This window comes from Chromobacterium aquaticum (assembly GCF_021129195.1).
GTDB classification, from domain to species: domain Bacteria; phylum Pseudomonadota; class Gammaproteobacteria; order Burkholderiales; family Chromobacteriaceae; genus Chromobacterium; species Chromobacterium aquaticum.
The window spans coordinates 1-55,082 of the sequence record NZ_JAJOHW010000082.1; the positions used below are offsets into that span (position 1 = coordinate 1).

54 protein-coding genes and 1 riboswitch (1 of these 55 running past the window's edge) are annotated in these 55,082 nt (G+C 64.5%); of the genes, 27 read left to right on the plus strand and 27 right to left on the minus strand.

Going from position 1 to position 55,082, the window contains the following annotated elements; genetic code table 11:
* From LQT98_RS12675 to LQT98_RS12700, 6 genes are all read left to right on the plus strand, one after another.
* The coding region (locus tag LQT98_RS12675) for an HpcH/HpaI aldolase/citrate lyase family protein (protein ID WP_231462653.1) at positions 1-657 on the plus strand (657 nt) is incomplete at its 5' end.
* Positions 658-674: 17 nt separating this feature from the next.
* Positions 675-1,067, plus strand: coding sequence for a Zn-ribbon domain-containing OB-fold protein (locus tag LQT98_RS12680; protein ID WP_231462654.1), 393 nt, complete (start codon positions 675-677; stop codon positions 1,065-1,067).
* Complete coding sequence (locus LQT98_RS12685) at positions 1,064-2,239, plus strand: thiolase (RefSeq protein ID WP_231462655.1); 1,176 nt, start codon at positions 1,064-1,066, stop codon at positions 2,237-2,239. The genes LQT98_RS12680 and LQT98_RS12685 overlap by 4 nt, the downstream gene beginning before the upstream one ends.
* A gap of 18 nt (positions 2,240-2,257) precedes the next feature.
* The gene (locus LQT98_RS12690) at positions 2,258-3,178 is read left to right on the plus strand and encodes an SDR family oxidoreductase (RefSeq protein ID WP_231462656.1); all 921 of its coding nucleotides are present in this window, start codon (positions 2,258-2,260) and stop codon (positions 3,176-3,178) included.
* A gap of 132 nt (positions 3,179-3,310) precedes the next feature.
* A complete protein-coding gene (locus LQT98_RS12695) occupies positions 3,311-3,763 on the plus strand; it encodes a MaoC family dehydratase N-terminal domain-containing protein (protein WP_231462657.1) in 453 nt (150 codons plus the stop codon).
* Between the two features lie 34 nt (positions 3,764-3,797).
* Positions 3,798-4,229, plus strand: a complete 432-nt coding sequence (locus LQT98_RS12700) for a MaoC/PaaZ C-terminal domain-containing protein (protein ID WP_231462658.1) — start codon at positions 3,798-3,800, stop codon at positions 4,227-4,229.
* 143 nt (positions 4,230-4,372) lie between these two features.
* On the opposite strand, the gene LQT98_RS12705 is transcribed toward LQT98_RS12700, so the two are convergent.
* The 7 genes from LQT98_RS12705 to LQT98_RS12735 form a co-directional block, all read right to left on the minus strand.
* Complete coding sequence (locus LQT98_RS12705) at positions 4,373-5,092, minus strand: ABC transporter ATP-binding protein (protein ID WP_231462659.1); 720 nt, start codon at positions 5,090-5,092, stop codon at positions 4,373-4,375.
* Positions 5,085-5,798, minus strand: a complete 714-nt coding sequence (locus LQT98_RS12710) for an ABC transporter ATP-binding protein (protein ID WP_231462660.1) — start codon at positions 5,796-5,798, stop codon at positions 5,085-5,087. The genes LQT98_RS12705 and LQT98_RS12710 overlap by 8 nt, the downstream gene beginning before the upstream one ends.
* Entirely contained in the window at positions 5,785-6,759 is a 975-nt protein-coding gene (locus LQT98_RS12715; RefSeq protein WP_231462661.1) for a branched-chain amino acid ABC transporter permease, read from the minus strand. Before LQT98_RS12715 ends, LQT98_RS12710 begins: the two co-directional genes overlap by 14 nt.
* Complete coding sequence (locus LQT98_RS12720) at positions 6,756-7,628, minus strand: branched-chain amino acid ABC transporter permease (protein WP_231462662.1); 873 nt, start codon at positions 7,626-7,628, stop codon at positions 6,756-6,758. Before LQT98_RS12720 ends, LQT98_RS12715 begins: the two co-directional genes overlap by 4 nt.
* Before the next feature lie 27 nt (positions 7,629-7,655).
* A complete protein-coding gene (locus tag LQT98_RS12725) occupies positions 7,656-8,813 on the minus strand; it encodes an ABC transporter substrate-binding protein (RefSeq protein WP_231462663.1) in 1,158 nt (385 codons plus the stop codon).
* Positions 8,814-8,847: 34 nt separating this feature from the next.
* Positions 8,848-10,071, minus strand: a complete 1,224-nt coding sequence (locus tag LQT98_RS12730) for a CaiB/BaiF CoA transferase family protein (protein WP_231462664.1) — start codon at positions 10,069-10,071, stop codon at positions 8,848-8,850.
* A gap of 188 nt (positions 10,072-10,259) precedes the next feature.
* The gene (locus LQT98_RS12735; protein WP_231462665.1) at positions 10,260-12,560 is read right to left on the minus strand and encodes an acyl-CoA dehydrogenase; all 2,301 of its coding nucleotides are present in this window, start codon (positions 12,558-12,560) and stop codon (positions 10,260-10,262) included.
* Between the two features lie 177 nt (positions 12,561-12,737).
* Positions 12,738-12,882: riboswitch (yybP-ykoY riboswitch) on the plus strand.
* A 56-nt stretch (positions 12,883-12,938) separates the two neighbouring features.
* Between LQT98_RS12735 and LQT98_RS12740 the strand changes: the two genes are divergently transcribed.
* The gene (locus tag LQT98_RS12740; protein WP_231462666.1) at positions 12,939-13,919 is read left to right on the plus strand and encodes a sodium:calcium antiporter; all 981 of its coding nucleotides are present in this window, start codon (positions 12,939-12,941) and stop codon (positions 13,917-13,919) included.
* Positions 13,920-14,209: 290 nt separating this feature from the next.
* Here LQT98_RS12740 and LQT98_RS12745 read toward each other — a convergent pair whose 3' ends face one another.
* Both LQT98_RS12745 and LQT98_RS12750 read right to left on the minus strand, forming a co-directional pair.
* Positions 14,210-14,479, minus strand: a complete 270-nt coding sequence (locus LQT98_RS12745) for a hypothetical protein (RefSeq protein WP_231462667.1) — start codon at positions 14,477-14,479, stop codon at positions 14,210-14,212.
* Positions 14,480-14,646: 167 nt separating this feature from the next.
* A complete protein-coding gene (locus LQT98_RS12750) occupies positions 14,647-14,964 on the minus strand; it encodes a DUF3761 domain-containing protein (protein ID WP_082151005.1) in 318 nt (105 codons plus the stop codon).
* A gap of 352 nt (positions 14,965-15,316) precedes the next feature.
* On the opposite strand from LQT98_RS12750, the gene bla reads away from it, so the two are divergent.
* Positions 15,317-16,204, plus strand: a complete 888-nt coding sequence (bla, locus tag LQT98_RS12755; RefSeq protein ID WP_231462668.1) for a class A beta-lactamase — start codon at positions 15,317-15,319, stop codon at positions 16,202-16,204.
* A gap of 82 nt (positions 16,205-16,286) precedes the next feature.
* Here bla and astE read toward each other — a convergent pair whose 3' ends face one another.
* Positions 16,287-17,291, minus strand: a complete 1,005-nt coding sequence (gene astE, locus LQT98_RS12760; protein ID WP_231462669.1) for a succinylglutamate desuccinylase — start codon at positions 17,289-17,291, stop codon at positions 16,287-16,289.
* Positions 17,292-17,946: 655 nt separating this feature from the next.
* On the opposite strand from astE, the gene speA reads away from it, so the two are divergent.
* From speA to LQT98_RS12775, 3 genes are all read left to right on the plus strand, one after another.
* Positions 17,947-19,827: an arginine decarboxylase gene (speA, locus tag LQT98_RS12765; protein WP_048409701.1), complete on the plus strand. Its 1,881-nt coding sequence runs from the start codon at positions 17,947-17,949 to the stop codon at positions 19,825-19,827.
* Between the two features lie 268 nt (positions 19,828-20,095).
* Positions 20,096-20,554 (plus strand): RICIN domain-containing protein, encoded by a 459-nt coding sequence (locus tag LQT98_RS12770; protein ID WP_053074359.1) that lies wholly within the window; start codon positions 20,096-20,098, stop codon positions 20,552-20,554.
* Positions 20,555-20,738: 184 nt separating this feature from the next.
* On the plus strand, positions 20,739-21,173 hold the full coding sequence (locus tag LQT98_RS12775; RefSeq protein WP_048409700.1) for a hypothetical protein: 435 nt from the start codon (positions 20,739-20,741) through the stop codon (positions 21,171-21,173).
* A gap of 45 nt (positions 21,174-21,218) precedes the next feature.
* On the opposite strand, the gene LQT98_RS12780 is transcribed toward LQT98_RS12775, so the two are convergent.
* Positions 21,219-22,079, minus strand: coding sequence for a LysR family transcriptional regulator (locus LQT98_RS12780; protein ID WP_231462670.1), 861 nt, complete (start codon positions 22,077-22,079; stop codon positions 21,219-21,221).
* Positions 22,080-22,215: 136 nt separating this feature from the next.
* Here LQT98_RS12780 and LQT98_RS12785 point away from each other — a divergent pair, with 136 nt between their 5' ends.
* The 3 genes from LQT98_RS12785 (at position 22,216) to LQT98_RS12795 (ending at position 23,545) form a co-directional block, all read left to right on the plus strand.
* Entirely contained in the window at positions 22,216-22,665 is a 450-nt protein-coding gene (locus LQT98_RS12785) for a multidrug/biocide efflux PACE transporter (protein WP_048409698.1), read from the plus strand.
* Between the two features lie 94 nt (positions 22,666-22,759).
* Complete coding sequence (locus LQT98_RS12790) at positions 22,760-23,212, plus strand: multidrug/biocide efflux PACE transporter (protein WP_231462671.1); 453 nt, start codon at positions 22,760-22,762, stop codon at positions 23,210-23,212.
* Positions 23,213-23,545, plus strand: coding sequence for a DMT family transporter (locus LQT98_RS12795; protein ID WP_231462672.1), 333 nt, complete (start codon positions 23,213-23,215; stop codon positions 23,543-23,545). It abuts the gene before it with no gap.
* Positions 23,546-23,641: 96 nt separating this feature from the next.
* On the opposite strand, the gene LQT98_RS12800 is transcribed toward LQT98_RS12795, so the two are convergent.
* From LQT98_RS12800 to LQT98_RS12810, 3 genes are all read right to left on the minus strand, one after another.
* Positions 23,642-25,477: an amidohydrolase gene (locus LQT98_RS12800; RefSeq protein ID WP_231462673.1), complete on the minus strand. Its 1,836-nt coding sequence runs from the start codon at positions 25,475-25,477 to the stop codon at positions 23,642-23,644.
* Between the two features lie 159 nt (positions 25,478-25,636).
* Positions 25,637-27,523, minus strand: a complete 1,887-nt coding sequence (locus LQT98_RS12805; protein WP_231462674.1) for an amidohydrolase — start codon at positions 27,521-27,523, stop codon at positions 25,637-25,639.
* Positions 27,524-27,709: 186 nt separating this feature from the next.
* On the minus strand, positions 27,710-28,936 hold the full coding sequence (locus LQT98_RS12810) for a diguanylate cyclase (protein ID WP_231462675.1): 1,227 nt from the start codon (positions 28,934-28,936) through the stop codon (positions 27,710-27,712).
* Positions 28,937-29,053: 117 nt separating this feature from the next.
* Here LQT98_RS12810 and LQT98_RS12815 point away from each other — a divergent pair, with 117 nt between their 5' ends.
* From LQT98_RS12815 to LQT98_RS12840, 6 genes are all read left to right on the plus strand, one after another.
* On the plus strand, positions 29,054-31,885 hold the full coding sequence (locus LQT98_RS12815) for a valine--tRNA ligase (RefSeq protein WP_231462676.1): 2,832 nt from the start codon (positions 29,054-29,056) through the stop codon (positions 31,883-31,885).
* A 49-nt stretch (positions 31,886-31,934) separates the two neighbouring features.
* A complete protein-coding gene (locus LQT98_RS12820; protein ID WP_231462677.1) occupies positions 31,935-32,981 on the plus strand; it encodes a DUF262 domain-containing protein in 1,047 nt (348 codons plus the stop codon).
* Positions 32,974-33,621, plus strand: a complete 648-nt coding sequence (locus LQT98_RS12825; protein WP_231462678.1) for an MAE_28990/MAE_18760 family HEPN-like nuclease — start codon at positions 32,974-32,976, stop codon at positions 33,619-33,621. Before LQT98_RS12820 ends, LQT98_RS12825 begins: the two co-directional genes overlap by 8 nt.
* 435 nt (positions 33,622-34,056) lie before the next feature.
* On the plus strand, positions 34,057-34,569 hold the full coding sequence (locus LQT98_RS12830) for a hypothetical protein (protein WP_231462679.1): 513 nt from the start codon (positions 34,057-34,059) through the stop codon (positions 34,567-34,569).
* 124 nt (positions 34,570-34,693) lie between these two features.
* The gene (locus LQT98_RS12835) at positions 34,694-35,830 is read left to right on the plus strand and encodes a hypothetical protein (protein ID WP_231462680.1); all 1,137 of its coding nucleotides are present in this window, start codon (positions 34,694-34,696) and stop codon (positions 35,828-35,830) included.
* Between the two features lie 12 nt (positions 35,831-35,842).
* A complete protein-coding gene (locus tag LQT98_RS12840) occupies positions 35,843-36,748 on the plus strand; it encodes a tetratricopeptide repeat protein (RefSeq protein ID WP_231462681.1) in 906 nt (301 codons plus the stop codon).
* 65 nt (positions 36,749-36,813) lie between these two features.
* Here the strand turns inward: LQT98_RS12840 and LQT98_RS12845 are convergent, their stop codons facing one another.
* Positions 36,814-37,887 carry an alkene reductase gene (locus LQT98_RS12845; protein WP_231462682.1) on the minus strand — a complete coding sequence of 358 codons (1,074 nt, stop codon included), beginning with the start codon at positions 37,885-37,887 and terminating at the stop codon, positions 36,814-36,816.
* Between the two features lie 104 nt (positions 37,888-37,991).
* Here LQT98_RS12845 and LQT98_RS12850 point away from each other — a divergent pair, with 104 nt between their 5' ends.
* Positions 37,992-38,861 carry a LysR family transcriptional regulator gene (locus tag LQT98_RS12850; RefSeq protein ID WP_231462684.1) on the plus strand — a complete coding sequence of 290 codons (870 nt, stop codon included), beginning with the start codon at positions 37,992-37,994 and terminating at the stop codon, positions 38,859-38,861.
* Here LQT98_RS12850 and LQT98_RS12855 read toward each other — a convergent pair.
* Both LQT98_RS12855 and LQT98_RS12860 read right to left on the minus strand, forming a co-directional pair.
* Positions 38,830-39,354 carry a hypothetical protein gene (locus tag LQT98_RS12855; RefSeq protein ID WP_231462685.1) on the minus strand — a complete coding sequence of 175 codons (525 nt, stop codon included), beginning with the start codon at positions 39,352-39,354 and terminating at the stop codon, positions 38,830-38,832. The two genes, LQT98_RS12850 and LQT98_RS12855, sit on opposite strands and share 32 nt — an antisense overlap.
* Positions 39,351-39,827 carry a MarR family winged helix-turn-helix transcriptional regulator gene (locus LQT98_RS12860; protein WP_231462686.1) on the minus strand — a complete coding sequence of 159 codons (477 nt, stop codon included), beginning with the start codon at positions 39,825-39,827 and terminating at the stop codon, positions 39,351-39,353. Before LQT98_RS12860 ends, LQT98_RS12855 begins: the two co-directional genes overlap by 4 nt.
* Positions 39,828-40,092: 265 nt before the next feature.
* On the opposite strand from LQT98_RS12860, the gene LQT98_RS12865 reads away from it, so the two are divergent.
* Both LQT98_RS12865 and LQT98_RS12870 read left to right on the plus strand, forming a co-directional pair.
* Positions 40,093-40,767: a hypothetical protein gene (locus LQT98_RS12865; RefSeq protein ID WP_231462687.1), complete on the plus strand. Its 675-nt coding sequence runs from the start codon at positions 40,093-40,095 to the stop codon at positions 40,765-40,767.
* Positions 40,768-41,186: 419 nt separating this feature from the next.
* On the plus strand, positions 41,187-41,462 hold the full coding sequence (locus LQT98_RS12870; protein ID WP_048411127.1) for a hypothetical protein: 276 nt from the start codon (positions 41,187-41,189) through the stop codon (positions 41,460-41,462).
* Positions 41,463-41,481: 19 nt separating this feature from the next.
* Here LQT98_RS12870 and LQT98_RS12875 read toward each other — a convergent pair whose 3' ends face one another.
* Positions 41,482-42,375 (minus strand): LysR substrate-binding domain-containing protein, encoded by an 894-nt coding sequence (locus LQT98_RS12875; RefSeq protein ID WP_231462688.1) that lies wholly within the window; start codon positions 42,373-42,375, stop codon positions 41,482-41,484.
* A 118-nt stretch (positions 42,376-42,493) separates the two neighbouring features.
* On the opposite strand from LQT98_RS12875, the gene LQT98_RS12880 reads away from it, so the two are divergent.
* Positions 42,494-43,417 carry a DMT family transporter gene (locus LQT98_RS12880; protein WP_231462689.1) on the plus strand — a complete coding sequence of 308 codons (924 nt, stop codon included), beginning with the start codon at positions 42,494-42,496 and terminating at the stop codon, positions 43,415-43,417.
* An 18-nt stretch (positions 43,418-43,435) separates the two neighbouring features.
* On the opposite strand, the gene LQT98_RS12885 is transcribed toward LQT98_RS12880, so the two are convergent.
* From LQT98_RS12885 to LQT98_RS12910, 6 genes are all read right to left on the minus strand, one after another.
* Positions 43,436-43,981 (minus strand): disulfide bond formation protein B, encoded by a 546-nt coding sequence (locus LQT98_RS12885; protein ID WP_231462691.1) that lies wholly within the window; start codon positions 43,979-43,981, stop codon positions 43,436-43,438.
* 13 nt (positions 43,982-43,994) lie between these two features.
* Positions 43,995-44,150 (minus strand): DUF5993 family protein, encoded by a 156-nt coding sequence (locus LQT98_RS12890; protein ID WP_156183934.1) that lies wholly within the window; start codon positions 44,148-44,150, stop codon positions 43,995-43,997.
* Positions 44,151-44,277: 127 nt separating this feature from the next.
* Positions 44,278-44,511 carry a hypothetical protein gene (locus tag LQT98_RS12895; RefSeq protein WP_048411098.1) on the minus strand — a complete coding sequence of 78 codons (234 nt, stop codon included), beginning with the start codon at positions 44,509-44,511 and terminating at the stop codon, positions 44,278-44,280.
* Positions 44,501-44,773 carry a hypothetical protein gene (locus tag LQT98_RS12900; protein ID WP_048411097.1) on the minus strand — a complete coding sequence of 91 codons (273 nt, stop codon included), beginning with the start codon at positions 44,771-44,773 and terminating at the stop codon, positions 44,501-44,503. Before LQT98_RS12900 ends, LQT98_RS12895 begins: the two co-directional genes overlap by 11 nt.
* Positions 44,774-44,894: 121 nt before the next feature.
* Positions 44,895-45,359: a hypothetical protein gene (locus LQT98_RS12905; protein WP_048411096.1), complete on the minus strand. Its 465-nt coding sequence runs from the start codon at positions 45,357-45,359 to the stop codon at positions 44,895-44,897.
* Positions 45,360-45,596: 237 nt separating this feature from the next.
* On the minus strand, positions 45,597-46,121 hold the full coding sequence (locus LQT98_RS12910; protein WP_048411095.1) for an AAA family ATPase: 525 nt from the start codon (positions 46,119-46,121) through the stop codon (positions 45,597-45,599).
* A 227-nt stretch (positions 46,122-46,348) separates the two neighbouring features.
* Here LQT98_RS12910 and LQT98_RS12915 point away from each other — a divergent pair, with 227 nt between their 5' ends.
* Complete coding sequence (locus tag LQT98_RS12915) at positions 46,349-47,038, plus strand: SOS response-associated peptidase (RefSeq protein WP_231462693.1); 690 nt, start codon at positions 46,349-46,351, stop codon at positions 47,036-47,038.
* Positions 47,039-47,236: 198 nt separating this feature from the next.
* Here LQT98_RS12915 and fumC read toward each other — a convergent pair whose 3' ends face one another.
* Complete coding sequence (gene fumC / locus LQT98_RS12920) at positions 47,237-48,616, minus strand: class II fumarate hydratase (protein ID WP_231462695.1); 1,380 nt, start codon at positions 48,614-48,616, stop codon at positions 47,237-47,239.
* 180 nt (positions 48,617-48,796) lie between these two features.
* On the opposite strand from fumC, the gene acnA reads away from it, so the two are divergent.
* A complete protein-coding gene (acnA, locus tag LQT98_RS12925) occupies positions 48,797-51,469 on the plus strand; it encodes an aconitate hydratase AcnA (protein ID WP_231462696.1) in 2,673 nt (890 codons plus the stop codon).
* Positions 51,470-51,674: 205 nt separating this feature from the next.
* Here acnA and LQT98_RS12930 read toward each other — a convergent pair whose 3' ends face one another.
* Positions 51,675-52,763, minus strand: a complete 1,089-nt coding sequence (locus tag LQT98_RS12930) for a polyamine ABC transporter substrate-binding protein (protein ID WP_231462698.1) — start codon at positions 52,761-52,763, stop codon at positions 51,675-51,677.
* Between the two features lie 384 nt (positions 52,764-53,147).
* Here LQT98_RS12930 and LQT98_RS12935 point away from each other — a divergent pair, with 384 nt between their 5' ends.
* Entirely contained in the window at positions 53,148-54,698 is a 1,551-nt protein-coding gene (locus tag LQT98_RS12935) for an APC family permease (RefSeq protein WP_231462699.1), read from the plus strand.
* Between the two features lie 62 nt (positions 54,699-54,760).
* Here LQT98_RS12935 and LQT98_RS12940 read toward each other — a convergent pair whose 3' ends face one another.
* Positions 54,761-55,082, minus strand: the 3' portion of a protein-coding gene (locus tag LQT98_RS12940) for a methyl-accepting chemotaxis protein (RefSeq protein WP_231462700.1). The gene runs 1,310 nt beyond the window's last position; the window shows 322 of its 1,632 coding nt (coding positions 1,311-1,632); its start codon lies beyond the right edge, outside the window; the stop codon is at positions 54,761-54,763.

Here is a 55,082-nt window from a genome sequence, read left to right on the forward strand (position 1 = left end):
GTCGCGCGGCTGCTGCGCGTCAATGCCGCCGATAGCGCCGACTTCGCCGCCGATGCCGAATTATGCCGGGCGGCGGCGGTGGACGGCGTGGTGCTGGCCAAGGCCGAGAGCGTCGAGCAACTGGACGCGCTGGCGGCCGGCGCCGCGCCCTTGCTGCCGCTGATCGAAACCGCGCGCGGTCTCGCCGCCGTCGCCGCCATCGCCGCGCATCCGCGGACGGCGCGGCTGTTGTTCGGCGCGCTGGACCTGCAACTGGACCTGGACATCGAAGACGAGGACGAAGGCCTGCTGTTGTTCCGCTCGCAGCTGGTGCTGGCCTCGCGGCTGGCCGGCCTGCCGCCGCCGCTGGACGGCGTCACCGCCACGCTGCGGCCGGAAGCGCTGAGCTGTGATGCGCGGCGGGCGCGGCGGCTGGGCTTTGGCGGCAAGCTGTGCATCCACCCCGCCCAGGTCGCCGCGGTCAATGCCGCCTTCCTGCCGTCCGAGGCGCAGCTGGCCTGGGCGCGGCGGGTTTGCGCGGCGGCGGAACGCGCCGGCGGCGGCGCCACGACGCTGGACGGCGTCATGGTGGACCTGCCGGTGCTGCGCCGCGCCGAGCGGGTGCTGGCGGCTGCCGGCGCGGAGCAAGCGCGGACCTGTCGTTTTTCCAAACCTTGACCTTGAGGAGCATGGACGTGGAAACAGCATGGCAAAGCATGGGGCCGGAGCAGGCCTATCAACAGGCGCTGGGCGCCGGGGTGTTTCAGATTCAGCATTGCGCCGCCTGCGACCGGCACGTGTTCTATCCGCGCGTGAGCTGCCCGCATTGCGGCGGCCAGGAACTGGGCTGGGTGCGGCCCAGCGGCGCCGGCATCGTGTATTCCAGTTCGGTGGTGCGCCGCAAGCCGGAGCAGGGCGGCGATCTGAACATCGCGCTGATCGATCTGGACGAGGGGGTGCGGCTGATGAGCCGGGTGGACGGGCTGGCGCCGGAGCGGGTGCGCATCGGCATGGCGGTGCGCGCGCGCATCGTCGACGAGCAAGGCCAGCCCTTGCTGGTCTTCGTGCCGGCGGGAGCCGCGGCATGAGCGCGGCGCGGAGTCTGCGCGGCGCGGTGGCCATCGCCGGCGTCGGCGTGGCTGGCCTGGGCGAGGCCAAGGGCCGCAGCGAAATGGAAATCCTGGCCGAGGCCGCCGCCGGCGCGATCGCCGACGCCGGCCTGAAACTGGCCGATATCGATGGCCTGGCCACCGCCAGCGTCAACGCCACCATGTGGGGCCTGCCGGTGGCGGAATACCTGGGCCTGCGCCCGCGTTTCCTGGACAGCACCATGCTGGGTGGCTCCAGCTTCGTCGCCCATCTGCAGCCGGCGGCGCTGGCCTTGCAGGCCGGCCTGTGCGACGCGGTGCTGGTCTGCTACGGCAGCACCCAGCGCACGGCGACATTCGGCCGCAAGGCCAGCAATCTGGCGCGGCGCGTGCTCGATCCCATGCCTTATGAACATCCCTACCAGCCGGAACTGCCGGTGACCGCCTACGCGCTGGCCGCCGCCCGGCACATGCACCAGTACGGCACCCGCCGCGAACACCTGGCCGAGGTGGCGGTGGCGGCCCGGCGCTGGGCGCAGCTGAACCCGGAAGCCTATGCGCGCGAAGCGCTGAGCCTGGAGCAGGCATTGGCGGCGCGCATGGTGGCCGATCCCTTGTCGGTGCGCGATTGCTGCCTGGTCACCGACGGCGCCGGCGCCTATGTGCTGGTGCGCGCCGAGCGCGCGCGCGATCTGCCGCGGCCGCCGGTGTATCTGCTCGGCGTCGCCGCCGCCACCTGGCACCGCCAGATCTCGGCGATGCCGGACCTGACCGTGACCGCGGCGCAGGAGTCCGGCGCGCGCGCGCTGGCAATGGCCGGCTTGCGGGCGGCCGACATCGACGCGGTCCAGCTTTACGACGCCTTCACCATCAACACCCTGTTGTTCCTGGAAGACCTGGGTTTCTGCGCCAAGGGTGAGGGCGGGCCCTTCGTCGCCGACGGCGCGATCGCGCCTGGCGGCCGCCTGGCGGTCAACACCAATGGCGGAGGCCTGTCCTGCGTGCATCCGGGCATGTACGGCGTGTTCCTGGTGATAGAGGCGGTGCGGCAATTGCGCGGCGAGTGCGGCGCGCGCCAGGTGGCCGGCGCCGCCACCGCGCTGGTGCACGGCAATGGCGGCACGCTGTCGTCGCAAGCCACCGCGGTGCTGGGCGCGGCCGCAACCCTATGACGGCTCAAGGAGGGCAAGATGGAAAAGCAAGCGATGCTGCAGGACAAAGTGATGGTGGTGACCGGGGCCGGCGGCGGCATAGGCCGCGACATCGCGCTGGCGCTGGCGGCCGAGGGCGCGCGGGTGGTGGTCAACGACATCGGCGCCGCGCTGGGCGGCGAAGGCCGCGATGCCGGGCCGGCGCAGCGGGTGGCGGCGGAAATCCGCCAGCGCGGCGGGCAGGCGCTGGTCAATACCGACAGCGTGGCCAGCGCGGAAGGCGCGGCGGCCATCATCGCCGGCGCGCTCCAGGCTTTCGGCCAGGTGGACGGCGTGGTCAATAACGCCGGCATCCTGCGCGACCGCATCTTCCACAAGATGGGCGAAGACGAGTGGGACGCGGTGCTCAAAGTCCATTTGTACGGCGCTTATTACATGAGCCGCGCCGTCGCGCCGCATTTCAAGGAGCGGATGAGCGGCAGCCTGCTGCATATGACCTCCACCTCCGGGCTGATCGGCAATCTGGGCCAGGCCAATTACGCCGCCGCCAAGCTGGGCGTGGTGGCGCTGTCCAAGTCCATCGCGCTGGACATGCAGCGTTTCCAGGTGCGCTCCAACTGCATCGCGCCCTTCGCCTGGAGCCGGATGACGGGCTCCATTCCGTCGCAGACCGAGGCGGAGCAGGCGCGGGTGGAAAAGATCCGCCAGATGACGCCGGCCAAGATCGCGCCGCTGGCGGTCTTCCTGCTCAGCGACGCGGCGCGCGGCGTCAACGGCCAGGTGTTCTGCGTGCGCAATAACGAAATCTTCCTGATGAGCCAGCCGCGGCCGATGCGCTCGGTGCAGCGCGGGCAGGGCTGGACGCCGCAGACGATAGCCGAGCACGCGATGCCGGCCTTGCAGGCTTCCTTCGTCGCGCTGGATCGTTCGGCCGATGTGTTCAGCTGGGACCCGGTGTGAGCCGGCGAAAACCGCTGAAGAAGCGGAGTTTACATCGGGTCAATGAGCATTTTGAGTTCGTACTCACCGTGCAACGGCTCACCAAGCGCGGCAGACTTTGAACAGGCGTTTAGCCGCTCTTTAGGAGGAGATATGTTGGACTCCCGCCATATCGGCCACGTGCTGACGCCGCACCGCGCGGTGGTGGAGGCCGGGCGGCTGCGGTTTTTCGCCAAGGCCACCGGGCAAAGCGATCCGGTCTATTTCGACCAGGCCGCGGCCGAGGCCGCCGGCTATCCGGCGCTGTTGGCGCCGCCGACCTTTCTATTCTGTCTGGAACTGGACGCGCCGCAGCGGGGCGAGGCCTATCGGCTGCTGGACATCGGCTTTCAGCGGATTCTGCATGGTGAACAGCGTTTCGACTATCGGCGCCCGGTGTTCGCCGGCGATGTGCTGGATTACGCCAGCCGCATCGCCGACATCTATGTCAAGCGCAGCCGCTCCGGCGGCGAGCTGGGCTTTCTTGAAATCGAGACCACGGTCAGCAAGGCCGACGGGCAAGCGGTGGCGGAGCTGCGCCGGATCACCGTGGTGCGGCCGGCATGAGCCGGCGCAACGGAGCCAGGTCATGGAGTCTGTGATGAACGATGTGAAGGATTGGCGCCGGGTTCAGGCCGGCGACGCGCTGCCCGTTTTTGACGCGCCGGCGATCAGCCGGACCACGCTGGCCTTATTCGCCGGCGCTTCCGGCGACCATAACCCCATGCATATCGACAGCGATTTCGCCCGCGCCGCCGGCGAGGACGATGTGTTCGCCCACGGCATGCTGGCGATGGCCTATCTGGCGCAGGTGCTGACGCGCTGGGCGCCGCAGCCGGCCTTGCGCAGCTACCGCGCCCGCTTCGTCGCCATCACCCGGCTGGGCGACAGCCTGCGCTGCGAAGGCTGCGTGCTGCGCGTGTATCAACAGGACGGCGAGCAGCGCGCGCAGCTGCAACTGCGCGCGGCCGACCAGCGCGGCGAGACCAAGCTGATAGGCGAGGCGGTGGTGGCCCTGGCCGCGCCGGCCTAGAGTCTGTTTACGATCTGCTGCGCGTCGCGGGGCATTACGCGGTGAGTACGGCTTCGAAATGCTGATATACCACTTGTGCATTCCGCTTTTTCTCTCGTTTTCGCCTTGTCTCGCTCCTGCTCGCGAGACTTTTGAACAGGCTCTTAGCCAGCCTCCGCCGCGCCGCGGCTGAAATAGAGATCGTGCAGCGCGTCCAGTTCCACCTCGGCGGCCGCTTGCGACAGCAGCACCTTGCCGCTCTGCATCAGGTAGACATGATCGGCCACGGCCAGCGCGCCGCCGGTGTTCTGCTCCACCAGCACAATGGTCTTGCCCGCCCGCTTCAGCTCGGCGAGGACGGCGAACATTTCGCGCACCACCACCGGCGCCAGTCCCAGCGAAGGCTCGTCTATCAGCAGCAATTGCGGCTCCGCCATCAGGCCGCGGCCCAGCGCCAGCATCTGCGCCTCGCCGCCGGACAGCGAGCCGGCCGCCTGGCGGCGGCGCTGCGCCAGCTTGGGAAACAGCGCGTAGACCTGGCGCAGATTGTCGTCCGCGCGCGGCCTGGCCTGCGGCGCGAACGCGCCCATGAGCAGGTTGTCCTCCACCGTCATGTCCTTGAACACCAGCCGGCCTTCCGGCACCAGGATCATGCCGCGGCCGGGCATGTCCCAGGCCGGCGTGTCGCGCAGCGAATCGCCGCGCAGGAGGATATCGCCGCCCTGTATCGGCAGCAGGCCGCTGATGGCGCGCAGCAGCGTGGTCTTGCCGGCGCCGTTGGGACCGACGATGGCGGTGAGCCGGCCGGCGGCGAAACTCAGGTCTACATCCCACAAAATGGTGATGGCGCCGTAGCCGGCGCGCAGGCGCTGGACTTCAAGCATGCTCGTCTCCGGTGTAGCTGCTGATCACGCGCGGATCGCGAAACACCGCGTCCGGTTCGCCGTCGGCGATCAATTCGCCGAAATTCAGCACGCAGACGCGCCGGCACAGCCGGCGTATGGTTTCGATATCGTGCTCAATCAGCAGGATGGCCAGCGCGTACTGCTGTTGCAGCCGCTGCAGCAAATCCATGAAGCGGCGCTTGCCCTGGGTCTCCAGGCCGGCCAGCACCTCGTCCAGCAGCAATAGCCTGGGCTGGGTGGCCAGCGCCTTGCCCACCTCCAGCGCCTTCAGTTCGCTCAGGCTCAGCTCGCTGGCCGCCTGGCGCTCGGCCTTGGCGCGCAGCGCCAGCAATTCGAGGATGCGGTCGATCTGCTCGCCGTCGTTGCGGCCGGCGCCGAAGCGCTGCGCCACTTGCAGGTTTTCCCGCACCGTCAGCTGGTGCATCGGCTGCGGCACCTGGAAGGAACGGCCTATGCCCAGCCGCGCGCGCGCATGCAGCGGCAGCGGCAGGATGTCGCGCGACTGGAACAGGATGCGGCCGCCATGCGGCCGGACCAGACCGGATACGGCGTTGAACAGCGTGGTCTTGCCGGCGCCGTTGGGGCCGACCAGGCCGACCACCTCCTGCTCGGCGATCTCCAGGCTGACGTTCTTGAGCGCGGCGAGGCCGCCGAAGCGGATGCTGAGGTCTTCAAGCTTCAACATGGGCGGCCTCCTGGTCGCGGCGGCGCCGGCGCAAGCCGGCCAGCAAGGGCAGCAGCCCGCCGGGGCTGACGATGATCATCAGCGCCAGCAGCGCGCCCAGCATGATTTCATGGCCTATGGGCAGCAGGCTCTTGAACAGTAGCTGATCCGCCAGGTAAACCACCGCCGCGCCGAGCAGCGGCCCGGCGATGCTGCGGTAGCCGCCGAATATCGCCGCGATCACCGGGATGATGGTCCAGGAGCCGTCAAAGGCGTAATCCGGCTCCAGGAAGTTGATGGTATGGGCGTTGAAGGCGCCGACGATCCCGGTCATCGCGGCGGAGATCAACAGCATGCCGGCCTTGAGCCCGGCGCTGTTGACGCCCACCACCCGGGTGGCGTCCTCGGATTCGTGCATCGCCTTCAGCGCCAGGCCGTGGTCGCTGTCGCGCAGCCGGCGGTAGAGCGCGACGAATAGCAGCACCACGGTCAGGATCACCAGATAGGCGCCGACCTTGCTGGATAGATCGAAACCGGCGACGCGCGGCAGCGGTGGAATGCTGGACAGGCCGCCGGCGCCGCCGGTCAGGCCGCGCCACTCGGTGGCGAGGATGCGGAAGATCTGCGAATAGGCGAGGATGGCCAGCGCGAAATAAGGGCCCTTCAGCCGCAGCGCCGGCAGCATCGCCAGCGAGGCGACGGCGGCGCCGACGCCGCCCAGCAGCATGGAGGGCAGCACCGGCCAGCCCAGCCGCAGCGTCAGCAAGGCCGACACATAGGCGCCGACGCCGAAGAAGGCGGCATGGCCGAAACTGACCATGCCGCCCAGATTGCCGAGCAGCGCCCAGGCCAGCGCGATGCCGCCCAGGATCAGCGCCGACACGATCAGGCTCATCAGGTAGAGCTGGCGGCCCAGCACCAGCGGCACCAGCAGGTAGAGACCGAACAGCAGCGCGATGGTCCAGCAAGTGGATTTCTTCATCCTCGTCTCCCTGTCACGCCGAACAGGCCGTTGGGCATCAGGAACAGCACCAGCAGGAACAGCAGCATGCCGGCCAGCTCCTGCAGCGCGGAACTGAACAGCGTGACGGTCAGCGATTCGGCGATGCCCAGCAGCAAGGCGCCCAGCAGCACGCCGGGTATCGAGCCGGTGCCGGCCAGCACGGTGATGACGAAGGCCTTGACCGTCAGCGAATGGCCCATCGCCGGCTGGATCACGCCGCTGCTGTAAATGGCGACGCCAGCGCAAGTGGCCAGCGCGCCGGACAGCAGGAAGGAGGCCAGCTCGGTCTTGCGCGGGTTGACGCCCATCAGCTTGGCGGCCTCGCGGTTGCCGGCCACCGCGCGCAGCGCGCGGCCGTGCCAGCTGCGGCCGAGCCACAGCCAGACCGCGCCTATCAGCGCCAGGCTGATACAGAAGAACAGCGCCTCGCTATTCATGCTGTACAGCGGGCCCAGCACCAACGCCTGCTGGAACCAGGCGTTGGCGCTGGAGCGCACGTCCGCCTTCCAGATCAGCAGGATGGCGTTGGTCAGCATGATGCCGATGCCGTAGCTCAGGATCAGCGAATTGAGCTCGCGCTCCTGGCGGATGCGGTCCACCAGCAGGTAGACCAGCGCCGAGCCGATGCACACCACCGCCAGGGCCAGCGGGATGGCCAGCAAGGGGTTGAGCTGCAGCCGGGTTTCGGCGGCGTAGGCGATATAGGCGGCCAGCAGCACCAGTTCGCCGTGCGCCAGGTTGATGATCTTCATGGTGCCGAACACCAGGGCTAGCCCCAGCGCCACCAGGGCGTAGGCGCCGCCGACCAGCATGCCGGAATACAGCGCCTGCAGGATGAGTTCCATCATGGCAGTCGTCCTCGAGGGATGGGCGGCTTACCACGGCAGCGCCGGATAGCGCGGCTTGGCGGTGGCGTAGTCGGCGGGCCAGACGATGTCGATGTCGCCATTGGCGCGGAACTGCCCCATGTGAGCGGTGTAGTTGAGGTTGTCGCCGCGGGCGTCGAAGCGCACCGGCCCCAGCAGCGTCCGCTGCTGGCTGCCGCGCAAGGTGTTCACCAGCGCGCCGGGCTTGCCCAGCACGCCGGCCTGCTCGGTCTTGGCCAGCGCCTCGAACAATAGGCTGGCGATCGCGTAGCTGGTCTGCGCATGGTAGGAGGCGCTGCTCTTGTAGCGCTGGCGGTAGGCCTGGTCGAATTCCAGCGCCAGCGGATTGCTGCCCACCTGGGTGGGCAGCACGGTGGCGCCGTAGACATTGGGCAGCAGTTCCGGGAAGGCGGCGGCCATCTTGGGCGTGGCCAGCGCCCAGGCGCCGACCAGGGCCTTGACCGGCGGCTTGAGCACGCGCGCGGCGCGCAGGATGCCGGCGTAGTCGTTCTCATAGGCGATCATCACGATGGCCTCGCTGCGGTCGCGCAGCTTGATCTTGTTGACGATGGGCTTGAAGTCCTTCACCGCCGGGTCGAAGGGATGCATGACGGTGGCGACGCCGGCGGCGGCGAGAATGGTCTTGAGCTTGCCGGCCAGATCGCTGGTGGCGTCGCGGGTGGAGTAGACGATGGCGGCGGATTTGACGCCCAGGCTGCCGAGCAGGCCGCTCATGCCGCGGGCGTAGCCGGGGTTGTTGCTGATGCGGAAGAAACTCTGCAAGCCGCGCTTCACCATGTCGTCGCTGGTGCCGCCGGGCGTGACGAAGGGCACGCCGGCGCGGTTGGCGGCTTCCGAGGCCGGGCCGGTGATATTGGAGATGGTGCCGCCGACGATGGCGTTCACCCGCTGCGCGGCCAGCTTTTCCACCGCCGCCACCGCCTTGGCCGGCGAGGACTCGTCGTCGACCACGCTCAGCAGCACGCGGTGCTGCGGGTAGCGGCGGGCGAACACATCGGCGGCGATCTGCACGCCGTGGTTCATCTCGCTGCCGGCCAGGGCCAGGGGGCCGGTCAGCGACAATTGCACGCCGACCTTGAAGTCGGCGGCGCCGGCGCTGCCGGCGATCAGGGCCGCGGTCAGCGCGGCGCTCAAGCGGATTCGCATGGTGGTTTCCTCCTTTTATTGTGGCGCGTCCGGCTCAGCCTATGGCGGCGTCGGCGCGCAGTTGCGCGATCTCCTCCGGCGTTTTCCGCAACAGCTCGCCGAGGATCTCGTCGGTGTGCTGGCCCAGCCGCGGCGGCGGCCGCCGGTAGCGCGGCGGGGTGGCGCAGAGCCGCAGCGGGCTGGCGACCGTGGCGCAAGCGGTGGCGTCCGGCTGCTCGATGCGGGCATGCATGCCGCGATGACGCACTTGCGGATCGGCGAATACCTGCTGGTAGTCGTTGATCGGGCCGCAGGGAATGGCGGCGTCCTCCAGCCGCCGCAGCCAGTCGGCGCTGGAGCGCGACAGTAATGCCTGCTCCAGCTGCGGCACCAGTTCGGCGCGGTTGACGATGCGCAGGCTGGCGCTGGCGTAGCGCGGGTGTTCCGCCAGCTCGGGCCGTTCTATCGCGCGGCAGAAGCGCCGCCACTGGCCGTCGTTGCCGGCGGCGACCACGATGTGGCCGTCGCTGCTGGCGAACACCTGGTAGGGCACCATATTGGGATGGGCGTTGCCATGGCGGCTGGCCGGCTTGCCGGTGTGCAGATAGGCGTTGGCGTGGTGGCCGCCCAGCGCCACGGTGCAGTCCAGCAGCGCCAGGTCTATGTATTGGCCAACGCCGCTCCGTTCGCGCGCTTGCAGGGCCGCCAGGATGGCGATGTCGGCGTACAGGCCGGTGACCATGTCGGCCACCGCCACGCCCACCTTCTGCGGGCCGCCGCCGGGCAGTTGGTCGCTCTCGCCGGTGACGCTCATCAGCCCGCCCAGGCCCTGGAACACGAAGTCGTAGCCGGGCTTGTGCGCATAGGGCCCGCTCTGGCCGTAGCCGGTGATCGAGCAATAGATCAGGCGCGGGTTGACCGCGCGCAGGTCGGCGTAGGCCAGGCCATAGCGCGCCAGGTCGCCGACCTTGTAATTCTCTATCAGCACATCGCAGCCGGCGGCCAGTTCGCGCACCAAGCGCTGGCCGGCGGCGCGGGAAATGTCGATGGCGATGGAGCGCTTGTTGCGGTTGGTGGACGCGTAGTACAGCGAGTCCGGCCGTTCGCCGTTGCGATGAGGCAGCCAGGGCGGGCCCCAGTGGCGGGTATCGTCGCCGCAGCCGGGGCGCTCCACCTTGATCACGTCGGCGCCGAGGTCGGCCAGGTTCTGGGTGCACCAAGGACCGGCCAGAATCCGGGACAGATCCAGCACCCGGAGATGGGACAAAGCGCTGTGCATAAGCCTGATTTCTCCTTTGGAATGAGGACGACGCCGCCCTTGGCGCCGGTGCGCGATCTGCTGCGCGGGGCGAGGCGACGTCACACGGCGAGCACCTCTTCGCAATGCTCATGGACTCTGCGTGCATTCCGCTTGCTCAGCCGTTCCCGCCTTGTCTCGCGCTTGCCCGCGCGATGTTGAACAGGCTCTCAGGCAGGCAGCCGCAGCACGTGGCGCGCCAGAATGTTGCGCTGGATCTCGTTGCTGCCGCCGTAGATGGTGGCGGGGGTGGCGTTGAACAGCAGCGCCGGCGCCTGGCCGCCCGCCGGGTCCGCGCCGGCCCAACTGCCGTATTCCCCGGCCAGATCCATCAGCGCCAGGCTGATGCGCTGATAAGTCTCGGTGGCCCAGATCTTCAGCGCGGACACCGCCGGCGGCAGCGCCTCCCCGCGTCGGACCATGGCGGCGAAGTGCTTGTACAGCGCGCCCAGATCCGCCACGTCCAGCTCCAGCCGCGCGTAGCGGTCGGCGAAGACCGGGTCGTCGAAGCCGCGGCAGGCGCGCGCCTGGGTGGCCAGCTGCGCCAGCGCTTGCCGCGCCTGCTTGGGGCTGCCGAGGAAGATGCGTTCGAAGCCCAGCAGCGCCTTGGCGATGCCCCAGCCTTGGTTCAGTCCGCCGACCAGATTGGCGGCGGGCACCCGCACCTGGTCGAAGAACACTTCGCAGAATTCCTGATGGCCGGCCAGCGTGGTGATCGGGCGCACGGTGATGCCGGGGCTGTCCAGCGCGATCAGCAGGAAACTGATGCCGGCCTGGCGCTTGGCCTGTTTGTCGGTGCGCACCAGGGTGAAGATGTGGGTGGCGTCCTGGGCCAGCGTGGTCCAGGTTTTCTGGCCGTTGACGATGAAGTCCGCGCCGTCGGGCACCGCCTCGGTGCGCAGCGCCGCCAGATCGGAACCGGCGTTGGGCTCGGAATAGCCCTGGCACCAGATGTGCTCGCCGGACAGGATCTTGGGCAGATAGCGCTGCTGCTGTTCCGCGCTGCCGTGCTGCAGCAACAGCGGGCCGACCATGATAATGCCCTGGTCCGGCGCGCGCGCCACGCCGTAGCGTTCCTGTTCCTCGATGAAGGCCAGCTGCCGCGCCGGCGACAGGCCCATCCCACCGCAGGCCTTGGGCCAGGCCGGCGCCGCCCAGCCCTGGCGCGCCAGCGTCTGGTGCCAGTCGCGGATTTCGTGCCAGTGCAGCCGCCGCGACGGATGGCGCAGCGCCGGCGGATAGTGGCGGACGAAGAAGGCGCGCAGCAAGTCGCGGAATTCGGATTCGGGCATGGCCTCCCAGTCGGCGTCGCGGGGGAAGTCGCTCAGCGCCGGCGGCGGCGTTTCCGCCGCGGCCGCTTGCGGCGGGCTTAGCCGTCGGTAACGCCGGCGCTGCTGCTCGGCATTGCCCAGCCAGGCGTTCAGGTGCAGCGCGCGCTTGAAGTAGAGGCCGATATCACATTCCTCGGTGTAGCCTATGGCGCCATGCAGCTGGATCGCCAGCCGGCCCATGCCGATGGCTGCGTCGGCGCAACGCGCCTTCAGCCGGCTGATGCGCGCGCTGTCCAGCCGCGCCGGCTCCGCGCGCTCCTCCAGCGCCTCGTCCAGGCTGGCCGCCGCCAGCTCGATCTGGATATGAGCGTCCACCAAGCGATGCTGCAGCGCCTGGAAACTGCTGATCGGGCGGCCGAATTGCTCGCGGTTGGCCAGATAGGGCAGGGTCAGCGCCAGGATCTGGCGCGCATTGCCCAGCAGCTCGGCGCTTTGCGCCAGGCGCGCGGCGTCGTTGGCCTGGCACAGCGCGTCCCGCGCGGCGGGGCCCGCGGCCAGCAGATGGCTGTGCGGCACCGGCGCCTGTTCCAGCGTCAGGCTGCACATCAGGCTGCCGTCTATGCCGGGGCAGCGGTCTATGCTCAGGCCGGGCTGGTCGGCCGGCAGCCACAGCAGCAGCCAGCCCTCGTCGCCGCGCGCGCTCAACAGCCAGCCATGCCGCTCCGCCGCCGCCGGCAGCGCGAAAGTCTTGCCGCCGCTGAGCCAGTAGCGCTGGCCGTCAAAGGCGGCGCGGGTGTCCGCGGTGTCCTCGTCCTGCTGGCCGGCGCGCTCTTGCCAGGCCAGACCCGGCAGCAACTGCCCGGCGGCCAGTTGGGCCAGCAAGTGCGAGCGCAGCGGGCTGTCCGGGCAGGCGGCGAGCGCTTGCGCGGCCTGCACCGCCACCGCGGTGAACGGTTCCGGCAGCAGCGCGCGGCCGGCTTCCTCGGCGATGACGGCGGCTTCGGCCAAGCTCAGGCCCAGGCCGCCGTCGCTTTCCGCCAGCAACACCGCCAGCCAGCCGGCATCGGCCAGTTCGCGCCATAGCTCCGCGGAATAATCCAGCTGGCTGTCGCGTCCGCTGCGGACGCGGCGGCGGTGGTCGTCGCGGCTGAGCAGTGCGCGGGCGCTGTCGCGCAGCTGCGTCAAAACATCGTGCTTCATGTCCAACTCCTTGTCTTTATCCATCGCAAGATGGACGGACATAGACTCGGTGATCTTGTTAGCGAGGACAATTCGCATTTGACGAAGCGAGGATTTGGCTGTGCTTAAGCGCGGTCGGCGCGCGGGTCATGACGCTCGCCTAGGTTTGCGCCATCGCGGCCGGGCTGGCACAATGGCGCCGTTGTCATTGGGGAGTAGCCATCTTCGGCCCAGCCGGAGAGGCCGCGTCAACAAACTTGGGGGCAAGCCCCCATGGCGCGGTCAGCGGCCGGCATTGCCGGCGCCGCCAAGCGAGACCTTTGGCCACGATGCGTTTGCCGCCGGGCAAGCCGCGTCGTTGCGCCATTGTCCATCCGCTTGCCCGGCCCAAGACTATCCATGCTGTTGACCCTGTCGTTTCTGCTCGGCCTCGCCGTCCTGATCTATCTTTCCTGTCAATACTTCGTCAACGCCATCGAATGGTGCGGCCGCCACCTGAATCTGGGCGCCAGCGCCGTCGGCACCGTGCTCGCCGCCTTCGGCACCGCCTTGCCGGAAAGCGCCGTCACCTTGACCGCGATGGCCTTCGGCGGCACGCCGCAGCATCAGGACATCGGCGTCGGCGCCGCGCTGGGCGGGCCGCTGGTGTTGGCCACGCTGGCTTACGCGGTGGTGGGTTTCGCGCTGTGGCGCCACCGCGGCCGGCTGGGCCGCGCCAATTACCTGCTGCGCGTCGATCATCGCCGGCTGGCCGGCGACCAACTGGCGTTCTTGCTGATTTTCGCGTTCAAGGTGGGGCTGGGCCTGCTGGCGTTCTCGATCAAGCCCTGGCTGGGCGTGGTCTTCCTGGCCGCCTATGCCGCCTATGTGTGGCGCGAGATCCGCAGCGCCGACACCGCGCCGGAAGAGGAAGAGCTGGACGCCTTGAAACTGCGCGCCGGCGGCGGCCTGGGCTGGGCGGCGGCGCAGGCGCTATTGGCGCTGGTGGTGATCGCGGCGGCGGCGCATGGCTTCGTCGCGCAGCTGGAAACGCTGGCCGGACACTGGGGCATGGCGCCGCACCTGGTGGCCTTGCTGCTGAGCCCGGTGGCCACCGAGCTGCCGGAAATCATGAATGCGCTGATCTGGCTGCGGCAGGGCAAGGAGCGGCTGGCCTTGGCCAATATCTCCGGCGCGATGATGATTCAAGCGACGATTCCCAGCGCCTTCGGCCTGTTCTTCACTCCGTGGCTTTTTGACAGCGTCTTGCTGTGGTCCGGCCTGGCGACGATGGCGGCGATCACCGGACTGTGGCTGCTGTTCCGGCGCGGCAATGTCGATGGCCGCTGGCTGGTGGGCGCGGGCGCGGTGTATTTGCTGTTTGCCGGCTGTCTGGTGTGACTTGAGAAACGGGTTCCTAAGGGCCTGTTCAAAGTCTGCTGCGCTTCGTGAGCCGTTGCACGGTGAGTACGAGCTCAAAATGCTCATGTACTACTTGTATATTCCGCTTTTTCGCTCGTTTTCGCCTTGTCTCGCTCTTGCTCGCGAGACTTTGAACAGGCTCTAAGCCCGGCGCGCTTGGGCGTGAGTCTTTGCGCAAACTCAGAGGGAGGGTATTGAAAACAGCGGGGCAGGCGCTGGTTGAGTGGATGCCCAGGTGCTTGCCGCCGCGATTTGGGCGCGGGCTGCCGCTATTTCTTTCCTTCCAGCAAAATAGAAGCGGCTTTGACCGAGTTCTCTACATTGACCCGGGAAAAGTCGTCCAATTGGCATTGTTTCAGCACCTCGCGTCTATCCTTGATGAAGTCGATGCGCTCCAGGATGCTCATTCTTTGCAGCTTGCCCTTCCAGTTTTCAATGGAAAACTGATCTCTGGAGTTATTATATTCATCACAATTAATAGGCGATGCGGCCGCATGGAAGGACATGGCGGCAAGGAAAAGGGCGACGAAGTACTTCATTTGATTTCTCTCGACTAGCTTGACGTCAAATTATACTGAGTGGCTTTGGGTATGCGCAATGCGATGGCGTTGCGGCCGAGAAAGCGGAATGCACAGGTGGTGCATGAGCATTTTGAGCTCGTTTTTAACGCGGTACCGCCGCAGCGCAGCAGACTTTGAATAGGTTCTCAGAGCCAGGCCGCCACGCCGCCGTGATGCGAGCAAGTGCCGCGCCGGTGCTGGCTGAAGCTGTAGCTGCCGTCGCGGCAGCGCGCGCTGGCGCCGGCCGGCGCCTTGCCGGAACGGGTATGCGCCGGGCTGTGCACCTCCACGCCATCGGAATTGGTGTAGCTGCCGTGTTCCAGCAGCTGTTCTTGTGCCGGCGCGCTGGCGTGGCGCGGCGGCGTTTTGGCCTGGACCGGGGCGGCCAAGAAGGCCAGGCTCAGGCCGATGACGGCGGCGCAGCGTCGCCAGCCGGCAATGGGGAACTGTGAGAGATTTGTCATGTCATCCGAAAAGTGAATAAATCGCGGGCTTGCGCAGCGAGTTTTAACGCGAGTAATGATAGGTTTTTAATTCTACTTCATTGTCATGAAAAATGCTGGCAATGGATTTGGGGAAATGGAATGAACCGCGGCATGGATCTGACCATGCCGCTCAGAACCGGCTTAGGACGTGTTCACGATCTCGCGAGCCAAGGCGAAACAAGGCGTTGCGGCTGCGAAAGCGGAATGCGCAGGTGGTAAATGCGGCACTCGCCGTGTCACGCTTCACGACGCGCAGCGGATCGTAAACAGTTTCTAAGAGCCTGTTCAAAGTCCCGCGAGCAAGAGCGCGGACGGGTTCTCAGGGAGACATATGGAAGACTTTAAGCAAAGACGCGGCCTGCTGGCTGCGCTGGCGGTTTCGCCCTGGCTGCTGGCTTGTGTCAGGCCGCCGCTGCGGCAGCCGGGCGAGGCGCCGCTGTCGCGGCAGTTGGCGGAACTGGAGCACAATGCCGGCGGCCGTATCGGCGTGGCGGCGCTGGAGGTGGATAGCGGGCGGCGGGTGGCCTACCGCGCCGATGAGCGCTTTCCGATGTGCAGCACCTTCAAGCTGCTGCTGGTGGGCGCCGTCTTGCAGCTCAGCGCCGCGCAGCCGGACCTGCTCTACCGCCATGTGAATTATCAGCGCGAGCAACTGCTCCGCTATTCGCCCATCACCGAGCAATACGCGGAGCAGGGCATGTCGGTCAAGGATTTGTGCGACGCGGCGATGCGCTTCAGCGACAATACCGCCGCCAATCTGCTGTTGGGCCTGCTGGGCGGGCCGGAGGCGGTGACCCGTTTCGCGCGCGCGCTGGGCGACGGGCTGAGCCGGCTGGATCGGATCGAACCGGAACTGAACTCCGCCGCGCCGGGCGATCCGCGCGACACCACCACGCCGGCGGCGATGGTGTCCAATCTGAACTCACTGCTGTTTTCCTCGCTGCTGCCCGAGCGTCAGCGCGTCTTGCTGCGCGACTGGCTGTTGAACAGCACCACCGGCAATCTGCGCATCCGCGCCGGCTTGCCGGCGGAATGGCGGGTGGGCGACAAGACCGGCAGCGGCGGCAACGGCGCCACCAACGATGTGGCGGTGGCCTGGCGGCCGGGCAAGTCGCCGCTATTGCTGGCGGTGTATTACTGGGGCTCGTCGGCGTTGCCGGATGAACGCAATGCGGTGGTGGCCGCGGCGGCGCGGGTGGTGGTGGCCGAATTCGCCTGAGCGGACACCTGGCGCTGTTTGGCGCAGACATGAAAAACGCCGCGGTCAAACCGCGGCGTTTTGCTGTCCGGCGTCCGTCGGCTCAGTCCGCCGGCAACTGCGCCGGAGCCACCACGATGCCGGCGCGCAGGCCGGGCTTGACCGTGGGGTTGGGGAACAGGATGCGCTCCTCGCCGCCGGCGGCCACATAGCGCTGATCGCCGTCCTCGGCGATCAGATAGCCGTCCGGCAGCGCGGTGAAGTTCTCCACCTCGTCGGCCAGGTGCAGGCGGAAAGCCTCGCTATGCTTGACGATATCGTATTTGGCGCGGAACAGCGGCAGGTCGCCGTCGCGGTAGTCCGGCAGCTTTTGTTCCGGCTCGGCCAGCAGCCGGCGCAGCGCCTGTTCGATGCCGGAAAAGCGTGACAGATCGTTTTGACCGAAGGGCCGCGCCTTGCCCAGCTCCAGCGTGAAGGCGTCGGCCTGGCAGTGGCGGCTGGAGAAATAGCTATAGGTGTTGGCCGGCTGGCTGTGCAGCAGCACGGTTTCCACCTGGCAGCTCTTCAGCCAGGCCAGCTGCGCGCGGCTGTGCGGGCGTTCGTGCAGATACGGGTAGATGGCGAACTTCTCGAACACCGAGCCGCGGATCGCGGTGTGCAGATCGTAATGCCAGCGGCGGCCGCGCGCCGCGGCGAAGAAATCCGCCGCCGCCTGTTCCAGTCGAGCGGCGCGCGCCGCTTCGCGCGCTTCCGGCTGGCGCGCGTGCGCGCCGTTGAACAGCCGGTTCATATCGTAGTCCAGGTAGCGCTTGCCCAGCCGCATCGCGTCCAGATTGCCGAAGACCACCAGCAGCCGGCAGCGCAGCGCCTGCTTGCCGGCCGCGATGTCGGCGAGAATGGCGTTCAGCACTTCCACCGGCGCGGTTTCATTGCCGTGCACGCCGCAGGACAACAGCAGCGCGTCCGCGGCGGCGGTGGCGGGCGTCAGTTCGACGATGCCGTAATCCAGCCAGCGCGCCTGCACGCCGGAGGGCAGTTGCCATTCCGCGGTGGCGGCGGAGGCGGGGTTCATGGTCCAGGACAGAAAATCGTGGTGATGCTCGCGCATGGGCTGACTCTTGGCTCGCGGCTGGTGATGACCGGGGCATTGTAACCAGAGCCGGCGCGACCGGTGGCGGCGCGTGGCGCAGATTTGAAAAAACATGCCGTGTTTGGGCTAAAAGCCTTGTCCGGCGCGGCTTGGCATGCCGGGTGGCGCTGTGGTTTTTTCGCGTGGCCGCATGGGGGGGCGAGGTTGGCTTTTGTTGAATATTTTGGACAAGTCCATTGTCGCGGCGCCGCGGCTCGCGCCCGGTGGAGCGGCTGGATGTTGCCATGCAGCAAATATAGCGGTCTGTTTTTGCTGGAGCCTTGCCCGGCAAGGCTTGCCGCGTGGCCCGGAGCGGGCTTGTCGATTAAATTGGACATGCGGATTTTTATACATTTTTTTACTTGTCAAGCCGCGTGATGTTGTTACAATCCGCGCTCGTTTGCAGCTTTGCAAACCTACAATTCAATTGTTTCGCTCCGACATCCCAGGCCCACATAAAAGCTGTTCAGCCCGAAAGCCGCGCACTAAGGAGCGGGGTTATCCATCATAAGGATGCTCCTGCGGCTGGCTCATCGCTTTTTCGGCGGCGGCCTGGGCGCGTCCTTTGGGAATCCCTGTTCTCTCCCTTTGCGCGGGGTGCAGGGCTTTCCATCAGTTCTTGAGGGGAAAACTCATGGCTTGGTCTGTGGCTGATAGCCGGGCGTTGTATGGCATCCGGCATTGGGGAGCGGGGTACTTCGACATGGGCGCCAACGGCAATATCGTCGTGCGTCCGAATGTGCGCCAAGACAAGGAAATCGATCTGCACCGCCTGGTGGGCGATCTGGCCGGCAAAGGCCTGGATCTGCCGCTCTTGGTGCGTTTTCCCGATATCCTGCAAGATCGCGTCACCCGTCTGTGCGCGGCCTTCGACAAGGCCATCGCCGAACAAGGCTATGGCAACCGCTATACCGCCATTTATCCGATCAAGGTCAACCAGCAAGAAGCGGTGGTGAAGAGCATCATCGCCACGCCGGACGTGTCCATCGGCCTGGAAGCCGGCTCCAAGCCGGAACTGATGGCGGTGCTGGCGCTGGCACCCAAGGGCTGCACCATCGTCTGCAACGGCTACAAGGACCGCGACTACATCCGTCTGGCCCTGATGGGCGAGCGTTTGGGCCACCAGGTGTTCATCGTCATCGAGAAAGAATCCGAAGTGGACCTGGTGATCGATGAATCCCGCAAGCTGGGCATCCGTCCCAATATCGGCATGCGCGTGCGCCTGTCCTCGCTGGCGTCCAGCAAATGGGCGGACACCGGCGGCGAGAAGGGCAAGTTCGGCCTGTCCGCCGGCCAGCTGATTTCCGCCGCCGACAAGCTCACCGCCGCCGGCCTGGCCGACTGCGTGCGCCTGATGCACTTCCACATGGGTTCGCAAATCGCCCATATCGGCGATTACCGCAGCGGTTTCGGCGAGGCCATCCGCTACTTCGCCGAACTGCGCGCGCTGGGCCTGCCCATCGACCATGTCGACGTGGGCGGCGGCCTGGGCGTGGACTACGACGGCACCCATTCGCGCAACGACAGCTCGATCAACTACGATATGGACGAGTACGCGCACGTGATCGTGTCCATGCTGTCCGAGTTCTGCGGCGAGAACGGCATTCCGCATCCGCGCATCCTGTCCGAATCTGGCCGCGCGATGACCGCCCACCACGCGGTGCTGATCATGAACGTGACCGATGTCGAGCGCCTGCCGGACGAAGTGCCGCAGGTGGACGATATCGCCGCGCTGTCGCAGCCGGTGCGCAAGCTGTTCGAGCTGGTGCAGCTCAACGACGACGATCTGGTCACCGAAATCTACTACCGCGCCAGCCACTATGCGTCGGAAGTGACCGATTTGTACGCCGCCGGCCGCCTGTCGCTGAAGGAAAAGGCGTTGGCCGAGGACGTGCACGCCGCGCTGTGCCGCCGCCTGCATCGCCAGCTGCAAGCCAGCCAGCGTTCGCAGCGCCAGGTGTACGACGAGCTGACTGATCGTCTGGCCGACAAATACTTCTGCAACTTCTCGGTGTTCCAGAGCCTGCCGGACACCTGGGCCATCGACCAGATCCTGCCGATCACCCCACTGCATCGTCTGAACGAGCAGCCCACCCGCCGCGCGGTGCTGCAGGATCTGACCTGCGATTCCGACGGCAAGCTCAAGCAGTACGTGGATCAGCAGAGCATTGAATCCAGCCTGTCGGTACACGAAGTGAAGCAGGGCGAGGAGTACCTGATCGCGGTGTTCCTGGTGGGCGCTTACCAGGAAATCCTGGGCGACATGCACAATCTGTTCGGCGACACCGACTCGGTCAACGTCTATGTGCGCAATGGCGGCGAGCTGGAATTCTCCGGCGTGGAAGAGCATGACACCATCGAAGACATGCTGCGCTATGTGCACCTGTCGCCGGAGGACATCCTCAACCGCTACGAAGCCAAGTCGCGCGCCGCCGATCTCAGCAGCGAAGAGCGCAGCCTGTTCTTCGCCGAGTTCTGCCGCGGCCTGAAGCAGTCGTCCTATCTGTCGGTCTGATTCACGCCTTCAGAAAGAGTAAAACAGCCGGGCTTAGCCCGGCTGTTTGCGTTGGTGCCGCTTAGTTTTTTGTGGAAACAGACCATACCTCGCGGGATGAATTTAAGCGTTTTCACTTAATCCATGCCTAAGTTGGTGTTTCTGATCGGGTTTTTAGCTGAATTTCACGCCGGGCGCGGCCGGTTTCGGGCCGGCGCTTGCAATACGGGCAAACCTTGCTAGTTTGAGAAAGCCAATAATTGATTGGCATAAACATGGGGGTTGCCATATGTCTTTCTCTAGCGTTCCTTACTTCCTGACCTATAGCCAAAACACCGCACTGGGCATTACCGCCAAAGATTCGATGAGCGGTTCCCAGCTGTACCTGCAGCCCATCCAGGGCAACTTCCTGTCGCTGTTCAACATCGACTTCGCCAACGGCGTGTTCGCGCTGGCCACCAGCGGCAACCAACTGGTGATCGACATTTCCGACCTGTCCAGCGGCAAGCCCTTGGTGCTGCGTCCGTACAACCCGTCCTCGCTCAGCCAGCAATGGGATCTGTTCTCCCGTCCGGGCTTTATCTCCAGCCGTCAAAACAACAATCTGGTGATAGACAACCAGAGCCGCGGCGGCGTGGGCAGCCTGATCTGGCTGTACGAGTTCAACGCTTCGCCGGCTCAGCAATGGGCGCTCAAGCCGCTGACCTCGGCGCAACGCTCGGAACTGGTGCTGGAAACCGCTGAATAAGCGCGGGGCAAAGATCGCGGCGGCGGGCGCAAAGAGCGGTTCAAGGTCTTGCGAGCGAGGGCGAAACAAGGCGAAAACGAGCGAAAATGCGGAATGTACGAGTGGTGCATGAGCATTTTGAGCTCGAAGCTCAGCAGACTTTGAACAGGTTCTAAGGCCCGCCGCCGCTTTTAAGGAGCAAGAGATGGCTTTCAGCAGCACTTCGTATTTCATCACCTCGGCCTATTTCCCGGATTACGCCATTGTGGCCGAGGATTCGAGCAAGGGCTCCCGGCTCAGCCTGCAGCCGTTCCAGAACAATTTCGCCGCCTTGTTCAATATCGATTTCGACCAAGGCTTGTTCGCCTTGGCCACCAGCGGCAATCAATTGGTGATTGCCGCCAATGAAGTGGCCGACGGCTCGCCCTTGCAACTGGATCTGCTGCCGGAGCCCGCGCTGCCTAGTCAGCGCTGGGATGTGTTCTCCCAGCCCGGCAACATCGTCAGCCAGGCCGATCGCACCCTGGCCTTCGGCTTCGGCATGGAAAAAATCTTCCCGCCGGCCTTGCGGCTGCGCAAACTGCATCCCGGCCGGCCGCCAATGTGGATTCTGCGGCCGCTGACCGCGCCTGGCGCCTGAGTTCTCGGCGCCCGCCGTGCCTGGCTTCATGGCGCGGCGGCCTGGTCAGGAGCGCAGCAGCTGCTCGCGCACCCAGTCGGCGGCCAGGCCCAGCGGCCGCCGCCGCGACCACACCAGATCGATATGGCGCGCCTTGGGCCAGCCGGGCGCGCGCAGCTCATGCAGCCGGCCGGCGCCGAAGGAGTCCGCCAGCCAACGCGGCAGCTCGGCCCAGCCGGCGCCGAGGATCGCCATTTCCAGCAGCATCAGATAGCTGGGCGCGAACCAGCAGCGCCGGCTCAGCGTGTCCGGCTTGCTCTCGGTGTAAGTGTTCAGCCGCAGCTCGCGGTGGCGGCTCAGCGCCTGGCGGTCCGCCAGCTCCAGCGCCGCCAGCGGATGGCCGCGCGCCACGTAGAGCGCCACCTCGCTGACCTCGCCCAGCGTGGCGTGGCCGATATCGGCCGGGTATTGCTCCTGCGCCGCCATGCAGCCCAAGTGGGCGCGTCCGGTCTGGATCAAGTCCAGCACATCGTCCTGCTCTCCCACCAGGCATTCCAGCTCCAGCGCCTCGAACTGCTGTTCCAATTGCCGCGTCACCTCCTGAAAGCGCGAGGACTGATAGGTGTCGGACAAGACCAGGGTCAGCCGCGGCTCCAGCCCGGCGGTCAGCAATTGCGCCTGCTGGTTCAATTCATCGCCTATCGCCAGCATCTGCCGCGCATAGCCCAGCAGGTGGCGGCCGGCTTGGGTCAGCGCCGGCTGGCGGCTGCCGCGGTCGAACAACTGCACCGCCAGGTCGATTTCCAGATTGGCGATGGCCTCGCTGATGGTGGACTGGCTCTTGCCCAGCCGCCGCGCGGCGGCGGAGAAGGAACCCAGCTCGGCGGCGTTGGCAAACGCCGCCAGCGCGTCTAGCGACATGCTCATATCGGTTTCTCCGATTTAACCCATCTTTATCCTATCCGAAAAACCAATAAAAATCGCGTCATTGTCTTGCTAATCAAGCCGCGGCGCAGCAGATCGCAAACTGCTTCCGAGCGCCGTGGCGGATCAAGGAGAATCGATGCAAGTAAAGAAATCCTGGCTGGAACGCGCCTTCTACGCCGTGACTTACGAACTGTGCGCCATCAGCCTGCTGATGTTGTTGGCCACGCTGCTGCTAAAGCAGGACACCGCGCAGATCGGCGTGCTGGCGCTGATGATGACCAGCGTGGCGATGTCGTGGAACATCGTGTTCAACAGCCTGTTCGAACGCTGGGAGCGCCGCCGCGGCTGGGCGCGCACGCCCGCGCTGCGCGTGGTGCACGCGCTGCTGTTCGAGGGCGGGCTGGTGATCCTGCTGGTGCCGCTGGCGGCGTGGTGGCTGCAGATCAGCTACTGGCAGGCTTTCTTGCTGGACATCGGCTTTTTCCTGTTCTTCCTGCCCTATACCTTTGTCTTCAACTGGCTGTACGACGGGCTGCGCGCCAGCCTGCTGCGGCGCCTGAGCCGCGCGCGCGCCGGTCTGGCTTGATATATCGGTTTTGCCGATGGTTATTATTTTTCAACCATCCGAAAAACCAATCAGAATAGCGGCTGTCCTTATACGGTCATGATTGGGAAATAACATGAACAAACAAAAATCCTGGCTGGAACGCGGCTTCCACGCCGTGATGTACGAACTGTGCGCGATGGCCCTGCTGGTGCCGCTGGCCTCCCTGGTGATGGAACAAAGCCTGCTGCACATGGGCGCGCTGGCCTTCATGATGTCGACCGCGGCCATGCTGTGGAACGTGGTGTTCAATATGCTGTTCGACCGCCTGGAAGCGGCGATGGGCTGGAGCCGCACCGTGGGCGTGCGCAGCTTGCACGCGCTGATGTTCGAAGGCGGGCTGGTCTTCATGCTGGTGCCGCTGGCGGCCTGGTGGCTGAACGTCAGTTACTGGCAGGCCTTCCTGCTGGATTTGGGCTTCTTCGCCTTCTTCCTGCCTTACACTTATGTATTCAACTGGCTGTACGACACGCTGCGCGCCAAGCTGCGCGAGCGCGGCGGCAAGCCCTGCGCCGAACTGGAGTCTTGAATGAAAACCTGGTTGTTCCTGGCCGTCGCCATCGTCAGCGAGGTGATCGCCACCTCCTCGCTGAAGGCGTCCGACGGCTTTACCCGGCTCGGCCCGTCCTTGCTGACCGGCGCCGGCTATGTGCTGGCCTTCTACATGCTGTCGCTGACCCTGCGCCAGATCCCGGTGGGCGTGGCCTACGCGCTGTGGTCCGGCGTCGGCATCGTGCTGGTTTCCATCGTCGGCTGGGTGCTCTACGGCCAGAAGCTGGACGCGCCGGCGATGATAGGCATGGGCTTGATCATCGCCGGGGTGCTGGTGATGAATCTGATGTCCAAGTCGGTGGCGCACTAATGAGGCTCAGCCTCAAGCCTGCCGTGAGCGGGGAGGGCGCAAGGCAAAAACCGGCCGGATGATTCCGGCCGGTTTTATTTTGCGCGATAGCGCCGCTCAGTGGGTGTTGGGATTGTGATAAACCGGCTTGCCGGCCAGCCAGGTCTGATGCACGCGGATGTCGCGCAGCGATCCGGCCGGCACTGCCGGGTCCAGCGGGTCCTGTTCCAGGATGGCCAGGTCCGCCAGTTTGCCCGGCTCCAGTGAGCCGACGATGTGGTCCATATGGCACTGCCAGGCCGCGTCCAGCGTCACCGCGCGCAGCGCGGAGATGCGGTCCAGGCATTCCGCCGGGTTCAGCGGCTGCTGCTCCGGGTCCGCCTCCATCACCCGCGTCACCGCTTGCTCCATCATCCGCAGCGTGCCCAGCGGCGACACGAAGTGATCGGAATGCAGGCTGATGCGCAGGCCGGCCTGGAGCGCGGATTGACAGCGGTCCAGCATCTGGGCGCGCTCGCGGCCCAGGATGGTGGTCTTGAATATCTGGCCCCAGTAGCCGACATGGCCGATCAGGAAGCTGGGCGACAGCTTCAGCCGCGCCATGGTGGCGATGCTGGCGTCGCTCAGCAGCGAGCAATGCTCGATGCGCGAACGCAGCGTCAGCTTGGGATTGAGGGTGCCGTCTTCGCTGGTCTTATCGAACAGCGCCAGCTCGAAGCTGGCCAGCACATAGTCCAGCGCCTGGTCGCCGTTGGCGTGCACCAGCACCGGCCAGCCGGCGTTCAGCGCGCGTTGCAACTGGGCGGCGAAGGTGATCGGCGGCTCGAAGTTGAACAGGCCGCGCGGCGAGACGCCGGGCACGCGGTGCTCAGCCGAGCAGCAATAATCCTCCGACTGGTAGCCGGTCAGGCCTTGGTTGGAACCGTCGGCGATCAGCTTGAGCGCGCGGACGCTGAAGCGGTCGTCGTCGTGCTTGTTATGGTTGAGCTGATAGGTTTGCAGCCACTGCTCCTGCAGCCAGTCCGGGTTGCCGTACAGCGCGGCGCCGATGCGCACCGGCGCCAGCGGGCTTTGCGCGAAGGCGCGCACCAAGGTGATTTCCAGCGGCCCCAGGCCGGCGCCCAGGCCGGCGTCGAACAGCGTGGTGATGCCGTTGGCGGCAGCGTCGTTCAAAATCTCCTGCACCTTGCCCAACAAATGCGGCGCGGCCAGGCCGGGGATCACCGCCAGCACCTTGGCGACGTTGGACTCGGTGGTCACGCCATTTTCCTTGGGGTCCAGCCCGGCCAGTTTCACCGCCGCGGAGTTGGCATAGCCCAGATGGCCGGAGGCATTGATCAGGAAGATCGGCACCTCGGCGCTGATGCCATCGAGGAAGTGGCTGTCCGGCTCTTTCCAGGGGCTCATCAGCGACGGATCGACGCCGAAGCCGGTCAGCCAGCGCGGCGCGCCGCTGGCGGTGTGGCTGCCGTGGCTGGCCAGCTCGCCGCGCAGCTGTTCCGCAACCCAGTCCAGGTTGTAGCCCGGCCGCAGGACCTGGCCCTGGAAGGGGCTCAGGTTGATCCAGTTGCGGTACAGCGCGCTGGGCAGGATGTGCATGTGCGGATCTATCATGCCGGGCAGCAGGGTCTTGCCGTGCAGATCGATGCGCTCGGCGCGCGGCTGGGCGCGCATATCGGTTTCCACCTGCTGCAGGCTGCCCACGGAAACCACCTTGCCGTGGGCGATGCCCAGCGCCTCCACCCGGCTGGGCTGGCCGCCTTGCAAGGTGTAGATGGTGCCGCCATGGAAGATGGCCGCGTCCTGGTGCAGCGCCAGCTTGGCGCGCTCCGCGGCGACGCGGACCAGATTGGCCAGGCTTTCGGTCCAGTTGTGGTGTTGCAGGGCGTCCAGTTGCATGGACAGGCTGGGCAAGGTGCAGCACGCGCAGCCGGGCTGATGGGGTTGGGACATGAGGCGCTCCTGTGCATGGCGTCATGATTGACGGCGCGGCGACGCCGCGCACAGGATAATATTATGCCATTTGCAATATTGCGTGGCTGACAAAAGCTGAGCAAAGCGGCCGCGCCTGAGCGCTGCATCACCGCCGTGCGGCAGACCTTGAACCGGTTCTCAGGCCGGCGGCGCCGTCTCCGTCGCGCAACCCAGCTTGGCGTGCAGATGCACCGGCGCGCCGGAGCGCCAGGTCTGCAACACCGCGATATCGCGCAGATTGCTCAGCGCCGGGTCCAGCGGGTCCTGCTCCAGCACCACCAGGTCCGCCAGCTTGCCCGGTTCCAGCGAGCCCACCAGATGGTCCATATGGCACTGCCAGGCCGCGTCCAGCGTTACCGCGCGCAGCGCGCTGAGCCGGTCCAGCCGTTCCGCCGGGTTCAGCGCCGGCTTGGCGCCGGCCTGTTCCGGCGCCGCTTCCATTGCGCGGAAGATCGCCTGCTCCATCATGCGCAGGCCGCCCAAGGGAGTGACGAAGTGGTCGGAATGCAGGCTGACGCGCAAGCCGGCGCGCTTGGCGGACAGGCAGCGGTCCAGCAGCTTGGCGCGCGCGTCGCCGAGTATCGTCTGTTGGAAAGCATGGCCCCAATAGCCGACATGACCGATCAGGAAGCTGGGCGACAACTGCAACTGCGCCATCTGCGAGATATGCTCATCGGTCAGCAGCGACGCATGCTCGATGCGGTGGCGCAGCCGCTTGCCGACGCAATCCGGCCGCGGCGGCGCCGACGGGTGGTTCAGCGCGTGCTCGTAAGCCTGCAATACCTCGTCGATGGCCTTGTCGCCGTTGGCGTGCACCATGGCCGGCCAGCCGTGCTCCACCGCCTGCAGCAAATGCGGCGCGAAAGTGCTGGGCGGGCGGAAATTGAACAGGCCGGTGGCCGGCACATTGGGCACCTGATGCTGCGGATAGCATTTATAGGCCTCGCTCTGATAACCGGTCAGCCCCTGGTTGGAGCCATCCGACACCAGTTTCAGCGCCTTGATGCTGAAACGCTTGTCCTCCACGCCGTCCAGGTCCGGACGGAACAAGCGCGTCCATTCATCCATCTGCCGGGTTTCATTGGCGAACAGCGCGGCGGCGATGCGCACCGGGTTCAGCGCCGTCTGCGCCACCAGCTCCAGCAGGATCACCTCCAGCAGCCCCTTGCTGGAGCCCAGGCCGGCGTCGAACAGCGTGGTATTGCCCATGGCGGCCGCCTGGTGCAGCACCTGGTCTATGCTGGCGAGCAGGGCGGCCGGAGACGGCGCGGGCAGCGCCGGCATCATCTGCAATACCTGCTCCTCCACCAGCACGCCCTTGCACTCCGGGCTAATGCCGGCCTTGGCCAGCGCCGGCGCATTGGCGTAGCCGATATGGCCGGAAGCGTTCATCAGGAAAATCGGGTGCTTGTCGCCAAACTGCGCGAACCAGTCCAGGTCCGGCTCGGTCCAGTCCCGCATCAGCGAAGGGTCGATGCCGAAGCCCAGCACCCAGGCGGCGCCGTCCTTGGCCTTGTGCTGCTTTTTGGGATCGGCCAGCGCCGCGCGCACCGTGTCCACCACCCCGGCGATGCCATAGTCCGGCCGCAGCCGCTGGCCGGCGAAGGCGCCGACATACTGCCAGGTGGCGAACAGCGCGCTGGGCAGGATGTGCATGTGCGGATCGACGAAGCCGGGCAGCAGCGTCGCCCCCTCCAAGGACATCTCCTCCGGCTTCTTGAAACCGGCGGCGCTCATCGCCTGCTGCACCTCCTCGCGTGAGCCGGTGGCCACGATGCGGCCCTTGGCGATGCCGACGGCGTCCACCGTCTGGCGGCCGCTGCTGGCCAGGGTGTGGATGGGGCCGCCGTAGATGACCAGCGTTTGCGGCGGCGCGGGCGGCAATCGCTTCTTTTCCTGCTGGCGGATCAGCCGCTTGGCCTCATCCTGCCAGTCCGGGCGCTCGAACAACTCATCGTTCAGCTGCGCCAACAAGGGGAGGGAGCAGCAGGCGCAGCCTGGTCCGTGCGGATGACGATGGCTCATGGCGGATATCCGGTTGAAGCGCCGGCTCCGGGGGTAGCGCGGGGCAGCGCGGAGAGAACGGAAAAAGCGATGTCATTATAGTTGGCGCCCTGGCGCAAAAAAATGTCGAACTGGCCATTCGGGCGGGGGCGGGCGGGGGGCTTGTCGGGCAGGGTGCGCGGAAGCCGGCGGGCTTTGAACCCGCGCTCAGCCGCCGCACACCTGATTGCGGCCATGCTGCTTGGCGTGGTACAGCCGCTCGTCCGCCAGCTTCAGCAAACGGCTGATCTCCGGCATGTCCGACGCCGCCACGCCTATGCTCACCGTGTAGCGCAGCCCGCCCTTGACCGTGGTCAGAATGCAACTTTCCAGCGCCACCCGCAGGCTCTCCAGCCGGCACACCATGTCCAGCTCGATGGGACAGGGGCTGAGGATCACGAACTCCTCGCCGCCGAAGCGCGCGACGATGCCGTCCGGGAAAAACTGCTCCATCAGCCGCGCGGTATTGCAGATCACCTGATCGCCGACATCGTGACCGTATTGATCGTTCACCTGCTTGAAATGATCGATGTCCAGCACCGCCACCCCGTAGCCGCTTTTCAACTGCATCACCTGCTCGAAAAAATGGCGGCGGTTGGACAGCCCGGTCAGCGGATCGCGGTCCGCGGTTTCCTTCAAGGACTCCAGGTTCTCCACAAACTCCACATTGCGGGTGATGCGGCAGAAGAACTCCTCGAAATTGAACGGCTTTTGCAGGAAATCGTCCGCCCCGGCCTTGATGAAGCGCGTGGTCATGGTGGGGTCCTGGTTGCCGGAAATGCCGATGATGGCCAGGCGGTCGTGATCCAGGAAGCGGCGTATCGTGCTGGTCATGCGCACCCCGTCCATGCCCGGCATATCGTTGTCGCTCAGCACCAGCTTGATGTGCTTGTCGCGGTGCAAGATCTCCAGCGCCTGCTTGGCATCCTCCGCCTCCAGCACCTGGTAGCGGTGGCGCTCCAGGTTCTCGCGCAGAAACTGGCGGTAAGACGCGGAATCATCCACCACCAACACCTTGATGCCCGGGTTCTTGCGGATGCGGGTCAGCATCCGCATCACATAATCAAAAGCCGCCGGGCTCTCCTTGCTGACGTAATCCACCACCGGCAGCTGCAGGATGCGGTCGCGCACCTCGCCGTCGTTGCGCGAAGTCAGCACGATGGTGGGAATGGCCTGCTGGAACAACAGCGGCAAATGCTCGCCGCCGGGCGAATCCGGCAAATTGTAATCCGCCACCGCGGCAAGGAAAGACTGGCCGGACGCCAGCGCCTCGCGCACCTCCAGCAGCGAACACACCGGCAGCGGCGTAAGGCCGATTTCCTCCACCATGCGGCACAAGGGGCGGATCAACACCATGCTGTCCTCGATCACCAAAACGCGCGTTTCTTCGCTCATCGTCCGCTTATCCCGTTGCTGCTGTCTGATCCGCCTGCGCCGGTTCTCGGAGAACGCCCCAAAACCGGGTATAATCGACCCATTTTTTCCATTCTAGAAGAACCACGATTCATCACCATGGAACTTGCCAAAAGCTTTGAACCCGGCGACATCGAACGTCGCTGGTACGATCAGTGGGAACAGGCCGGCTACTTCAAGCCCAGCATGGACACCGCCAAACCGTCCTTCGCCATCCAGCTGCCGCCGCCCAACGTCACCGGCACCCTGCACATGGGCCACGCCTTCAATCAGACTATTATGGACGGTCTGACCCGGTATTACCGGATGAAAGGCGACAACACCTTGTGGGTGCCCGGCACCGACCACGCCGGCATCGCCACCCAGATCGTAGTGGAGCGCCAACTGGCAGAGCAGGGCGTCAACCGCCACGAGCTGGGCCGCGACGCCTTCACCGCCAAAGTGTGGGAATGGAAAGAGCAATCCGGCGGCACCATCACCAGCCAGATGCGCCGCGTCGGCTGCTCCGTGGACTGGGACCGCGAATACTTCACCATGGACGACACCCGCGCCGAAGTGGTGACCGAAGTCTTCGTCCGCCTGTTCGAACAGGGCCTGATCTACCGCGGCAAGCGCCTGTCCAACTGGGACTCCAAGCTGGGCACCGCCATCTCCGACCTCGAAGTGATCTCCGAGGAAGAAGACGGCCACATGTGGCACATCAAATACCCGGTGGTGGGAAGCGACGAGTTCGTCACCGTCGCCACCACCCGCCCGGAAACCCTGCTGGGCGACGTGGCCGTGGCCATCGCCCCGGACGACGAGCGCTATCAGCACCTGCTGGGCAAGCAACTGGAACTGCCGCTCACCGGCCGCCAGATCCCGGTGATCGCCGACGAATACGTGGACAAGGAGTTCGGCACCGGCTTCGTCAAAATCACCCCGGCGCACGACTTCAACGACTACCAAGTGGGCAAGCGCCACAGCACCCAGCTCATCAACGTGATGAGCCTGGAAGCCAAAATCCTGGCCAAGGCGCAAATCTTCGGCTTCGACGGCAGCGCCCAGGGCGTGATCGAACTGCCGGCCGCCTATGCCGGCCTCAGCACCCAGGACGCGCGCAAAGCCATGCTGGCGGACCTGCAAGCCCAGGGCTATCTGCTGGACACCAAGCCGCACAAACTGATGGTCCCGCGCGGCGACCGCACCGGCACCGTGATCGAACCGCTGCTGACCGACCAATGGTTCGTCGCCATGGACAAAGTGGCGCTGGACAAAGACGGCAATCCGGACCCCACCGGCCAATCCATCGCCGCCAAGGCGATTGAAGCCGTGGAAAGCGGCGAAGTGCGCTTCATCCCGGAAAACTGGGTCAACACCTACAACCAGTGGATGAAGAACATCCAGGACTGGTGCATCAGCCGCCAACTGTGGTGGGGCCACCAAATCCCGGCCTGGTACGACGAAGACGGCAACATCTACGTGGCCCGCAGCGAAGCCGACGCCCAGGCGCAAGCGCCGGGCAAGACCCTGCGCCGAGAACAAGACGTGCTGGACACCTGGTTCAGCTCCGCCCTGGTGCCGTTCTCCACCCTGGGCTGGCCGCAAGACACCCCCGAACTGCGCGCCTTCCTCACCTCCAACGTGCTGGTGACCGGCTACGAAATCATCTTCTTCTGGGTAGCCCGGATGATCATGATGACCAAGCACTTCACCGGCAAGGTCCCGTTCCGCGACGTCTACATCCACGGCATGGTGCGCGACCACGAAGGCAAGAAGATGTCCAAGTCCGAGGGCAACGTCATCGACCCGGTGGACCTGATCGACGGCATCGCGCTGGAACCGCTGGTGGCCAAGCGCACCACCGGCCTGCGCCGCCCGGAAAAAGCCCCGGCCATCTCCAAGGCCACGGAAAAGCTGTTCCCGGAAGGCATCCCGGCTTACGGCACCGACGCGCTGCGCTTCACCATGGCCAGCTACGCCACCCTGGGCCGCAGCGTCAACTTCGACTTCAAACGCGCCGAAGGCTACCGCAACTTCTGCAACAAGCTGTGGAACGCCACCCGCTTCGTGATGATGAACGTGGAAGGCAAGGACTGCGGCCAGGACGAAAGCCTGCCGCTGGAATTCTCCTTTGTTGACCAGTGGATCATCGGCCGCCTGCAACAGGCCGAGATCGACGTCACCAACGCGCTGGAAACCTACCGCTTCGACATCGCCGCCCAGACCATTTACGAATTCATCTGGAACGAGTACTGCGACTGGTACGTGGAACTGGCCAAGGTGCAGCTGCAAACCGGCAACGAAGCCCAGCAGCGCGCCACCCGCCGCACCATCGTCCGCGTGCTGGAAGTGGCGCTGCGCCTGACCCACCCGCTGATGCCCTTCATCACCGAAGAGCTGTGGCAGACCGTGGCCCCGCTGGCCAACGCCAAGACCACCCCGTCCATCATGCTGGCCCCGTGGCCGGTGGCGGATGCCGCCAAGATCAACGCCGCCGCCAACAGCCGCATGGACGCGTTCAAGGACATGGTCAACGCGGTGCGTAATCTGCGCGGCGAAATGGGCATCGGCCCGGCCGTCAAAGCGCCGCTGTTCATCGAAACCGGCGACGCCACGGTGGCGGACTTCGTGCCCTACCTCAAGCTGCTGGCGCGGCTGACCGAAGGCTCCATCGTGGCCGCGCTGCCGGAAGACGACGCCCCGGTGGCCATCTCCGGCGACGCCCGCCTGATGCTGAAGGTGGAAGTGGACAAGGCGGCGGAAACCGCGCGCTTGACGAAAGAGCAGGGCAAGGCGGAAGCCGAACTGGCCAAGCTCACCGCCAAGCTGGAGAAGCCGGGTTATGTCGATAAAGCCCCGGCCCACCTGGTGGAGCGCGACAAGGCGCAGTTGGCCGAGTTGAACGACAAGCTTGAAAAGATAAAAAACCAGTTGACTAAGTTGGGCTAATTTTTTAATGGGGCACTTTTATGTGCCCCTTTCGCTTTTAGGGTGAGCTATGAGTGCAGAAAATTTGGTTTCTCAAATTGATAGAGAGCGCCGTCGAGTTGATTTTGATAGCTTCGATTTCTCTGTGAAAGAGTTGGTTTCTATGGCGTATGAGTCTGTTATAAATATCGCGCCAGAGTATCAACGTCAATTTAGATGGCCAAAAGAAAATCAATCCACTTTAATAGAGTCGATATTGTTAGGTATTCCAGTTCCAAATTTGTTTATGGCTGCAAATCGAGATGGTACTTGGGAGTTAATTGATGGAGTCCAAAGGCTAAGTACTCTTATTTCTTTTTTGGGGGATCCGGAGGTTTTGGCAAAACTTGGTTTTGCCGAGCCCTTAAGGCTGGAGGGATTGAAAATCCTTACGGAGTTTAATGGATTTCTATTTGTTGATTTGCCTCAGTCGGTGAGGCTGAAGTTTCAGTTGAGGCCCTTGAAGGTTACGACATTAAGTGATAAGAGTGATAATAAGATTAGATTTGACTTGTTTGAGCGCTTAAATACTGGGGGGGTCAAGTTGACTTCACAGGAAGTGCGGGCTTGTGTTTTTAGAGGGGAGTTTAATGATTTTATATATGAATTGGCAAAAAATGAAGATTTTCGGGTTGTGGTTAATTTGCCAGAGTCAGCCTTGATTGACGGTGCATGTGAAGAGCTGGTTTTAAAGTTTTTTGCCTACCTTTATGATGCCCAATCGTTCTCTCATAGTGTGATCGATTTTCTAAATGATTTTATGGTAAAGGCATCTGAGCGTTTTGATTATAAATCGGCAAGGGAGGTTTTTGTTTTAACGTTTTCTGCCCTTAGGAGAGAGTTGCCAGAAGGAATAAAAAGAGGTTCGAGAAGATTGACGCCGATTAACTTATATGAGGCTATTTCTGTGGGGGCCGCTAAGGCAGTAATGCAGGGGGTGAATATTTGCGGTAGAAATGTTGCAATTTGGATGAACGATGCAGAGCTGACAAGACTTACGTCAGGAGCTACTAACTCAAGTCGACGTCTTGCTGCACGAGTTGACTATTGTTTCGAGAGGTTTGGGGGCAATGTCTGATGTTATTTTAAATGAAATATCTGAGAGGTTTCGACAGGCAAAGGATTTAATCGATTTCGCCAAACGACTTGAAGAAGGTTGCGATGCAAGATCGTCCTGTATAAAAGGGATGGTTTTTGTTTCTCTTTATGCGGTGGTTGAGTTTTCTGTGACTAGGACTTGCGAGTATTATTTCGAAAAAATCCATATGTCAGAAAAAAAATTCTCGGAATTTACTACTGGGGTTGCTTGTTTAATGCTGGAGCCTTTTTTTAAGTCGCTTATTGAAAAGAAGGACCTCTTTAGTAAAAAAAATGTACTAGATAAGTTTTTTTTGGGGAATGCAGTTCCTATCGGGGTTGGAGTGTATCCAGTATCCTCTTCGGCAAATATTGGGTATGTGCAGATTAAAGATATGTGGAGATTGATTGGGCTCCCTGGCGAGGGTAAACCCCAGGGTGTAACTGGTGTGTATTTTGATGAGATTAAGGATAAAAGGAACGCAGTATCGCACGGCAGAGTAACTGCGCAAGAGGTTGGAGCTAGGTACTCAATTATGGATTTGGAAAAGCGACTTGATTTTGTCGAGAAATTTTATGTGCACCTGTTGGAGGCTTTTTCCAGTTATTACGAAAGAAAACATTATCTTTGTGATTGTTGAAGTGTAAGCTATTTTGGAGGATATGCTTAGGCTTTTTTACTGTGTTAAGGGTGATAAAGCTGTGTAGCAGACGCCTTGCTCTTGTTGCGATTTTTATTGGAAGTGTATTGATTGGAATAGCGTTCTAGCGCTATTGTGGGCGAAGGAACCAAGGATAGCTCCCTCCTGCTTGACTCCCCCCGCCATCTGGCCAACAATGGTCCCCGCGCTGCTACACAAACAGCGCCGGGACTGGTCTCCTGAGTTTGTATCTTGGCGGACACGCCGCGAAAGCGGCATTTTCGTGTCCGGTTGCTATTGCTTTGCCTAAATCTGGGCGGGCCATGGCAGGGGCGCCCCATGGGCGCGCCGGACCAAGATACCGGTGAGACCAGCCTTGTCATGTGCCCGCCTTGCCGCGTTTATCGGCCAGGCCCTTCATTCAAGGAGGTTGCAATGGCGAAGTCAGTCCGTCCGATGCCCAGCATCGAATCCACTCCATCTCATTCCAAGGTTCAAGCCGTCCAGCAGGGCAGCGACTCTCAGCAACAACCAGCGCTGCCGCGTTCGCTATACCGCTTCACTTCGCTGGAAACCAAGGAAATCCGCCTGCCTTTTGTTCGCTATCTGCCGGGACGCGACTACCCGCATTACTGGCAGCCGGCCGAGCCTAAGGACTACGCCGAGGCCAGCATGCTGGGCCGCCAATATGCCGCCCACCTGGCGCAGTGGCTGAAGACCAATTCGCCAGATGCCGGTCACGGCTTGCTGTTACGCATTGCCAGGGATATGGATCACGGCGATCGCAGCTACCGCAACGGCCTGCGCCGTGGCTTTTTCAACTATCTGGAAGTGCTGTTGGTGGTGGCCGGGCGGCAACTGAACCTGTTCCGCCACGTGGAGGCGATGCACCAGTTACAGCGCAGCCGGGATTTGCTGAGCTGGCTGGAGAACAAGCGCCAGCTTTAGCTGGCCTGAGCGGAGCGGTGTTTTAGTCGGGCTCAAGGCGCGCTTGGCGCTATTAGCCTAATTTCATAGAATGCCCTGCCAGTTGACGCTGGCGGGGCTTTTTATTGGAAAAGAAAGAACAGGCATGCGCGGCATGATGCAGAAGATGGGCTTGGGTTTGCTGCTGTGCGGCGCCGTCATCGGCGCGCGCGCGGAGGGTTTTCCCGCCGCCAAGCAGTTTTGGATTGTCGAGGATCAATTCCCGGTCAAGGGCGACTTGAGTTTGGATCATGTGGCGGAAGACGGTTCCTGGGTGGCCGGCACGCTCAAGAGCGGCGCCTTGTTTTCCAAGGAGATCAAGGGTCGTTTCGTGGTGATCAGCCAGCAAGGCGTCAAGCTTTACGGCGACAAGGATTACGACACGGAATACCTGTTTGTCGGCGACGGCGTTGGCCCGGTGGTGAACGCCTACCTTAGCAACCGGGCCTGGGTCAGCTTCTCGGTGGACAAGGAGGGCGTGGCCTATCGCGTGCCCTATGTCGCGGCGGATTACACTTGCGCGCTGGCGCTGCCCAAGGGCGACACCTGGTGCACCAATGGCCGCCAGCAGGTGGTGCCGAAGGCGCCGGCTTTCCCCTTGGGGGAGCGCTATGCGCCGAAAAAATTTGGCGATCATTACTTCCTGACCTTGTTGCAGGGGCGCAAGTTGTGGGATGCCGGCCAGTCCACTTTCTTCATCTGGAGCCAGGCCGATGGCTGGCAGCCGCAGAGCCTGCAAGCGCTGTATGGCATCGGCGCCGGCCTGCCGGCTTTCTTTGACGCCAGCCAGGACGGCGCGGTTCTCGTCGGCACGGCGGACAACTATAGGCGGCCCTTGTATGGCCGCTGGTCCAACATCCCCATTGCCTGGACCCCGAGCGTGGGCGTGAAAGTGCTGAATGGCTTGGGCGCGGAGCCGGAGGGGAGCGTGTCCGGCGTCAGCGCCGATGGCCGGATGATGATAGGCAGCGCGCATGAGCTGAAGACAAGTATGTTCACGCGCCGGCTGCAAAGCACGGACGATTCTGTTCCGGTGATCTGGAACGATTCCGACACGGCGATCAAGTTTGCCGACTATCTGCAACAACACGGGGTGGAGATGCCCCAAGGCGAGGAGTTGGAAGCTTCCCCCTTCTTGATGAGCAAGTCCGGTGAGGTGTTCATGGGCGGGCTCAAGAGTGGCAAGCATTTCGTGGTCAAGGTGCCACGCGCCGGCCAGGCGGGCCGCGTGGCGCATGAGTGAAGGCGGGAGCGGATGATGAGAAAACTAGGCGTGTTGTGCTTTGGCCTGCTGGCATTGGCCGGTGGGGTGAACGCGGCCACGCTGCCCAAGGCGTGGCTGGACAAGCCGCTGGCGCAGATACGGCAGCAGGCGGAGAACCATGACGCCGGCGCTCAGGCGGCATTGGGCGCAATGTACAAGGATGGCGTCAAGGTGGCGCAGGACCGGGAGCAGGCCTTGTTGTGGTTGCGCAAGGCCGCCGAGCAGGGCGAAGCCGGCGCGCAAGTCGATCTGGCCGATCTCTATGCCGCCGACGGCGGGGAGGCGGCTCAGGAGGCGGCGGCCGAGCTGTACCGCAAGGCCTTTGCCACGTTGCTCAAGGCGGCGGAGCGAGGCGAGGCCGAGCGGCAGCATGATCTCGGTTTCATGTATCTGAACGGTTTGGGCGTGGAGCAGAACGACGCCGAGGCCGCCCGCTGGTTCCGCAAGGCGGCGCAGCAGGGCCTGGTCGACGCCGAGGTCAGCTTAGGCTGGATGTATGAGGGCGGGCGCGGCGTGGAGCAGGACCATGCTCAGGCGGTGGCGTGGTATCGGAAAGGCGCGGACCGCGGCTATGACCTGGCGCAAACCAACCTGGGCTGGATGTACGCCAACGGCCTGGGCGTGCCGGCGGACGCGGCGAAGGCGGTGGAACTATATCGTTTGGCTGCGGTGCAGGGCCTGGCCCGCGCGCAGACCAATCTGGGCTGGATGTATTTGCAGGGCTTGGGCGTGGGCGCCGATCCCGTCGAGGCTTACGCCTGGTTCGCGGTGGCCAAGGTGAACGGCAGCCACACCGCGCCGGGCAATCTGGATCTGGCCGAGACCAAGCTGAGCGGCGCGCGGCTGGCGGCGGCCAGGAAGCGGGGAGAGCAGTACATCGCCCGGTATTCGAAGTAAGAAGCTGTTCAAAGTCTGCCGCGCTAAACAGCGGACCGGCGCCGCAACGCCGGCCGCTGCCGCGATCAGGCCGGCTGCGCGTCGCGCAGGGTGGGGTAGTCGGTATAACCCTGTTCGTTCCCGCCGTAGAAGCTGGTCTTGTCGGCCGTGTTCAGCGGCGCATTCAGCTTGAGCCGTTCCACAAAGTCCGGGTTGGCCAGCACCATGGCGCCGTAGGATTCCAGCTCCGCCAGCCCGGCGGCGATATCGGCGCCGATCTGCTCCCGCGGACGGCCCGGGCGGTTGAGGATCAGCACGCCTTGCCAGAGCCGGCGCAGTTCGGCCAACAAGGCCTCGTCGCCCAGGTGCATCAGGTGCAGATAGGCCAGCCCCTGCTTGTTCAGTTCGCTCACCAGATAGCGGTAAAGCGCCGGGCCTTGCTCGCCTTCGTCTATGCCCCAGAGGCTGAGGCCGGGCGACAGGCGGATGGCGGTCTTGTCCGGGCCGATTTCCTCGGCGATCGCGGTGGCCACTTCGATGGCGAAGCGGGCGCGGTTTTCAATGGAGCCGCCGTATTCGTCGTTGCGGGTATTGGCGCTGGGCGCGAGGAATTGCTGGATCAGATAGGCGTTGGCGCCGTGGATTTCCACGCCGTCGGCGCCGGCCTCGATGGCGCGGCGGGCGGCGTGGCGGAAGTCCTGCACCGTCTGGCGCACTTGCGCGGTGCTCAGCGCGCGCGGGCTGGGAATCGGCTGCATTCCCGTGGCGGTGAACATATCAGCGCCCGGCGCGATGGCGGAGGGCGCGACGCCCGGTTCATGGCGCGGGGTGTTGTCCGGGTGGCTCATGCGGCCGGCGTGCATCAGCTGGATGAAGATGCGGCCGCCCCGCGCATGGACGGCGTCGGTGACTTGCCGCCAGCTGGCGACGTGGGCGTCGGTGTAGATGCCGGGCGTGGCGAGGTAGCCTTGGCCCGCGTCGGACGGCTGGGTACCTTCGCTGATGATCAGGCCAAGGCCGGCGCGCTGGGCGTAGTAGCGGGTGGTCAGCGGGCTCAGGCTGCCGTCCGGCAGCGCGCGCGAGCGGGTCATCGGGGCCATGGCCAGGCGGTTTTGCAAGCCGAGGCCGGCGAGGCGGATGGGATCGAATACGGTGTTCATGGCCTTATCTCCTGAGTGTCGGGGGTGTCGCCATCATCTCGCGCTTTTCCTGTGGGATAAATGGGGTATTCTGGAGAAGACTGATCCATTTTTGGAGCAATGGGGTGGAACTGCTGAACGATATGGTCTTGTTCGTCGAGGTGGTCAAGGCCAAGGGCTTTCGCCGCGCGGCGGAGGCGACCGGGGTGCCGAATTCCACGCTGTCGCGGCGCATTGCCGCGCTGGAAAAGTCGATCGGGCTGCGGCTGCTGCATCGCACCACTCGCCGCATCGAGCTGACCGAGGCCGGGTTGCTGTATTACGAGCGCTGCCGCCGCATCGTCGACGAGGCCAGGCTGGCGCATGAGCAACTGGGCGAGATGCTGGCCCAGCCCAGCGGCGTGCTGCGCGCCTCGCTGCCGGTGGATTTCGCCGTGATCTATCTGGCGCCGATGATCGCCGAGTTTGCGCGGCTTCATCCCGGCATTGATTTCGATCTAGACCTGACGCCGCGGCGCGTCGATCTGGTCAGCGAGCCCTTCGATGTCGCGGTGCGCATGGGCGTGCCGGAAAACTCGCAGCTGATCGCGCGGCCGCTGGGCGCGCTGACGCCGCATCTATACGCGTCGCCGGCTTATCTGGCGCGCGCGGGCGAGCCGTCAGCCCCGGAGGCGCTGGCGCGACATCAATGCCTGGGCGTGTTGAAGCCCGGCGTCTGGCGCTTTCACGGCGAGGGGCGGCAGCTCGAGGTGGCGGTGGACAGCCGCTTCGCCTTGAACAGCATCGGCTTGGCCAAGCGCTTGGCGACGCTGGACATGGGCATTGTGCTGATGCCGGAGGAGATCGTCGCCGATGAGGTGGCCAACGGCGCGCTGCGCCGAATCCTGCCGGGCTGGCGCGGCACGCCGGTGCCGGTGTATGCGCTGACCGAAACCCGCTTGCTGCCGGCCAAGACCCAGCGCTTCATCGAATTTCTGCAGCAGCGCCTGCGTTGACGCCAGGGGCGTCCGCCTTGAAGCGGCCGCGGCTGCCGCTGCGCCAGACGCCAACGGCGGCGGTGGCCAGGATCAGCAGGATATTCAGCCCGCCGCCTATTGCCTCGCGCAGGGTGGCGGCGTGGAAGTCCGCGCCCAGCGCGCCGCCCGAGCCATTCAGCAGCGCGGCTTGCGCCAGCTGATTGGCCTGGTCCACCGCCGGCACCACCACCAAGGAGGCGTTGAGCAGAATCAGCAGCGTCAGGCCCAGCTTGAGCTGGAAGAAGCGGTTGCGCGGGCCGTAGCGCCGGTAGCCCAGCAGCAGGCCGCTGCACAGGATCAGCCACAGGCCGGGCACGGTCAGTGCCCAGGTGCCGGTCTGGATTTGCTGCCGTGTCTGCGCCAGCAGGGCCGGCGTGGTCGGGCTGGTTTCGGACAGCACGACCCAGGCCAGGATGCTGCCCAGGAACAGGGCCAGCGCGATGAAGTGGATCAGCTTGAGAGTACGGTTCATGGCTCTTCTCCAATCGGTGGGCTGAGCGCGTCCAGCGTGCTCAGCAGTTGGCGCAGGGTGTGGCAGGCGGCGGCGAAATCCGCGTCGGGCAATTGCCGCGCCAGTTGCTCGGTCCATTGCGTCTGGCTGTGCTGGGTGCCGGCGACGGTGCGCTCGCCCAGGGCGCTCAGCCGGTACAGCGGAGAGCGGGCGTGCTGGGGATTGGCTTGTACCTCGAAATAGCCTTCTTCCACCAGCTTGTGCAGTTGCTTTTGCGCGCCTTGGCGGCTGATGCCCATGCGGGCGGCGATCTGCGGCGCGGTTTGCGGCGCGCCGGCCAGGCCCACCGCGCCAAGCACTTGCCAGCGCGCGCTATTGATGCCCAGGTGGGCGACCAGTTGGTCGCCTCTTTCCAGCAGGGTGCCGTTCAGGCGGAAGATCAGCAGCATCAGCTCGGTGATGTCTTGAGGGCGATGGTTTTGCTTGGTGGACATAGGGTTTCTCTTTTCGACAACTGGTTGCCATTATTGACAACTAGTTGTCAAATTGCAAGTCCTTGTGACTCAGGGCGGTATTGTGTTGGATAGAGGCAATACAGGAATGACGGCAGGCGCAGAGACGGCGGGCGACGCGCGTTGCGCGCCAGATAATGATAAATGCGTATGTTCTTGTAAATACAGTCAAAAATGAAAATGTAATTTCTATGTTAGCATCGTCGGCTTCCTAAAAAAGCTCAGTTCAAAGCCAATGAAAAAACTCTTGCCCTTCTTGATGTTGCTCAGCCTGCATGCCCATGCCGACGATGAGGCGCTGCGCCAGATGTTCAATTGCGACGGTGGTTTTTTCCGGTACATCGCCGAACCCGGCAAGGCCATTCCCGGTCTGCCGGTGACGGTGGAGAACGGCCGCGCCGCGCTGCGGATGCAGCCTATCCGCGATCAGGCGCGCGAGATGGAGGAGGATGTCAGCGGCGCGTCCGAGGGTTTGACTTCGCTGCTGCGCCATTCCGCCATCGAACAGCCGGTGGCGCTGACGCCGCAGTGGGCCTTGCGCAATTACGTGGAAGAGCACTTCTACAACACCAATGGTCCGTCGGACGTCAATGGCGTATTGGAAACTTATACTTGGGGTTTCCGGCTGCTGGGGCAGCGGGATATGACGCTCAAGCAGTTTGTGGCACAACGGCCGGATTTGAAGTTCAGCTGTTCCAAGGATAAGGGCGGCGTCTGCGCGCTGTACCGGCAGTGGGACAAGGGCGCTTGGAAAACCATCAAGCCTTCGCAGCAGTACGCGGATGTGCCGCGCTTGTTGCTGATCGCTTCCAAGTCCGATCCCAAGCATTTCTCGCTGGAATGCTCCTTGCTGGTGGAGGGCGAACGCCTGCCGCCGCAGTTGATCAAGGATTTGCAGCCGGATTGGGCTTTGAATTTCTGAGAACCTGTTCAAAGTCTGCTGCGCTTCGGCGATACGGCGTTGAAACCGAGCTCAAAATGCTCATGTACCGTTTGTACATTCCGCTTTTTCGCTCGTTTTCGCCTTGTCTCGCCCTTGCTCGCGAGACTTTGAACAGACTCTGAGAGCTTGGTCTCGCGTACTGCTAATGAAAAACCCACGGAAAACCGTGGGTTTTTTTGCGTGTGTTGGCGGCCTTGGCGCTTGGACTAGCGGGGGCTCAGTCCGCTTGGTGCCATATTAATGACAAATGGTAATTAAATTCTAAAAGTCAATTACGTAGTAATAACTAAAACCTTGCCCCGGCTTCGATGCGCTTGCTATACCGGCTGTGGGCGGGGCGGGCGTAGCCTGCTCCGTGTGGTCTCCAGTGTTGGATAACTCATTACGGGAGCATGATCATGTCTGAACAATTGCTGGGCGGTTGGTCCGGGTTCCGGCCCTTGAACGAGCAGGATCGCAAGGTGTTTCATCAGGCCACCGAAGGCCTGCTGGGCGTGAAATACGTGCCCTTGGCGGTATCCACCCAGGTGGTGGCGGGGGAGAACTTCATCTTCCTGGCCAGCGCGGAAGTGGTCTACCCCGGCGCGCAGCCGCACTTGGTGGCGGTGTACATCTTCCAACCGCTGGGCGGCAAGCCGCCGCATGTGGTCCGCATCGAGAACCTGCGTTTGTAAACATCCCGCCAAGACGCTGTCACGTCTCCAGCCCGCCGCTCGGCGGGCTTTTGTTTTGGGTCGCCGCCGCTTGTTCCAGCAGCCATTGTTTAAAGATGCCCATTTCCGGGTCGCGCACCGTGTCCGGGCGGTGTATCAGGTAATAAGCGAGCGCGCTCGGCAGCGGCGGCGCCGGCAGTTGGCGCAGGCGGCCGGCGGCCAGTTCGATTTGCAGCAGCGAGCGCCGCGCCAGTGCGTAGCCGCGGCCGGCCAGCGCCGCTTCGATGGCGGCGTTGGAATCGACGCAGACCACGCCTTGTTCGCAATCCAGCGTGTTCAGGCCGGCGGCGCGGCTCCATAGCCGCCAGTCGCCGCGGTGCTCGTCGTGCAACAGCCGCTCGCCGCTGAGCGCGTCCAGCCGCGCTGGCAGCGTCGGCGCGCATACCGGCACCAGTTCGTCGTCCAGCAGCTTGCTGACGCTGAGGCCGGGGTAGTCGCCCAGGCCGTGACGCACGGCGAAGTGGATGTTTTCCGTGGCGAGATCGACCACGCGGTTGCCGGTGCTGACGTGGACGTCGATGCGCGGATGCGCGCGCAGGAAGTCCTGCAAGCGCGGAATCAGCCATTGCGCGCCAAACGACGGGGTGCAGCTGAGCAGGATCACGCGGCGGGCGGCGATGAGGTGGGCGGTGGCGCGGTCTATCTCGGCCAGCGCGCGCTGGCAGGCGGCCAGGTAGTCGCGGCCGGCTGTGTTCAGGGTCAGGCCGCGGGCGTGGCGTTCGAACAGCGGCTGGCCCAGGCAGTCTTCCAGCTTGCGCAGCTGCTGGGACACCGCGCCGGGGGTGACGTGGAGTTCCTCGGCGGCGAGCTTGACGCTGAGCCGGCGCGCGGCGGCTTCAAAGAAGCGCAGGGATTCCAGCGGTGGCTTGGGCATATGAGTTTAGCTTTGCTAAATGCTTGAACAGGAGAAATCGTTTGTTAGCGCGGCTGACGGCATGGATGATTTCAGTATCCGGTTTAGGCGGATTCAATACAAGGTGGAGGGAAGCATCATGGGGATGGCGAGTCTGGGACGTTTGCTGCTGTTGGCGGCCTTGTGGGGCGGCAGCTTTTTATTCATGCGCATCGTCGCGCCGGTGTTGGGCGCGGCGCCGACGGCCCTGGGCCGGGTGGCGCTGGGGGCGGCCGGCCTGCTGGGCTTGATCGCGCTGCTGCGTTTGCGGCTGTCCTTTCACGGCAAGCTGCGCGCCACGCTGCTGTTGGGCGTGATCAATTCCGGGCTGCCGTTTCTATTGTTCGCGCTGGCGGCGCGGGTGTTGCCGGCCGGCTATAGCGCGATTTTGAACGCCAGCACGCCCTTGATGGGGGTGTTGATCGGCGCGGCGCTGTTTGGCGAACGCATTGGCGCCAACAAGCTGGCCGGGGTGCTGATCGGCCTGGGCGGGGTGGCGGTGCTGACCCGCACCGGTCCGGCGACGGACCCGGCGGCCTTGTGGGGCGTGGCGGCCTGCCTGGCGGCGACCGCTTGCTACGGGCTGGCCGGCTTTCTGACCAAGCGCTGGATCGCGGACCGTGGCGGGCTGGACAGCCGGGTGGTGGCCTTGGGCAGCCAGCTGGGCGCGGTCTTGCTGCTGCTGCCCTTCATGCTGTGGCAGGCGGCCGCGCAGCCGCTGTCCTGGCCGGAGGCGGGGCCGCGGGTGTGGGCCGCCTTGCTGGCGCTGGGCTTGCTGTGCACCGCGCTGGCTTATGTGCTGTATTTCCGCCTGATCGCCGATGTCGGCCCGTTGAAGGCCCTGACGGTGACGTTTCTGATTCCGCCCTTTGGCATGTTCTGGAGCTGGCTGGCGCTGGGCGAGACGGTCAGCGGCCTGCAGGCGCTTGGCGGCGCGTTGATCGCGCTGGCCTTGTGGCTGGTGCTGCGACCGGAGGCGCCGGCGGCGCGCGCCGCCGCGCCGGATGAGGATTGGTCGATTTAGCGGCGGCGCGGGCGCGCGTCAATTGAGCAGCAGATAGCGGACCGGGCTTTCGCCGCAGGCGACCAGCCCGCATTCCAGGAACACCGACAAGGCATTGCCCAGCAGCAGCAATAGGGTGAGCGCGATGCCGGCCTTGGCCAGCGGGGCCAGCCGCGCCGGCGCTTGCTGGTCGAAACTGCGCGTTTGCTGGCACAGCATCAGCAGCAGCGCGCAGCCGATGAAGACGCCGAAGAAGGCGAGCGCGGCCCAGGTGTAGAAGTGCAGGCCGAGGATGGGCGGGCCGAAGCCGGCATCGCCGGGGGCGATGTGCAGCAGCACTTGGCGGCCGGCCACCAGAAAGCCGGCGGCGGCGGCCAGCAGCATCATGCCGTAATGGCCGGGCTTGTCGCCCAGCAGCACATTGGCGGCCAACGCCACCGCGATCGCGCTCAAGGCCACGCGCTGCAGCAGGCATAGCGGGCAGGGCAGCTCATGTTGGGCGAATTGGAAGTAAAAGGCGACCAGCAATAATAGATTGATCAGCAGCAGGCCCAGCAAGTTCAGCTGGCCGGTGAGTTTCGACATGATGGGCGCGTCCTTACAGGGAGATGGGCAGCATGCTGGTGGCGTGGAATTTGAACCAGTACAGGGTCAGCGCGAAGGCGAGGCCCCAGCAGGCGTAAGCCCATTGGCGCTTGCGCAGGATCAGCGCCAGCATGGCGGCGGCGAGCAGCAGAAACAGCAGGGTGTCCATCGGGGAGTCCTTGTGGTGGTGGCGATGGGGCGCCGGCGGACGCCGGCCTTGTGCTGAAGATTAGCATTGGCGCAAGGCTTGGGGATATAGCGCCGCGCGGCAGGCGGGGACGGGCGTGGCGGCCAGCTCAGCGCGGAGGCGGCGTCTCGGCTTGTTCGCGGATCAGGTCCAGCTCGTTGTGGCTGTCTTGCAGCATGGTGGTCGCCAGCTGGCACAGCCCGGCGATGTGCTGGCGCGCGCGCGGATCGGACAATTGATTGAGCCGCGTGATCGCGTGGAGCAGCGGCTCCAGCGATTGCAGCGTGTCCATCGCCAGCCGGCAAGCCGTGGCGGTGTCGGGCGGCGGCGGGTCAGGCTTCATGCGGCTGGGGCGCGATATAAAGGCGCAAGCTGGTATAGCGCAGGCTGTAACCGGTTTCGGCGCAGTAGAGCGAGCCGGTGTGGCGGTCCGCCCAGAGCCGCTGGTGATGGATGCACACCGCGCACACCTTGCGCGGCAGCACGCCCCTGGGGGTGTGCAGCATGGCCTTGACGCTGGGCAGCGGCTTGAGCAGGCGCAGGCTTTCCACGGCGATGCAGCTGCCGTGATCGGTGAGTCTGGGGCGTAACGGTTCGAAGGTCATGCCAGTCTCCATGATCATGGACGAAGCGACTGGCCTAGCCTATCAATCAAGATATTAAATAACAATAACCGCTAGGTTATGTTTTGGACGAGTGTTGCGTATTGGGCAATGCCGCGACGGCTCAGTCGTCCTGTTCGTCCTGCTCGGGATTGGGCAGCGCCAGCGGCTGGTTGTCTATGACCCGGCTGAGGTCCTGGCTCAACGCGTCCACCATGCTGCGCAGGCAGATCAGGCTCTTGCGGCTGAGCGACTTGCCGCGCATCGCGCGGTGCAGGTCGTCGATCAGCAGTTGCAGCAAGGCTTGTTCCGATAGCGACACTTCGTACTCGGCAACCCGCTCCCGCAACGGCGGCAGCGTGTCCATGTCGCCTTCTTCATCCAGCCAATAGCGCTGCAGGCCCAGGCAGTTTTCGATGTGGCGCGCCAGGCTTTCTCCCATGCCGCGGCCGCTTGGCGCGTCGGAGAACAGCCGGTAGATTTGAGGAGGGCGGCGGTCGATAAACTCGGCGAATCGGGCGACGTTGCCGTCGAAATCGCGTGCGATCAACAGGCCCAGCTTGTAGCGGCGGATTTCGGTCGTGTTCATGTGGGCTATTCAAGCCTAAATATATCCGAGTGGTAAGCTGGCAATCGGTTAGCTTTTAACATAATCATATGGTTATGATTTGGGAGCGAAAAGACGCAAAGCCAGCAAGCATGGGCGTTTACCGTGCGCGTAAATGACGTTGGCAAATTGGCGGCGGCTGGTTTAGGGCGTTGTTTTTGTGCAGCGGGGATGAAAAAGCGCCAGCCGGGGCTGGCGCTGCGCGGGGCGATGCCGGTTTCAGGCGTCGGCGCTGCGGTGGGTGATGATGTTGAAGCCTTCTTGCGCGCCGGGCGGCACGAAGTAGCGGGTGATGTGGTCGAACTCGGCCTCGCTGACGCTGAACGGGTGGCTGCCCTTGGCATTGCGCTGGCGCAGCCGCGATTTGCAGGCATCGTCGTCCACATCCAGGTGGTGCAGCTGGTGGGCGGCGCCGCTGGCGTCGATCAGCTCGCGCATCCAGCGGCGGTTGTCCAGGGTGTTGGCCGGCATGTCCAGCACCACCGACAGGCCTTGGCCGAGCAGGGCGGCGAGATGCGGCGCCAGCGCGTCCTTCAGCGATTGCGAGCGGCGCACGTAATCGGTCAGGGTGCGGATTTCGCCGGGGTAGAGCTTGGCCAGCCAATCGTCTTCGCTGATCAGCACGGTGCGCGGCTGGTCGGCCAGGCGGCGGGTCAGCGTGGACTTGCCCGCCGCGATCTTGCCGCAAACCAAGTGCAGTGTCGCCTTAGTGGCCGTATCTTTGAATTGTTCATTGCTTGGCATGACAGTCTCCTTGGGATAGGGGCAGCTATGAAAAAACCCGCCGGTTGGGGCGGGTTGCCGGGCTTCGTCTGGCCGCGCGCCAACCCGCCTCAGAAAAAGGCGTCAATCCAATCTTGGCTGGCGTAAGGGGCGAAGCGGCGCATAGCGGCCTTATGGTGGCCGCTTGGGGCGGGCTTGTCAAACCGCCGCGGCGGGCCGGCCGGCGCAAGATCCGGTAGACTGAGCCGATGTGCGTCAATTATCTGTGTCCCCATCCGGATCAACTGCCGCTGTTCGGCGTCGAGGCCGGCGGGCTGGTCTGGCAAGAAGAGGCGTGGCAGGACTACGCCGCGCCCTTCATCGTCGCCGGCCGCCAGGGTTTGGAACTGCGGCTGGGCAATTACGGCCTGGTGCCCAAGCGCCATCAGCCGGAAGGCCTGCGGCTGTCCACCACCAATGCGCGTTCGGAAACCGTGGCCGAGCTGAAAAACTTCCGCTACCCATGGCGCGCCGGCCAGCGCTGCCTGGTGCCGATGCGCGCCTTCTTCGAACCCTCGTATGAAAGCGGCCGCGCGCTGCGCTGGCGCATCGGCCTGGCCGACGACGCGCCGTTCGCGGTGGCCGGCTTGTGGCGCGCGTGGTCGGAGCCGGACGGCTCGATCAGCCACGCCTTCACCCAATTGACGGTCAACGCCGAGGCGCATGCGCTGATGCGCCGCACCCATAAGCCGGAGGACGAGAAGCGTTCGCTGGTGATCGTGCGGCCGCAGGACTACCAGGCCTGGTTGACGGCGCGGCGGCCGGAGGAGGCGCAGCGCTTGCTGCGGCTGTATCCGGCGGAGGAGATGCGCGCCGAGGACGCGCCGCTGGCGCCGCGCCAGGGCGCGTCCAAGCCGGCGCCGCAGCCGCTGCCGCGAACCCTGGGTTTGTTCGACTGAGCGACTGCCGCCTGTTCATGCTCTTCGCCGCGAGCAACCGCGAGGAAGAGCGTGAACCGGCTTTTAGTACGTGTTTACGATCTCGCGAGACAAGGCGAAAACGAGCGAAAAAGCGGCATGTACAGGTGGTGCATGAGCATTTTGAGCTCGTACTGACCTGTAACGCTCCACGGCGCGCAGCAGATCGTAAACAGGTTCTTAGATCATCGCCTTCGGATCCACCCACTGATCAAACTGCTCCGCCGTCACATAGCCCAGCTCCAGCGCCGCCTGCTTGAGGGTGCCGCCGTTGGCGTGGGCCAGCTTGGCGATGGCGGCGGCCTTGTCGTAGCCGATGTGAGGGTTGAGCGCGGTGACCAGCATCAGCGATTGCTCCAGCAATTGCTCGATGCGCGCGCGGTTGGCCTGCATGCCGTGCACGCAATGATGGTTGAGGCTGTCCATGCCGTCGGCGAGCAGGCGCGCGCTTTGCTGGAAGTTGTGCGCGATCAGCGGCTTGAACACGTTCAGCTCGAAATTGCCGGAGGCGGCGCCGATGGACAGCGCCACGTCGTTGCCCAGCACTTGGCAGCAGAGCATGGTCATCGCCTCGCACTGGGTGGGGTTGACCTTGCCCGGCATGATGGAGCTGCCCGGCTCGTTTTCCGGGATCAGCAGTTCGCCCAGGCCGCTGCGCGGGCCGGAGGCCAGCCAGCGGATGTCGTTGGCGATCTTGATCAGCACCGTGGCCAGTTGCTTGAGCGCGCCATGGGCGTGCACCAGCGCATCGTGGCCGGCCAGCGCGGCGAACTTGTTGCCGGCGCTGGCGAAGGGCAGGCCGCAGGCGTGATTGAGTTCCGCGGCCACGCGGGCGCCGAACTCCGGATGGGTATTGAGGCCGGTGCCGACGGCGGTGCCGCCGACCGCCAATTGATAGAGGCCTGGCAGCGCGGCGCGGATGGCGTGTTCGGCCTGTTCCAGTTGGTCCACCCAGCCGGACAGTTCCTGGCCCAGGGTCAGCGGCGTCGCGTCCTGCAAATGGGTGCGGCCGATCTTGACGATGTCGGCGAAGGCGGCCACTTTGTCCAGCAGCGCGGCGCGCAGCCGGCCCAGCGCCGGCAGCAGCTTGTCGTGCACCGCGCGCGCGGCGGCGACATGCATGGCGGTGGGGAAGATGTCGTTGGAGGATTGGCCGCGGTTGACGTCGTCATTGGGGTGGATGCGCCGCCCCGGGCCGCGCTCGCCGCCCAGCAATTCGGACGCGCGGTTGGCCAGCACCTCGTTCATATTCATATTGCTCTGGGTGCCGGAGCCGGTTTGCCATACCGATAGCGGGAAGGCGTCCGGATGCTTGCCGGCCAGCACTTCGTCGGCGGCGAGGACGATGGCGTCGGCTTTCTCCGCCGGCAGCGTGCCCAGTTCGCGGTTGGCCAGCGCGGCGGCGCGCTTGACCTGGGCCAGCGCCAGGATCAGTTCCAGCGGCAGGGTTTCGCTGGAGATGGCGAAGTGGCCGAGCGAGCGCTGGGTCTGCGCGCCCCATAGCGCGTTGGCGGGGACTTCGATGTCGCCGAAGGAATCGTGTTCTATTCTGTGTGTCATGGCATGCCTTTCGCACGGGAATGAGGTTTCGATTGTATGCTAAATGCAAGTTCAGGGCTGAACCATTGACCTGTTTTCCGGTCTGACCTCTTGGCGGAGCGCCTCAGGGCTGAGCACTTTAGCGGCGTTCCCTTATGTTTTCGTCCTTGCTTGCATCTTGGCTTTCAACAGGAGTCCTTCATGTCGCTTCGTTCCGAATCCACTTTGCGTTCCTTTACCCTGGCGTCGGGCCAGTCCTGTCAATTCCATTCGCTGCCGGCGCTGGCGGAGCTGGGGGTTGGCGATGTCGGCCGGCTGCCGGTGTCGCTGCGCATCGTGCTGGAGTCCTTGCTGCGCCATCTGGACGGCCAGCGCGTGACCGACGCGCATGTGCGCCAGCTGGCCGGCTGGCAGCCGCGCGCGGCGCGCAGCGAGGAAATCCCCTTCGTGGTGGCGCGCATCGTGCTGCAGGATTTCACCGGGGTGCCGCTGCTGTGCGATCTGGCGGCGATGCGTTCGGTGGCCGAGCGCGCCGGCAAGCCGCCCAAGCGCATCGAACCGCTGGTGCCGGTGGACCTGGTGGTGGATCACTCGGTGCAGATCGACCATTTCCGTGAGAACAACGCCTTGGACCTTAACATGAAACTGGAATTCCGCCGCAACGCGGAGCGCTACCGTTTCATCAAATGGGGGATGCAGGCCTTCGACACCTTCAAGGTGGTGCCGCCGGGCATAGGCATCGTGCACCAGGTGAACCTGGAGTATCTGGCGCGCGGAGTGCTGAGCAAGGATGGGGTGTATTACCCGGACAGCCTGGTGGGCACGGATTCGCACACCACCATGATCAACGCTCTGGGCGTGGTGGGCTGGGGCGTGGGCGGCATCGAGGCGGAAGCCGGCATGCTGGGCCAGCCGGTGTATTTCCTGACGCCGGACGTGGTGGGCGTGCATTTGAAGGGCAGGCTGGGCGAGGGCGTGACCGCCACCGATCTGGTGCTGACCGTGACCGAGCTGCTGCGCAAGGCGCAGGTGGTGGGCAAGTTCGTGGAGTTCCACGGCGAAGGCGCGGCCTCGCTGACCTTGCAGGACCGCGCGACGCTGGCGAACATGGCGCCGGAATACGGCGCCACCATGGGCTTCTTCCCGCCGGACGAGCAGACCGCCGCCTATCTGACCGCCACCGGCCGCAGCGAGGCGGAGGTGGATGCGTTCCGCCGCTATTTCCAGGCGCAGCAGATGTTCGGCATGCCGCAGGCGGGCGAGATCGATTACAGCAGCGTGCTGGAGCTGGACCTGGCCACGGTCGCGCCCAGCGTGGCCGGCCCGCGCCGGCCGCAGGACCGCATCGCGCTGCCGGATTTGAAAAACCGCTTCAACGAGCTCTTGCATCAGCCGGCCAAGGCCGGCGGCTACGGCAAGGAGGGCGCCGGCGGTTTCAGCGGCAAGCTGCGTCACGGCTCGGTGCTGATCGCGGCGATCACCTCCTGCACCAATACCTCCAACCCCGGCGTGATGCTGGCCGCCGGCCTGCTGGCGCAGAAGGCGGTGGCGCGCGGCCTGAGCGTGGCCGGCCACATCAAGACTTCGCTGGCGCCGGGTTCGCGGGTGGTGACCGATTACCTGGGCAAGGCGCATTTGCTGGGGCCGCTGGAGCAGCTGGGTTTCCGCGTCGCCGCCTATGGCTGCACCACTTGCATCGGCAATGCCGGCCCGCTGGAGCCGCAGCTGGAAAGCGAGGTCAGCGGCCAGGATCTGATCTGCGCGTCGGTGTTGTCCGGCAACCGCAACTTCGAGGCGCGCATTCATCCGGCGATCAAGGCCAACTTCCTGATGAGCCCGCCGCTGGTGGTGGCCTTCGCCATCGCCGGTCGGGTGGATATCGATCTGGAACATGAGCCGCTGGGCGTCGGCGTGGACGGCAAGCCGGTGTATCTGCGCGATGTCTGGCCCAGCCAGCAGGAGGTGGGCGCCGCCTTGCTGCAAGCGACGGACGCGGCCACTTATCGCCGTTTGTACCAGGATTTCGCCAGCGGCAACCCGCTGTGGAACGATATCGCCGCCAGCGTGGGCGAGGTTTACGGCTGGGAGCCGTCCAGCTATATCGCCGAGCCGCCGTTCTTCCAGGATTTCGCGATGCAGCCGACGCCGCAGCCGCCGATCCGCGGCGCGCGCGCCTTGGCGATCTTCGGCGACTCGGTGACCACCGACCATATCAGCCCGGCCGGCTCGATCAAGCCGAGTTCGCCGGCCGGCCTGTATCTGCAGGCGCAGGGCATCACGCCCGGCGATTTCAACAGCTACGGCTCGCGTCGCGGCCATCACGAGGTGATGATGCGCGGCACTTTCGCCAATGTGCGCATCCGCAACCTGATGTTGGCGCCGGACGCCGACGGCAAGCCGGTGGAGGGCGGCCTGACCCTGCTGCAGCCGGACGGCGAGCAGATGTCGATTTACGACGCGGCGATGACCTATGTGCGCGCCGGCACGCCGACGCTGATCTTCGCCGGCGAGGAGTACGGCACCGGCTCCAGCCGCGACTGGGCGGCCAAGGGCACGCGGCTGCTGGGGGTGAGGGCGGTGGTGGCCAAGAGCTTCGAGCGCATCCACCGTTCCAATCTGGTGGGCATGGGGGTGTTGCCGCTGCAGTTCCTGGACGGCGATAGCGCCGCCGGCCTCAAGGGCGACGAGACCTTCGAGCTGCGCGGGCTGGAGGACGGCATCGCGCCGCAGCAGCGGGTGCGCCTGCTGATCCGCGACGCCGCCGGCGGCGAGCGCGAGCTGCCCTTGCTGCTGCGCATCGACACGCCGGTGGAGGTGGATTACTACCAACACGGCGGCATCCTGCCCTATGTGTTGCGCCAGTTGTTGAGCTGAAGCGCCGCGTTTGAATCGTTCCCAATGACCAACAGCCGCTTATCGCGGCTGTTGGTCATTGGCGCGGCGGGCTTAGAAGCTGTTTACGATCCGCTGCGCGTCGGCGCTACGGCGTTGAAACCGAGCTCAAAATGCTGATGTACCACGCGTACATTCCGCTTTTTCTCTCGTTTTCGCCTTAGCTCGCGAGATCGTAAACACCTTCTTAGCTGCGGCCCAGCTTGAAGTTCTGCCACAGCCGGCCGTAGATGCGCAGCGTATCCTGGCCCACGCTTCTCTGGATGAAGCTGTTTTTCAGGTCTTCGGCATTGGGGAAGATGGAGCGTTCATTCAGATACTGCTTGCCGACGAATTGCCGCGCCGGCAGGCTGCCCGGCGCGAAGGTCACGGTATTGGCGTTGTCCGCGGCGATCTTGGGATCCAGGCTGTAGTTGATGAAGGCCAGCGCGTTGGCGGTGTTCTTGGCGTCCTTGGGGATGGTCATGCTGTCCACCCAGATGGCCACGCCCTGTTTGGGCATCAGCGGAACCACCTTGACGCCGTTCTTGGAGTCGGCGGCGCGGCGCTTGGCGATATTGAGGTCGCCGCCATAGCCCATGGCCAGGCAGACTTCGCCGCTGGCCATGTCGTTGATGTAGCCGGAGGAGGAGAAGCGGGTGACGCTGGCGCGGATGGCGTTGAGCTGCGGCATGATGGCGCGGTAGTCGGCTTCCTTGGTGCTGCCCGGGTCCTTGCCGAAGTAGTGCAGCGCCATCGGGAAGAATTCGGATGGGGAATCCAGGACGCTGACGCCGCAGGACTTGAGCTTGGACACGTATTCCGGCTTGAACAGCAGGTCCCATTCATTGGCCGGCAGTTTGCCGCCCAGCGCTTTCTTGACCTTTTCCTCATTGATGCCCAGGGTGATCACGCCCCAGAAATACGGCACCGCGTATTTATTGCCGGGGTCGGACACTTCCATCATTTTCAGCAGCGCCGGGTCGATGTTCTTGTAATTGGGGATCTTGCTTTTGTCCAGCGGCTGAAACAGCCCGGCCTTGATGCCCAGGCCCAGCACATTATTGGACGGAACCACCAGGTCGAAGCCGGAGCGGCCGGTCATCAGCTTGGCGTTCAGGGTTTCCATGCTGTCGTAGACGCTGTAATTGACCTTGATGCCGGTTTGCTTGCTGAAGGCCGGCACGGTGGTGGGGGCGATATAGTCGGACCAGTTGTAGACATTGACGGTATTGGCCTGAGCGAGGCCGGCGCTGGTCAGGCCGAGCGCGAGCAGAGCGTGCTTCCAGGTGTTCATGTTCTCTTCCTTCTCTCTCTCTTTGCATGGCTCTCTTAGGAGCCTGTTTTCAAATCGGTATCGCCGCAGATCGTGAACAGGTTCTGTGCGGCGGCGCGGCGGCCGGGTGGGCCCGGCTCTACGCAAGGCGCGGGACGCAGCTTGCCGAACCAGCATATCGTCCTGTAGTGGTGCCGTCTATTATTTTTGCCATTTGATGTTTTTGTGTTAATTATCTGCATACTCCATGCAACCACGCCTGACGCGCGCGGTCCTGCCATAAGCGGGATCGGCCGGCGACACGGCGGGACGCGCGCATTCGCGGCGGCATTCGCATGCCGGCGCGGACACATAACAAGGCGAGGGCCGACGTTGCGACGCGGCCCCGGACAAAGGAGATGCACCATGCGTAATGTTGACAACGCGCTGCCGGCCCCGGACGGGGGAGGACTCAGCGCCAAGGGTTTGCCCGCCGGTTCCATCGGCATTCTCGGCCTGGTGGTGATCGGCATTTCGGTGTGCGCGCCGGCGTATACGCTGACCGCCTCGCTGGGGCCGGCGGCCACCCAGGTGGGCAAGCAGATGCCGGCGGTGTTTTTCGTCAGCTTCATTCCGATGTTGCTGGTGGCGATAGGCTACCGCGAGCTGAACCGCGAGATGCCGGACGCCGGGACCTCCTTCACCTGGGCCACGCGCGCGTTTGGGCCGTGGATAGGCTGGATCGCCGGCTGGGGGCTGGTGGTGTCCACGGTGCTGGTGCTGTCCAATACCGCCGCGGTGGCGATGGATTTCATGTATCTGGCCTTGGGCCAGGCGCTGGGGCGGCCGGACATCGCGGCCCTGCCTGACAACACGGCGGTGAACATCGCTTCCTGCCTCGGCTTCATGGCGGTGGCCACCTGGATTTCCTGCCGTGGCCTGCAATCCACCAAGCGGGTGCAGTATGTATTGGTGTCGTTCCAGGTGCTGGTGCTGGCCTGGTTCGCCTGGGCGGCGTTCAGCGCCGCCGCCGACGGCGGCCATCCGTATTCCATCCCGCTGGAGTGGAGCTGGTTCAACCCCTTCGCGGTGGAGAGTTTTTCCCAATTCGCCGCCGGGGTGGCGGTGTCCATCTTCGCTTATTGGGGCTGGGACACGGTGGTGACCATCAGCGAGGAAACCACCGGCGACAAGCGCGCCAATCTGTCCGGCAAGGCCGCCACGCTGGTGATGGTGCTGCTGGTGGGCTCTTATGTGCTGATCAGCGCGGCGGTGGTGTCCTTCGCCGGCGTCGGCGCCGACGCCACCGGCCTCGCCAATCCGGCCATCGCCGCCAATGTGTTCACCGCGCTGGCCGGTCCGGTGATGGGGCCGGCGGCCATTCTGCTGTCGCTGGCGGTGATGTCCAGTTCCGCCGCGTCCTTGCAGTCCACTTTCATGTCGCCGGCGCGCACCATGCTGGCGATGGGCCATTACCGGGCCTTGCCGCCCAAGTACGCGGTGGTGGAGTCGCGTTTCAAGGCGCCGGCCTACGCCACCGTGGTGTCGGCGTTGGTGGCCTCGGTGTTTTACGCGGTGATGCGGGTGCTGAGCGAGAATGTGTTGTCCGACACCATTACCGCGCTGGGCATGATGGTGTGCTTCTATTACGGCCTGACCGCCTTCGCCTGCGTCTGGTATTTCCGCAAGCAGGCGCTGAGCTCGGTGCGTCATTTCCTGCTGCGCGGTCTGTGTCCGGGCTTGGGCGGGGCGCTGTTGTTCGTCGCGCTGATCCGCACCACGCTGGACAGCATGGACCCGGCCTTCGGCAGCGGTTCGCATATCGGCGGCCTGGGTCTGGTGTTCATCCTGGGGGTGACGGTGGCCGTGGTCGGTTTGTTGCTGATGCTGTACATGTACCGCCAGCACCCGGCCTTTTTCCGCGGCGAGGTGTTGAAGAAGGGGACGCCGGTGTTCAGCTTCGACGAAAAGATCTGAGCGCGCGCAAATGAAAAGCCGCCCGGCAGGGCGGCTTTGATGTTTGACTAGCGGCTGGCGGCTCAGATGCGGAAGAAACGCACCGCCTGATGCAGGTTCTGGGCGATGTCCGACATCGAGCGCGAGCTGTCCGCCACATTGCTGACGATGGCGGTGTTTTCCTCGGCCATCTGCGCCACTTTTTCCATGTTCTGCGCGATCTCGGTGCTGGCCAGCTTCTGTTCCTGCACCGCGCTGACGATGGTGCCGGTGCTGTCGGTGGACTTGGCCACCGCCTGCTCGCCTTCCTGCAGCGCGTTTTCCACGGTGGAGACGAAGGCCTGGCTGCTGCTCAGCGAGGCGAGGCTGCTGGTGATGGCGTCTTCCAGCTCCACCGACTGGGTG

Bases quoted from the DNA above. Each gene is read 5' to 3' on its own strand.
- LQT98_RS12685 (WP_231462655.1), top strand. From the start codon at position 1,064: ATGAGCGCGGCGCGGAGTCTGCGCGGCGCGGTGGCCATCGCCGGCGTC.
- LQT98_RS12690 (WP_231462656.1), top strand. From the start codon at position 2,258: ATGGAAAAGCAAGCGATGCTGCAGGACAAAGTGATGGTGGTGACCGGG.
- LQT98_RS12695 (WP_231462657.1), top strand. From the start codon at position 3,311: ATGTTGGACTCCCGCCATATCGGCCACGTGCTGACGCCGCACCGCGCG.
- LQT98_RS12700 (WP_231462658.1), top strand. From the start codon at position 3,798: ATGAACGATGTGAAGGATTGGCGCCGGGTTCAGGCCGGCGACGCGCTG.
- LQT98_RS12705 (WP_231462659.1), bottom strand. From the start codon at position 5,092: ATGCTTGAAGTCCAGCGCCTGCGCGCCGGCTACGGCGCCATCACCATT.
- LQT98_RS12710 (WP_231462660.1), bottom strand. From the start codon at position 5,798: ATGTTGAAGCTTGAAGACCTCAGCATCCGCTTCGGCGGCCTCGCCGCG.
- LQT98_RS12715 (WP_231462661.1), bottom strand. From the start codon at position 6,759: ATGAAGAAATCCACTTGCTGGACCATCGCGCTGCTGTTCGGTCTCTAC.
- LQT98_RS12720 (WP_231462662.1), bottom strand. From the start codon at position 7,628: ATGATGGAACTCATCCTGCAGGCGCTGTATTCCGGCATGCTGGTCGGC.
- LQT98_RS12725 (WP_231462663.1), bottom strand. From the start codon at position 8,813: ATGCGAATCCGCTTGAGCGCCGCGCTGACCGCGGCCCTGATCGCCGGC.
- LQT98_RS12730 (WP_231462664.1), bottom strand. From the start codon at position 10,071: ATGCACAGCGCTTTGTCCCATCTCCGGGTGCTGGATCTGTCCCGGATT.
- LQT98_RS12735 (WP_231462665.1), bottom strand. From the start codon at position 12,560: ATGAAGCACGATGTTTTGACGCAGCTGCGCGACAGCGCCCGCGCACTG.
- LQT98_RS12740 (WP_231462666.1), top strand. From the start codon at position 12,939: ATGCTGTTGACCCTGTCGTTTCTGCTCGGCCTCGCCGTCCTGATCTAT.
- LQT98_RS12745 (WP_231462667.1), bottom strand. From the start codon at position 14,479: ATGAAGTACTTCGTCGCCCTTTTCCTTGCCGCCATGTCCTTCCATGCG.
- LQT98_RS12750 (WP_082151005.1), bottom strand. From the start codon at position 14,964: ATGACAAATCTCTCACAGTTCCCCATTGCCGGCTGGCGACGCTGCGCC.
- bla (WP_231462668.1), top strand. From the start codon at position 15,317: ATGGAAGACTTTAAGCAAAGACGCGGCCTGCTGGCTGCGCTGGCGGTT.
- astE (WP_231462669.1), bottom strand. From the start codon at position 17,291: ATGCGCGAGCATCACCACGATTTTCTGTCCTGGACCATGAACCCCGCC.
- speA (WP_048409701.1), top strand. From the start codon at position 17,947: ATGGCTTGGTCTGTGGCTGATAGCCGGGCGTTGTATGGCATCCGGCAT.
- LQT98_RS12770 (WP_053074359.1), top strand. From the start codon at position 20,096: ATGTCTTTCTCTAGCGTTCCTTACTTCCTGACCTATAGCCAAAACACC.
- LQT98_RS12775 (WP_048409700.1), top strand. From the start codon at position 20,739: ATGGCTTTCAGCAGCACTTCGTATTTCATCACCTCGGCCTATTTCCCG.
- LQT98_RS12780 (WP_231462670.1), bottom strand. From the start codon at position 22,079: ATGAGCATGTCGCTAGACGCGCTGGCGGCGTTTGCCAACGCCGCCGAG.
- LQT98_RS12785 (WP_048409698.1), top strand. From the start codon at position 22,216: ATGCAAGTAAAGAAATCCTGGCTGGAACGCGCCTTCTACGCCGTGACT.
- LQT98_RS12790 (WP_231462671.1), top strand. From the start codon at position 22,760: ATGAACAAACAAAAATCCTGGCTGGAACGCGGCTTCCACGCCGTGATG.
- LQT98_RS12795 (WP_231462672.1), top strand. From the start codon at position 23,213: ATGAAAACCTGGTTGTTCCTGGCCGTCGCCATCGTCAGCGAGGTGATC.
- LQT98_RS12800 (WP_231462673.1), bottom strand. From the start codon at position 25,477: ATGTCCCAACCCCATCAGCCCGGCTGCGCGTGCTGCACCTTGCCCAGC.
- LQT98_RS12805 (WP_231462674.1), bottom strand. From the start codon at position 27,523: ATGAGCCATCGTCATCCGCACGGACCAGGCTGCGCCTGCTGCTCCCTC.
- LQT98_RS12810 (WP_231462675.1), bottom strand. From the start codon at position 28,936: ATGAGCGAAGAAACGCGCGTTTTGGTGATCGAGGACAGCATGGTGTTG.
- LQT98_RS12815 (WP_231462676.1), top strand. From the start codon at position 29,054: ATGGAACTTGCCAAAAGCTTTGAACCCGGCGACATCGAACGTCGCTGG.
- LQT98_RS12820 (WP_231462677.1), top strand. From the start codon at position 31,935: ATGAGTGCAGAAAATTTGGTTTCTCAAATTGATAGAGAGCGCCGTCGA.
- LQT98_RS12825 (WP_231462678.1), top strand. From the start codon at position 32,974: ATGTCTGATGTTATTTTAAATGAAATATCTGAGAGGTTTCGACAGGCA.
- LQT98_RS12830 (WP_231462679.1), top strand. From the start codon at position 34,057: ATGGCGAAGTCAGTCCGTCCGATGCCCAGCATCGAATCCACTCCATCT.
- LQT98_RS12835 (WP_231462680.1), top strand. From the start codon at position 34,694: ATGCGCGGCATGATGCAGAAGATGGGCTTGGGTTTGCTGCTGTGCGGC.
- LQT98_RS12840 (WP_231462681.1), top strand. From the start codon at position 35,843: ATGATGAGAAAACTAGGCGTGTTGTGCTTTGGCCTGCTGGCATTGGCC.
- LQT98_RS12845 (WP_231462682.1), bottom strand. From the start codon at position 37,887: ATGAACACCGTATTCGATCCCATCCGCCTCGCCGGCCTCGGCTTGCAA.
- LQT98_RS12855 (WP_231462685.1), bottom strand. From the start codon at position 39,354: ATGAACCGTACTCTCAAGCTGATCCACTTCATCGCGCTGGCCCTGTTC.
- LQT98_RS12860 (WP_231462686.1), bottom strand. From the start codon at position 39,827: ATGTCCACCAAGCAAAACCATCGCCCTCAAGACATCACCGAGCTGATG.
- LQT98_RS12870 (WP_048411127.1), top strand. From the start codon at position 41,187: ATGTCTGAACAATTGCTGGGCGGTTGGTCCGGGTTCCGGCCCTTGAAC.
- LQT98_RS12875 (WP_231462688.1), bottom strand. From the start codon at position 42,375: ATGCCCAAGCCACCGCTGGAATCCCTGCGCTTCTTTGAAGCCGCCGCG.
- LQT98_RS12880 (WP_231462689.1), top strand. From the start codon at position 42,494: ATGGGGATGGCGAGTCTGGGACGTTTGCTGCTGTTGGCGGCCTTGTGG.
- LQT98_RS12885 (WP_231462691.1), bottom strand. From the start codon at position 43,981: ATGTCGAAACTCACCGGCCAGCTGAACTTGCTGGGCCTGCTGCTGATC.
- LQT98_RS12890 (WP_156183934.1), bottom strand. From the start codon at position 44,150: ATGGACACCCTGCTGTTTCTGCTGCTCGCCGCCGCCATGCTGGCGCTG.
- LQT98_RS12895 (WP_048411098.1), bottom strand. From the start codon at position 44,511: ATGAAGCCTGACCCGCCGCCGCCCGACACCGCCACGGCTTGCCGGCTG.
- LQT98_RS12900 (WP_048411097.1), bottom strand. From the start codon at position 44,773: ATGACCTTCGAACCGTTACGCCCCAGACTCACCGATCACGGCAGCTGC.
- LQT98_RS12905 (WP_048411096.1), bottom strand. From the start codon at position 45,359: ATGAACACGACCGAAATCCGCCGCTACAAGCTGGGCCTGTTGATCGCA.
- LQT98_RS12910 (WP_048411095.1), bottom strand. From the start codon at position 46,121: ATGCCAAGCAATGAACAATTCAAAGATACGGCCACTAAGGCGACACTG.
- LQT98_RS12915 (WP_231462693.1), top strand. From the start codon at position 46,349: ATGTGCGTCAATTATCTGTGTCCCCATCCGGATCAACTGCCGCTGTTC.
- fumC (WP_231462695.1), bottom strand. From the start codon at position 48,616: ATGACACACAGAATAGAACACGATTCCTTCGGCGACATCGAAGTCCCC.
- acnA (WP_231462696.1), top strand. From the start codon at position 48,797: ATGTCGCTTCGTTCCGAATCCACTTTGCGTTCCTTTACCCTGGCGTCG.
- LQT98_RS12930 (WP_231462698.1), bottom strand. From the start codon at position 52,763: ATGAACACCTGGAAGCACGCTCTGCTCGCGCTCGGCCTGACCAGCGCC.
- LQT98_RS12935 (WP_231462699.1), top strand. From the start codon at position 53,148: ATGCGTAATGTTGACAACGCGCTGCCGGCCCCGGACGGGGGAGGACTC.